This is a genomic window from Bacillus sp. FG16 (genome assembly GCF_057809515.1).
In genome coordinates, this window is the sequence record NZ_JBMDKC010000039.1 from 1 (window position 1) to 48066 (window position 48066).

58 protein-coding genes, 2 pseudogenes and 1 riboswitch are annotated in these 48066 nt (G+C 33.9%); of the genes and pseudogenes, 40 read left to right on the forward strand and 20 right to left on the reverse strand.

The window, feature by feature from the left end; genetic code table 11:
- The first annotated feature begins 129 nt into the window (after window positions 1-129).
- From ACODS7_RS15630 to ACODS7_RS15645, 4 genes are read left to right on the forward strand one after another with little or no spacing between them, the layout of a single operon-like run.
- Window positions 130-384: a hypothetical protein gene (locus ACODS7_RS15630; RefSeq protein ID WP_050844622.1), complete on the forward strand. Its 255-nt coding sequence runs from the start codon at window positions 130-132 to the stop codon at window positions 382-384.
- Window positions 385-435: 51 nt separating this feature from the next.
- Window positions 436-1191 carry a hypothetical protein gene (locus ACODS7_RS15635; protein WP_243168580.1) on the forward strand — a complete coding sequence of 252 codons (756 nt, stop codon included), beginning with the start codon at window positions 436-438 and terminating at the stop codon, window positions 1189-1191.
- Window positions 1192-1218: 27 nt separating this feature from the next.
- Complete coding sequence (locus ACODS7_RS15640) at window positions 1219-1986, forward strand: DUF4261 domain-containing protein (protein WP_140163743.1); 768 nt, start codon at window positions 1219-1221, stop codon at window positions 1984-1986.
- Window positions 1983-2741, forward strand: coding sequence for a DUF4262 domain-containing protein (locus tag ACODS7_RS15645; RefSeq protein ID WP_050844619.1), 759 nt, complete (start codon window positions 1983-1985; stop codon window positions 2739-2741). Before ACODS7_RS15640 ends, ACODS7_RS15645 begins: the two co-directional genes overlap by 4 nt.
- A 40-nt stretch (window positions 2742-2781) precedes the next feature.
- On the opposite strand, the gene ACODS7_RS15650 is transcribed toward ACODS7_RS15645, so the two are convergent.
- A complete protein-coding gene (locus ACODS7_RS15650; RefSeq protein WP_243168581.1) occupies window positions 2782-3789 on the reverse strand; it encodes an Rpn family recombination-promoting nuclease/putative transposase in 1008 nt (335 codons plus the stop codon).
- A gap of 190 nt (window positions 3790-3979) precedes the next feature.
- On the opposite strand from ACODS7_RS15650, the gene ACODS7_RS15655 reads away from it, so the two are divergent.
- Together ACODS7_RS15655 and ACODS7_RS15660 are read left to right on the forward strand one after the other, a co-directional pair.
- Window positions 3980-4651 (forward strand): DUF7003 family protein, encoded by a 672-nt coding sequence (locus tag ACODS7_RS15655; RefSeq protein ID WP_029443495.1) that lies wholly within the window; start codon window positions 3980-3982, stop codon window positions 4649-4651.
- A gap of 24 nt (window positions 4652-4675) precedes the next feature.
- The gene (locus ACODS7_RS15660; RefSeq protein WP_029443494.1) at window positions 4676-5185 is read left to right on the forward strand and encodes a DUF2199 domain-containing protein; all 510 of its coding nucleotides are present in this window, start codon (window positions 4676-4678) and stop codon (window positions 5183-5185) included.
- 41 nt (window positions 5186-5226) lie between these two features.
- Here the strand turns inward: ACODS7_RS15660 and ACODS7_RS15665 are convergent, their stop codons facing one another.
- The gene (locus tag ACODS7_RS15665) at window positions 5227-6129 is read right to left on the reverse strand and encodes a diacylglycerol/lipid kinase family protein (protein ID WP_029443493.1); all 903 of its coding nucleotides are present in this window, start codon (window positions 6127-6129) and stop codon (window positions 5227-5229) included.
- A gap of 83 nt (window positions 6130-6212) precedes the next feature.
- Window positions 6213-6740, reverse strand: coding sequence for a hypoxanthine phosphoribosyltransferase (gene hpt, locus ACODS7_RS15670; protein WP_001019294.1), 528 nt, complete (start codon window positions 6738-6740; stop codon window positions 6213-6215).
- 161 nt (window positions 6741-6901) lie between these two features.
- Between hpt and ACODS7_RS15675 the strand changes: the two genes are divergently transcribed.
- From ACODS7_RS15675 to ACODS7_RS15700, 6 genes are all read left to right on the forward strand, one after another.
- A complete protein-coding gene (locus tag ACODS7_RS15675) occupies window positions 6902-7117 on the forward strand; it encodes a hypothetical protein (protein WP_002041936.1) in 216 nt (71 codons plus the stop codon).
- A 183-nt stretch (window positions 7118-7300) separates the two neighbouring features.
- A complete protein-coding gene (locus ACODS7_RS15680; RefSeq protein WP_029443492.1) occupies window positions 7301-7633 on the forward strand; it encodes a hypothetical protein in 333 nt (110 codons plus the stop codon).
- A 177-nt stretch (window positions 7634-7810) separates the two neighbouring features.
- Window positions 7811-8302: an LPXTG cell wall anchor domain-containing protein gene (locus tag ACODS7_RS15685; protein WP_029443491.1), complete on the forward strand. Its 492-nt coding sequence runs from the start codon at window positions 7811-7813 to the stop codon at window positions 8300-8302.
- Between the two features lie 89 nt (window positions 8303-8391).
- Window positions 8392-9012 carry a class D sortase gene (locus ACODS7_RS15690; RefSeq protein WP_098629337.1) on the forward strand — a complete coding sequence of 207 codons (621 nt, stop codon included), beginning with the start codon at window positions 8392-8394 and terminating at the stop codon, window positions 9010-9012.
- A gap of 39 nt (window positions 9013-9051) precedes the next feature.
- On the forward strand, window positions 9052-9741 hold the full coding sequence (locus tag ACODS7_RS15695) for a response regulator transcription factor (protein WP_016079950.1): 690 nt from the start codon (window positions 9052-9054) through the stop codon (window positions 9739-9741).
- Window positions 9738-11591, forward strand: coding sequence for a sensor histidine kinase (locus ACODS7_RS15700; protein WP_243168582.1), 1854 nt, complete (start codon window positions 9738-9740; stop codon window positions 11589-11591). Before ACODS7_RS15695 ends, ACODS7_RS15700 begins: the two co-directional genes overlap by 4 nt.
- Window positions 11592-11798: 207 nt before the next feature.
- Here ACODS7_RS15700 and ACODS7_RS15705 read toward each other — a convergent pair whose 3' ends face one another.
- Window positions 11799-12470 carry an energy-coupled thiamine transporter ThiT gene (locus tag ACODS7_RS15705; RefSeq protein WP_048565091.1) on the reverse strand — a complete coding sequence of 224 codons (672 nt, stop codon included), beginning with the start codon at window positions 12468-12470 and terminating at the stop codon, window positions 11799-11801.
- An 86-nt stretch (window positions 12471-12556) separates the two neighbouring features.
- Window positions 12557-12658: riboswitch (TPP riboswitch) on the reverse strand.
- Between the two features lie 194 nt (window positions 12659-12852).
- Here ACODS7_RS15705 and ACODS7_RS15710 point away from each other — a divergent pair.
- Genes ACODS7_RS15710 through ACODS7_RS15720 form a run of 3 tightly spaced genes read left to right on the forward strand, consistent with a single transcriptional unit; the run spans window position 12853 to window position 15252 of the window.
- The gene (locus ACODS7_RS15710; RefSeq protein ID WP_000060512.1) at window positions 12853-13080 is read left to right on the forward strand and encodes a FeoA family protein; all 228 of its coding nucleotides are present in this window, start codon (window positions 12853-12855) and stop codon (window positions 13078-13080) included.
- Window positions 13077-15065 (forward strand): ferrous iron transport protein B, encoded by a 1989-nt coding sequence (gene feoB, locus ACODS7_RS15715; protein WP_043935219.1) that lies wholly within the window; start codon window positions 13077-13079, stop codon window positions 15063-15065. Before ACODS7_RS15710 ends, feoB begins: the two co-directional genes overlap by 4 nt.
- A 16-nt stretch (window positions 15066-15081) precedes the next feature.
- Window positions 15082-15252, forward strand: coding sequence for a FeoB-associated Cys-rich membrane protein (locus ACODS7_RS15720; protein WP_000989598.1), 171 nt, complete (start codon window positions 15082-15084; stop codon window positions 15250-15252).
- 43 nt (window positions 15253-15295) lie between these two features.
- Here ACODS7_RS15720 and ACODS7_RS15725 read toward each other — a convergent pair whose 3' ends face one another.
- The gene (locus ACODS7_RS15725; protein WP_029443487.1) at window positions 15296-15874 is read right to left on the reverse strand and encodes a lipoprotein BA_5634 family protein; all 579 of its coding nucleotides are present in this window, start codon (window positions 15872-15874) and stop codon (window positions 15296-15298) included.
- 403 nt (window positions 15875-16277) lie between these two features.
- On the opposite strand from ACODS7_RS15725, the gene ACODS7_RS15730 reads away from it, so the two are divergent.
- The 4 genes from ACODS7_RS15730 to ACODS7_RS15745 all read left to right on the forward strand — a co-directional run bounded on the left by ACODS7_RS15730 (window position 16278) and on the right by ACODS7_RS15745 (window position 18935).
- A complete protein-coding gene (locus tag ACODS7_RS15730) occupies window positions 16278-16943 on the forward strand; it encodes a PspA/IM30 family protein (protein ID WP_000110281.1) in 666 nt (221 codons plus the stop codon).
- A gap of 228 nt (window positions 16944-17171) precedes the next feature.
- Window positions 17172-17576 (forward strand): DUF350 domain-containing protein, encoded by a 405-nt coding sequence (locus tag ACODS7_RS15735; protein ID WP_000220087.1) that lies wholly within the window; start codon window positions 17172-17174, stop codon window positions 17574-17576.
- 21 nt (window positions 17577-17597) lie between these two features.
- Window positions 17598-18104 carry a DUF4178 domain-containing protein gene (locus ACODS7_RS15740; protein ID WP_029443486.1) on the forward strand — a complete coding sequence of 169 codons (507 nt, stop codon included), beginning with the start codon at window positions 17598-17600 and terminating at the stop codon, window positions 18102-18104.
- Window positions 18105-18116: 12 nt separating this feature from the next.
- Entirely contained in the window at window positions 18117-18935 is an 819-nt protein-coding gene (locus tag ACODS7_RS15745; protein ID WP_016079958.1) for a DUF4247 domain-containing protein, read from the forward strand.
- Between the two features lie 296 nt (window positions 18936-19231).
- Here ACODS7_RS15745 and ACODS7_RS15750 read toward each other — a convergent pair whose 3' ends face one another.
- Window positions 19232-20104, reverse strand: coding sequence for a YitT family protein (locus ACODS7_RS15750; RefSeq protein WP_000411240.1), 873 nt, complete (start codon window positions 20102-20104; stop codon window positions 19232-19234).
- Window positions 20105-20345: 241 nt separating this feature from the next.
- On the opposite strand from ACODS7_RS15750, the gene ACODS7_RS15755 reads away from it, so the two are divergent.
- Window positions 20346-20675: a zinc ribbon domain-containing protein gene (locus ACODS7_RS15755; protein WP_243168583.1), complete on the forward strand. Its 330-nt coding sequence runs from the start codon at window positions 20346-20348 to the stop codon at window positions 20673-20675.
- A 74-nt stretch (window positions 20676-20749) separates the two neighbouring features.
- On the opposite strand, the gene ACODS7_RS15760 is transcribed toward ACODS7_RS15755, so the two are convergent.
- On the reverse strand, window positions 20750-21784 hold the full coding sequence (locus ACODS7_RS15760; RefSeq protein ID WP_042969141.1) for a YdcF family protein: 1035 nt from the start codon (window positions 21782-21784) through the stop codon (window positions 20750-20752).
- A 674-nt stretch (window positions 21785-22458) separates the two neighbouring features.
- On the opposite strand from ACODS7_RS15760, the gene ACODS7_RS15765 reads away from it, so the two are divergent.
- Window positions 22459-22692 (forward strand): spore germination protein, encoded by a 234-nt coding sequence (locus ACODS7_RS15765; RefSeq protein WP_003308072.1) that lies wholly within the window; start codon window positions 22459-22461, stop codon window positions 22690-22692.
- 309 nt (window positions 22693-23001) lie between these two features.
- Here the strand turns inward: ACODS7_RS15765 and cydB are convergent, their stop codons facing one another.
- Together cydB and cydA are read right to left on the reverse strand one after the other, a co-directional pair.
- Window positions 23002-24030, reverse strand: coding sequence for a cytochrome d ubiquinol oxidase subunit II (gene cydB / locus ACODS7_RS15770; protein WP_043935220.1), 1029 nt, complete (start codon window positions 24028-24030; stop codon window positions 23002-23004).
- On the reverse strand, window positions 24020-25369 hold the full coding sequence (gene cydA, locus ACODS7_RS15775; RefSeq protein ID WP_243168584.1) for a cytochrome ubiquinol oxidase subunit I: 1350 nt from the start codon (window positions 25367-25369) through the stop codon (window positions 24020-24022). Before cydA ends, cydB begins: the two co-directional genes overlap by 11 nt.
- Before the next feature lie 224 nt (window positions 25370-25593).
- On the opposite strand from cydA, the gene ACODS7_RS15780 reads away from it, so the two are divergent.
- Window positions 25594-26157: a beta-class carbonic anhydrase gene (locus ACODS7_RS15780; protein WP_000838168.1), complete on the forward strand. Its 564-nt coding sequence runs from the start codon at window positions 25594-25596 to the stop codon at window positions 26155-26157.
- Here ACODS7_RS15780 and yidD read toward each other — a convergent pair.
- Window positions 26154-26390 (reverse strand): membrane protein insertion efficiency factor YidD, encoded by a 237-nt coding sequence (yidD, locus tag ACODS7_RS15785; RefSeq protein WP_000809334.1) that lies wholly within the window; start codon window positions 26388-26390, stop codon window positions 26154-26156. The two genes, ACODS7_RS15780 and yidD, sit on opposite strands and share 4 nt — an antisense overlap.
- Before the next feature lie 128 nt (window positions 26391-26518).
- On the opposite strand from yidD, the gene luxS reads away from it, so the two are divergent.
- Window positions 26519-26992 carry an S-ribosylhomocysteine lyase LuxS gene (luxS, locus tag ACODS7_RS15790; protein ID WP_001141371.1) on the forward strand — a complete coding sequence of 158 codons (474 nt, stop codon included), beginning with the start codon at window positions 26519-26521 and terminating at the stop codon, window positions 26990-26992.
- 62 nt (window positions 26993-27054) lie between these two features.
- On the opposite strand, the gene ACODS7_RS15795 is transcribed toward luxS, so the two are convergent.
- From ACODS7_RS15795 to ytzI, 4 genes are all read right to left on the reverse strand, one after another.
- Complete coding sequence (locus ACODS7_RS15795; protein WP_243168585.1) at window positions 27055-27285, reverse strand: YczI family protein; 231 nt, start codon at window positions 27283-27285, stop codon at window positions 27055-27057.
- Between the two features lie 350 nt (window positions 27286-27635).
- Entirely contained in the window at window positions 27636-27866 is a 231-nt protein-coding gene (locus tag ACODS7_RS15800; RefSeq protein WP_050844612.1) for a DUF3953 domain-containing protein, read from the reverse strand.
- Between the two features lie 12 nt (window positions 27867-27878).
- Complete coding sequence (locus ACODS7_RS15805) at window positions 27879-28109, reverse strand: DUF3953 domain-containing protein (protein WP_043935223.1); 231 nt, start codon at window positions 28107-28109, stop codon at window positions 27879-27881.
- 1 nt (window position 28110) lies between these two features.
- A complete protein-coding gene (gene ytzI / locus ACODS7_RS15810; protein WP_000472791.1) occupies window positions 28111-28260 on the reverse strand; it encodes a YtzI protein in 150 nt (49 codons plus the stop codon).
- Window positions 28261-28343: 83 nt separating this feature from the next.
- On the opposite strand from ytzI, the gene ACODS7_RS15815 reads away from it, so the two are divergent.
- The 11 genes from ACODS7_RS15815 (at window position 28344) to ACODS7_RS15865 (ending at window position 37474) form a co-directional block, all read left to right on the forward strand.
- A complete protein-coding gene (locus ACODS7_RS15815) occupies window positions 28344-28661 on the forward strand; it encodes a hypothetical protein (RefSeq protein WP_000448409.1) in 318 nt (105 codons plus the stop codon).
- Between the two features lie 84 nt (window positions 28662-28745).
- Window positions 28746-29225 (forward strand): antimutator 8-oxo-(dGTP/GTP)ase, encoded by a 480-nt coding sequence (gene mutTA, locus ACODS7_RS15820; protein WP_000276385.1) that lies wholly within the window; start codon window positions 28746-28748, stop codon window positions 29223-29225.
- A gap of 342 nt (window positions 29226-29567) precedes the next feature.
- Window positions 29568-29738: a hypothetical protein gene (locus tag ACODS7_RS15825; RefSeq protein ID WP_153577967.1), complete on the forward strand. Its 171-nt coding sequence runs from the start codon at window positions 29568-29570 to the stop codon at window positions 29736-29738.
- An 84-nt stretch (window positions 29739-29822) separates the two neighbouring features.
- Window positions 29823-30329, forward strand: a complete 507-nt coding sequence (locus ACODS7_RS15830; protein WP_289666397.1) for a hypothetical protein — start codon at window positions 29823-29825, stop codon at window positions 30327-30329.
- Window positions 30266-31036: a type III PLP-dependent enzyme domain-containing protein gene (locus ACODS7_RS15835; protein WP_289668895.1), complete on the forward strand. Its 771-nt coding sequence runs from the start codon at window positions 30266-30268 to the stop codon at window positions 31034-31036. Before ACODS7_RS15830 ends, ACODS7_RS15835 begins: the two co-directional genes overlap by 64 nt.
- Entirely contained in the window at window positions 31029-32249 is a 1221-nt protein-coding gene (locus ACODS7_RS15840; RefSeq protein ID WP_061667118.1) for an arginase family protein, read from the forward strand. Before ACODS7_RS15835 ends, ACODS7_RS15840 begins: the two co-directional genes overlap by 8 nt.
- Window positions 32212-33375: a diaminopimelate decarboxylase family protein gene (locus ACODS7_RS15845; RefSeq protein WP_029443478.1), complete on the forward strand. Its 1164-nt coding sequence runs from the start codon at window positions 32212-32214 to the stop codon at window positions 33373-33375. The genes ACODS7_RS15840 and ACODS7_RS15845 overlap by 38 nt, the downstream gene beginning before the upstream one ends.
- Window positions 33362-34843, forward strand: a complete 1482-nt coding sequence (locus ACODS7_RS15850; protein ID WP_224980929.1) for a hypothetical protein — start codon at window positions 33362-33364, stop codon at window positions 34841-34843. The genes ACODS7_RS15845 and ACODS7_RS15850 overlap by 14 nt, the downstream gene beginning before the upstream one ends.
- 15 nt (window positions 34844-34858) lie before the next feature.
- Window positions 34859-35818 carry an ABC transporter ATP-binding protein gene (locus ACODS7_RS15855; RefSeq protein WP_243168586.1) on the forward strand — a complete coding sequence of 320 codons (960 nt, stop codon included), beginning with the start codon at window positions 34859-34861 and terminating at the stop codon, window positions 35816-35818.
- A 157-nt stretch (window positions 35819-35975) separates the two neighbouring features.
- Window positions 35976-36578: an ABC transporter permease gene (locus ACODS7_RS15860; protein ID WP_254905504.1), complete on the forward strand. Its 603-nt coding sequence runs from the start codon at window positions 35976-35978 to the stop codon at window positions 36576-36578.
- 17 nt (window positions 36579-36595) lie between these two features.
- Window positions 36596-37474, forward strand: coding sequence for a GNAT family N-acetyltransferase (locus ACODS7_RS15865; RefSeq protein WP_061667122.1), 879 nt, complete (start codon window positions 36596-36598; stop codon window positions 37472-37474).
- A gap of 370 nt (window positions 37475-37844) precedes the next feature.
- On the opposite strand, the gene ACODS7_RS15870 is transcribed toward ACODS7_RS15865, so the two are convergent.
- Window positions 37845-38513 (reverse strand): HAD family hydrolase, encoded by a 669-nt coding sequence (locus tag ACODS7_RS15870; RefSeq protein WP_029443473.1) that lies wholly within the window; start codon window positions 38511-38513, stop codon window positions 37845-37847.
- Between the two features lie 247 nt (window positions 38514-38760).
- On the opposite strand from ACODS7_RS15870, the gene ACODS7_RS15875 reads away from it, so the two are divergent.
- Together ACODS7_RS15875 and ACODS7_RS15880 are read left to right on the forward strand one after the other, a co-directional pair.
- Window positions 38761-39873: a hypothetical protein gene (locus ACODS7_RS15875; protein ID WP_029443472.1), complete on the forward strand. Its 1113-nt coding sequence runs from the start codon at window positions 38761-38763 to the stop codon at window positions 39871-39873.
- A gap of 229 nt (window positions 39874-40102) precedes the next feature.
- Window positions 40103-40330: a hypothetical protein gene (locus tag ACODS7_RS15880; protein WP_000849112.1), complete on the forward strand. Its 228-nt coding sequence runs from the start codon at window positions 40103-40105 to the stop codon at window positions 40328-40330.
- Window positions 40331-40364: 34 nt separating this feature from the next.
- On the opposite strand, the gene ACODS7_RS15885 is transcribed toward ACODS7_RS15880, so the two are convergent.
- From ACODS7_RS15885 to ACODS7_RS15895, 3 genes are read right to left on the reverse strand one after another with little or no spacing between them, the layout of a single operon-like run.
- Window positions 40365-41171 carry an ABC transporter permease gene (locus ACODS7_RS15885; protein ID WP_000368798.1) on the reverse strand — a complete coding sequence of 269 codons (807 nt, stop codon included), beginning with the start codon at window positions 41169-41171 and terminating at the stop codon, window positions 40365-40367.
- Complete coding sequence (locus tag ACODS7_RS15890; RefSeq protein ID WP_000009022.1) at window positions 41164-41928, reverse strand: ABC transporter ATP-binding protein; 765 nt, start codon at window positions 41926-41928, stop codon at window positions 41164-41166. The genes ACODS7_RS15885 and ACODS7_RS15890 overlap by 8 nt, the downstream gene beginning before the upstream one ends.
- An 11-nt stretch (window positions 41929-41939) precedes the next feature.
- Window positions 41940-42947, reverse strand: a complete 1008-nt coding sequence (locus ACODS7_RS15895; protein ID WP_000733140.1) for an ABC transporter substrate-binding protein — start codon at window positions 42945-42947, stop codon at window positions 41940-41942.
- Between the two features lie 120 nt (window positions 42948-43067).
- Here ACODS7_RS15895 and ACODS7_RS15900 point away from each other — a divergent pair, with 120 nt between their 5' ends.
- From ACODS7_RS15900 to ACODS7_RS15910, 3 genes and pseudogenes are all read left to right on the forward strand, one after another.
- Window positions 43068-43364 (forward strand): DUF3986 family protein, encoded by a 297-nt coding sequence (locus ACODS7_RS15900; RefSeq protein ID WP_243168587.1) that lies wholly within the window; start codon window positions 43068-43070, stop codon window positions 43362-43364.
- A gap of 10 nt (window positions 43365-43374) precedes the next feature.
- On the forward strand, window positions 43375-43605 hold the full coding sequence (locus tag ACODS7_RS15905) for a hypothetical protein (protein ID WP_000578980.1): 231 nt from the start codon (window positions 43375-43377) through the stop codon (window positions 43603-43605).
- A gap of 103 nt (window positions 43606-43708) precedes the next feature.
- Window positions 43709-43780: pseudogene (locus ACODS7_RS15910) on the forward strand (DUF2196 domain-containing protein); the annotation flags it as partial.
- A gap of 82 nt (window positions 43781-43862) precedes the next feature.
- Here the strand turns inward: ACODS7_RS15910 and ACODS7_RS15915 are convergent.
- Window positions 43863-45116, reverse strand: a complete 1254-nt coding sequence (locus ACODS7_RS15915; protein WP_243168588.1) for a glycosyltransferase family 39 protein — start codon at window positions 45114-45116, stop codon at window positions 43863-43865.
- A gap of 291 nt (window positions 45117-45407) precedes the next feature.
- On the opposite strand from ACODS7_RS15915, the gene ACODS7_RS15920 reads away from it, so the two are divergent.
- Window positions 45408-47477, forward strand: a complete 2070-nt coding sequence (locus ACODS7_RS15920) for an LTA synthase family protein (RefSeq protein ID WP_029443471.1) — start codon at window positions 45408-45410, stop codon at window positions 47475-47477.
- Between the two features lie 210 nt (window positions 47478-47687).
- On the opposite strand, the pseudogene ACODS7_RS15925 reads toward ACODS7_RS15920, so the two are convergent.
- Window positions 47688-48017, reverse strand: a pseudogene (locus tag ACODS7_RS15925) (alpha/beta fold hydrolase); the annotation flags it as partial.
- Window positions 48018-48066 lie beyond the last annotated feature (49 nt).

Sequence of the window (48066 nt, forward strand, 5' to 3'; positions counted from 1 at the left end):
TTTTATCAAGCTGCCTAATGAAATAACCGTGTCTAACTTTTAGGGGTCACTTCAAAATTATGTTCTCTTTCGCTTTTTTTAGTTAAAATGAGGTGTAAATGAAGATGGTATTTAAATGGAGTGTTACATTTGGAAATTCTTATCATAGCAGGATGTCTATTAATTGGTATCACTTTAATCAGTTTCAGTATTTATCGATTTATAAAAGAATTAAAAGAAAAAAATTCAAAGAGAGAGAAATGGAAAGTAGTAGCTGGAAATTTGATAGAGTTATTTAGTGATCCATTGTACGGAGCGCCATTCTATTTTTTAACTGGGGGTCTCTTTTTGGTAATCGGACTGTTATTTCTTTCTATGGGAATGGGCTGGCTTGAAATTGATTAAGGCGTATTAACAAAGATATTTCATAGTTGTATTGCGAAGAGGAGAGAGCAAATGCCGGTTATAAGAGATATACAATTGAGTTTTCTAAAAGTAAAAGAGCATACCAGAAACATAGAGGCATTACAGTTAACATCTACAAGCAACTACGATGAAGACATCTCTTTTGGTAAAGAGACGAGCAGTATTACTTCTTTATATTGTCGACATATGCCAAAGTTAAGAATGGATTATGAGAAAGCGATTTTGATTCATTGTGTGGATGATATTTCATTACTCGATGAGTGGGAGAAGAAATATAGAATTTTCCCTGAATATATGAATGTTTTTGTGGAGTATGAGAGTGTGAAGGCTTTTCCATATTTATCAGATAGAGAGAAAAAAGAATTAGCCCTTCAAATCGTTCATGTTGAAATGAAACGTTTAGCTGTGAAATATGATTGGGATATAGAAGAGTTAGAAAAAGTGAAGAATAAGATACTAGAATTGAATTATAGAAACGAGTTCGTATATATAAAAAAGAGTAGTCCGAATAAAAAATACGTATGCAGTATAACATGTCAGCATGAAGTGGCTTATGCTGACGTGTACTTAGAAATAAGAGAGTATAGAACGAGGCGGTTAATCAAAAAGGAAAAGCTTATCAAAGAAGATATGTATAAGATGTTTCATCATGTTAGTGAAGTGGCTTGGAAGTTAAACCATAAAGTACTGCTGATGAACGATAAAGGAAAAACTGTATGGATGTTAACCTTTTTAGAGAAAGATATCCCAGCTAATTTAGTTTGGAAGATTGAAAGAATAGATTGAAAATAGATGAGAAGTGGAGTGCATATGATGGAGACACAAATCGTTATTGGAGTACCTGGTTTATGGAAAGATAGAACAGAATTAATACAAGAAGTTGTGAGTAAAAGTAACTATATATTAGCGGGAAATGTTATGCACCATAAGGAGAAAGAGATTGGCTTTGAAATTGATATATATGAACAAGACCCTTCTTTGAGAGAGGCTTTCTTCTATGCAGGTGGTGAGCGTTTTGATGAAGAATTGCTTCAGGAGTTGGAGAAGCATACTTATACAGTGTATGTTATTGCAAAAGTTGACGATACAGAGAGATTACAAGAAGTAATTGATGTAGGAATGGAACTTTTAAATGCAGGTGGACTTGCTTTAAAAGTTGAAACAGCAGGTGTGGCTTATTCGAAAGAAGAATGGCAAGAGCTTGCAGAGAATAAGGAAATATTCCCGATGTATTCGCACCTTGTAACTTTAGTCGGAGATGAAGAGGACGGTTACTATTCATGTGGAATGCAAGCATTTAATCTACCAGACGTTGTTTTAGACGGAGGGATAGATCCGGAAGTAGCTGTAGATTTATTAAATGATTTTAACCTACATAATATATTGGAAAAACCTAATTTGAAAGATGGAGATACAATTAGTTTCACAGAAGATGCTCCAGTGTATCTTTTATCTCATTATATAGATGAACGTTATGAACAAGAGGATCCATTTTATAATCCATGTGGGGCATGGAAGTTAGAGAGTGCTTCGTCAAAGAAATCTATATTTCAAAAATTGAGGAGTATGCTAAGAGGATGAAGAAATACATAAAAGAGCAACTACGCATATGTGAAAAATATGGGGCGGAGTATGTAGAATCACCAGATAACTTTAAGTTAGGGATAGCGCAAAATGTGAAAAGTAGTACCGTTCCAATTAATGGGTTACGAATGCCTATAGAAAACGGAACGACAGGTTGGTACATTTGGGCTGGTGAAGAAATGGGGACAGAAGAAGATTTCTTTCTTCCTTTACACGTTCAACATATTGATGAATGGGCACCTGAAATAAAGAAGTATTTAGGGTTACCACCTGGTTGGAGATTTTTAATTGCTGGAGATTACGAGGACGTGTGGTATGATCCGAATTTGTTTGATGAAGATTTAGAAGAGGATGCAGATGAATGGGAAGAAAATATGCTACAAGAGTATGGATGGTACATGCATAGCATATTAGCAGAAGATATTGATGGCATCCATGCTAATTATCATACGCATGGTCTAAGAGATAACTTTAATCATCAAGATTTACAAATAGCATTAAATATGGATCCTGAAGTCGCGCATAGTGTTTTTTGTACCATAATAGAAGAAATAAAGAGAGGAAAAAAGTTTGAACAAGGGATTGAGTATACGAATATTATTGAAGGATATTCCATTATTATGAAGTCTTTTGTAGAGATGGATCGAGAAGTTTTGAGGGTTTTATTACCTGATGAAAGAGGGATTCTTCCTACTAGGCCAGAGTGTGATGAATGTTATAAGACTCAATTGGATGATATTGAGGAGAGTTGATAAAAAAGAGCTTGAAACTATTCAAGCTCTTTTTTTATGACTATTTATGTCCTAAAATATGCTCAATCTCATGCAAACTTAATTTACTTGCCTTAGCAATCGTTTCAAGTGGTATACCAAGATCATACATATTTTTAATCATTTGAATTTTCCCCTGTTGAACTCCTTCTTTTCGACCTTGTTCAATGCCTTGTTCAATGCCTTGTTCAATGCCTTGTTCAATGCCCTGTTCAATGCCCTGTTCAATGCCTTTTTCAAGCCCTTTTTTAATTCCTTGTTCCATTCCTCTTTTTATTCCTTCTGTCTCTGCATGGGCGAATTTTGCTGCTTCATCCATTAAAACTTTCTCCCTTGCGTCATAGGCTTGCCGGAAAGAAGAATCTTGACTCATACGTTCCCATTTATTGATCGCTTTTTGTAAAATAGGATCTTGGTTCATAGCAATATCCTCCAATAGTTTAGTTAAGTGCTCATCCTCATTTGCTGAAAGCAATAAAAGCCAACGAACAAATGGATCTTTCCACGGATTTACTTTTTCTTCATGCCATTGTTCAGTTAACTTTGGAATTTCTATAATGTGGATTTCTATGTCTTCACTTAGGAGTTTTTGTTGTTGTGTATTCCATAATATGCTCGTTGTATGGAAGGCTGGGTGTTCCGAAAACATTACGAAGTTTAGTAAGTTTATGGTGATGGTTTTGTGAAGTGCACTGTAGGGCATCCCTTTTTGTAGTTGAGATGTGTATAGTCTTCCCCAATAATATAAACTGCGTTTAACCATATCGTGATTATTATTGAGTTGTATTTCTACATTGACTTTTGTTCCTGTGTCTAATGTCGCTGAAATGTCTAAAATAGATAACTTATCCTCTTCATATTCCCTGTGTAAATGTGGATCTTCTAGTTGTAGAGAAGCAATGGGCGACTCTAAAGACTCTTGTAACATAGCATTTAAAAATGCAATTAGAATATCTTCGCTACCATTCGTACCAAACAATTGTTTAAATGCAAAATCAATGCGTAAATTAACTAACTGCTGGTTGAACAAAGTTTGTCCTCTCCCTTATATGAAGGTGCTTCTTTCCTTCATTGTACATAAAAAGAACTAGAGTATGCAAACAAGCCATTCCTCTATTTTTTAGTAGTGTTATTAGAATGTCACAGGTAAGTATGGTTATGTTATACTCTAGTGAAATTAAAAAAATATCTTTGTTTATATCGAGGTGAAGATGATACATATGCAAAAAGATATTTTAAAACTATTAGATAAAAAGCAAAGTAACTATGAATTTCCTGCATTTGATAATGAATATATGGATATTTCGCAAGTGAAATTCTCTCTTTTCTTTAAAGATACTAAGGATTGGTTAATGGTGTTTCAACTTGTTGGTGTAGGTTCATTAGGTGTATGTAATGATATTCAAGTATATGGCGATAGAATTACTCATTCAATGGGTGATGATTGCATTTTACAATTAAATGATGGCGATTATGAGTTGTTTGATGATGAAGGTGAATTTATACCGAATATTTATAACGGCAGTTTAAAAGTACGTGAGCATCATTTTGAATATGAATTTACAGAAGAAGAGTATGTGGATAATGGAATAGAAGTACAAACGGCAGAGCATTATCCAACATACTTCATGCGTATGCTTGCTACTAATGAAGAAGTTAGAACATTATTATGGTGGAGTAAAGAAGAGATTTTAGAAGAGTTCGGTTTAGAAGGCGATTGGGAAGTAGCGTATGAAACGGAAGAATGGAAACATATTGAAGACGAAAAAGTAAGTGAAAATGAATTCTTCCAATCAGTAGCCGCTGCAATAGAGAAGAAAGATCCACGTATTATTGTGAAGAAGGATTCTAATACGCATTGGAGAAATTGGGTAGAGTTTGATTGTGACTGAAAAGGATAGGAGAAAGAATAATAAATGAAAAGAAGAAGGAAATCCGGAGAAAAAGTACAGATGAATCGTTTTACACTACCTCTATGCTACGGAAGTGAAGCACCATATTATTATTACGAGGTAGCGCCCCATGAAAGAGAGGGACGCTTCCATTTAACATCAGAACTTTGCGTAATGGACGATGAACATTACTTTATTAGAGGTTGTTTAGAGATTCCTATCATTGATTACCACGAAAATTTCATATGGACTGTGTGGGTATCGCTTAGTAAAGAAAGTTATGATGAAGTATTAGAAAAGTGGGATGAGAGAGGCCGAGAAAATAGTGATCCTTATTTTGGTTGGTTATCTGTAGAAATACCATTTTATCCAGAAACATTAAATTTAAAAACAAATGTACATATAAGAGAAGTTGGAACGGCACCGTATGTTGAATTAGAGCCAACCGAGCATCCTTTAGCGATCGAACAAAGAAATGGAATTACTTTAGAGAGAGTTAAAGAAATACAAGAAATGATTCAACGACATAATTAGATTAGAAGAGAAAAAAACGAGTGCTAGCACTCGTTTTTTTATTACACAATCGCAGGATTATAAATCATCGTAAAGTGTCCTGGTAATAATTCAATGTGACAAGGTGTATGAAGCGAACTTTCTCCATCTGTATCTACTTCTTTTTCTTCCTCTGTTTCGATATGAATGGATTTCGCTTTTACGTGGAAGATGTCATTTTCATTTGAGTCTTCAAATAATTTCTTTCCGATGTAATCTTTAAATGCTTGAATCCCTGTTGATTTGACTACGAAAATATCAAGTGTTCCGTCATCACATTTTACGTTTGGAATAAAGGATGGAATACCACCAAGATATTCACCGTTTCCAACCATAACTAGGACAGCTTCGTCTTCATATACTTGTCCATCGTAAGTGATTTTTACTGGGAATGTTTCAGCATTTTTGACAGTTCGAATTGTGCTTAAATAGTAACCGATTTTACCAAGCTTTGCTTTTTCTTCTGCATCAATATTGTTTGATACTTCAGATACGAGTCCAATGCCCCAGAAGTTTAAGAAATGTTGTCCGTTTGCTTTTGCAACGTCAACTGGTTTTATATGTTCTTTTGTAATAAGTTTTGCCGCTTCTGCAATGTTTTGCGGAACACCAAGTGTGCGAGAGAAGTCATTGCAAGTTCCACCTGGAATAATTGCAAGTGTAGGTCTAGTTTCGAGAGGTGCTAAGCCATTTGTGCATTCAAATACTGTTCCATCACCACCAAAGACGATAATTAAATCTACTTTACTAGCAAACTCTTGGCAATATTTTGTTGCATCACCTTGTTTTTTCGTATGAAGGATATGTAGATCAGGAAAAGCTGCGGCAAGAGGTGGTACGATTTTTGTTAAATTTGTATGTAAGTCACCTTGACCAGCTTTCGGATTTACGATGAGGAGTACTTTTTCAAATTTTGTCTTTGTCATTTTTATTCTCTCCCTTTGTCTTTTACGAATCGTGATAGAAAATAAACTTCCATCAGTAATTGATGGAAGCTTATTTTATTATATTACTCCGTTACAACTGAAGCGATAAATGGTAAGTTACGATATTTCTCAGCACAGTCGATACCGTAGCCAACGATAAATTCGTCTGGAATTTGGAAGCCAACATATTCAGCTTTTAAGTCCACTTTACGGCGTTCTGGTTTATCAAGTAATGTACAGAACTTGAGTGCCTTTGGTTTATGCATAAAGAAGTGGTCTTTTAAGAAATGAAGTGTTAAACCAGAATCGATAATATCTTCTACAACAATTACGTTTTTTCCAGTAATGTTTACGTCGATATCTTTTAGGAGTTTCACTTTTCCTGTCGTTTCTGTTTGATTTCCGTAACTAGATGCAGAAATGAAGTCAATTGTTACATCGTTTTTAATGTGACGAATTAAATCAGCAGCAAATACGAATGAACCTTTTAATACTGCGATAACTACGATTTCTTCTCCCTCAAAGTCACGTTCGATTTGAAGTGCTAATTCTTTCACTTTTGCTTGTAATTGTTCTTCAGAAATTAAAGTGTCTTTTATTTCAATATTCATTGTAATCCTCCTACAGTGTAAAACTTGCGAACATTTCGACTGTAAAGGATAGAATAGAAAAAGTCAAAGAAGATAGTAATTTTTTACAAAGACAACGACAAAATCATCTGATGATATGATATACTAAGTATATTAAGAAAACGCTTCCATAAAGGGTGAATATGATGAAGAAGAAACAGTACACAAGTGTAACATTTATAAAAGCATTACTTTTAACAATTGTTCTTGGCCTGTTGGCTTACGTAATTGATGTACCTGCGATTCGTATTTCATTAATTGGAATGACTTTAGTGTTAGGAGCAATTTCGCACGGTATGATGTCGCAGCTAAAAGAAGCTGGACTTGATGATATGAGAGATCATATAGATAACAAGTAAGAAACCTTCATTATATAGAGTGAAGGTTTTTTTGTTTCTTACAAAAATGTAAGGTAGTTGTAAGGCAAATCGATAGTTGCATAATAGCATTTTGGATAAACTATGGGTGTAAGGTAAAAGGCAAGCATATTTTAGGTAAATTAAGTTTTAGGCACTCTATATGTGAAAAAGGAGTAGGAGGGCATGGAGAAACGTTGGACGACCTTTTCTTTTTTAGCGACTAGTAACACCGTAATGCTAGATGGAAAAATGGATTTTTTGCACTTGTTTGATCGTGAAGATGATCATTCTTCTTCTAAATTTACAATGAAATGGAATAAATGGAGCGAAAGTTGTAGGTTTGAAGAAGAGGCCCCTAACGAAGAGCAAAAGATTATTTTAACAAACCCTATTAAAGCGTGGGTTGTTCAACGTCGTAAGTGTAACGTCAAAAATCACTTCAAGAAAACTGAGCCGAGACAATTAGTTATCGCTCCGGCCCATTCTACTTCCAAATCACGCGAAAGTAACATGTGAATATTGAGACACACACCCGAAAAAACATCGTACATATTGCGATGTTTTTTTCTTTTTCTACAATGAAATCTTTAAATGAAATATATTTCATCTGCATCTTATATTTATATCTCTTGCTTATTCTAGTAATACATCCGATGCGAGTTGATGTGAATAAAATATAAGGAGAGAATGAAGATGAAAAAGAGACTATTACCAATTTGTGCAATGGCACTTTTAACAGTAGGATATTCTTCAGTAGCGAGTGCGGATACTGGAACAGTAACAAAGGAAGAAGAAGCGCAAGTACAACAAGATAAAGCTAAAAAAGAAGAAGCAATTAAGGAACAGCAAAAAAATGAAATAGAGAAAAAACAAGCGGCACAAGTACAAGAAAAAAATGATATGGCTAAAAAAGAGGAAGCAATAAAAGCTGAGAAAAAGAGTGAAGAAGACAAAAAGAGAATAGCGCAAGAACAGTTAAAAAATGATATAGCAAAAAAAGAAGCAGCGATAAAAGTTGAGCAAAAGAATGAAGTAGCTAAAAAAGAAGAAGCAAAGCCAGTTGTACAAGGTGAAAAATTACCAAACACAGCATCAAATAATGTAGCAATGATGGGATTAAGTGCATGTCTTGTAGCGATAGGTACATTATTTGGTTTGAATCGTCGCAATAAGGTTAAAGTGTAAATAAAATATTTTCCTATAAAGAATGGGATAATTTCATATATTAAAAATGGTAGGTTACTCCTACCATTTTTGGCATGGAGGGATGAAGAATGAAGTTACTCAATTATATCGGTATCATATTGATGGCTATTGGGCTATTCATGGGATCCTATTACGCTGTGGAATGGTATAAAGGAAAAAGCTCTGCTCAAGAATTAACGAAAGAAGAAATAAAGAGCCTTAAAAATATACAAGATACTCAACTTTCTCATGAAACACCTGTAACTTCTCAAATACCTTCTTCTCAAACAGAACATAAAGAAGGTGAAAAGGTAGCGATGTTAAACATACCGAAAATAAAGAAGAAGTTTTCTATATATTGGGGAGCGGATGATACGACTTTGAAAAAAGGAGTTGGTATGTTTGTTAGTGATTTAACGACAACCCCATCTGGAGGAGGACATACTGTACTGAGTGGACATCGAGATACTGTATTTACAGATTTAGGAGAGTTGAAAGAAAAGGATACTCTTGTTTTAGAGTATGATAATAAAACGTACACATATGAAATTCAAAAGACATGGATTACTCATGCGGATGATCGTACTGTTATTATAAAAAAAAAAGAACCGATATTAACACTGACAACTTGTTACCCATTTGATTATATAGGGGATGCACCAGATAGATATATTATCGAGGCGACGTTAACTGGCAGTTATTCAAAGTGAAATTATAGTTTCTGAAAACGGGAGGGGGATATATCAGTTATGTCAAAAAACATTTTAATTGTTGAAGATGAAGACATATTACGTGAAATATTAAAAGATTATTTTTTAAGTGAGCAATATGTAGTGTTTGAAGCGAGGGACGGGAAAGAGGCTTTAGTTGTATTTGAAGAAGAAGAGGTTGATTTAGTTATTTTAGATATTATGTTGCCAGAACTCGATGGATGGTCTGTTTGCCGAAGGATTCGAAAGACGTCCGAGGTACCTATTATTATGCTAACGGCGCGCGTAGATGAAGACGATACGTTACTTGGTTTTGAACTTGGGGCAAATGACTATGTGACGAAGCCGTATAGTCCGCCAATCTTATTAGCAAGAGCGAAAAGGTTGTTAGAAAGCAGAAAAGTGACAAAGCAACTTTTAGAGAATGAAGATGATACATTATCGATCCACGATATTCACGTTCATTTTCCGTCGCGCACTGTTACGGTAAATCGAACTGATATTAATTTAACGCATACAGAATTTGAAATATTAGCGTATTTCATGAAAAATCAAGGAATCGTTTTAACGAGAGAACAACTCATTTCAAGAATTTGGGGATATGAATTTGCTGGTGATGATCGAACGGTTAATAGTCATATTCGTAATTTAAGAAATAAATTAGGAGAGAAAGCAAAGTACATTACAACTGTAGTACGCACAGGTTATAAATTTGAGGGCAATGTATGAGGAAAGGAATTGTACTAAAATTATTTACTCTTACAACAGCATTGTGCATGTTGATTTTAGCGACGATATTTATTGGACAAACGATATTTTTTAAACAATATTATGCGAATCGAAAAGTGGAAGATATTAAAGTGAATTTAAATTCCTTTGGGAAGAACTATTTAAATCATGCAGGAAATGCAGAAGAAATTCAGAAACTAGAGCAAGACTTTTTAAGAGAAAATAATACGTGGATTACGACATTAGATAAGAACGGGAATTTAAAACATGCAGATGATTTTTATTTTGAAGTAACGATAGATCGTAGGCAACAAAAGAGCTTTGGACAACAAATATTCAAAATTCCCTTAGGTAATCTCGTCAATATAGAGGAGATTGATAATAAATTATCAGAGCATTTTTTAGGGCAAGAAATTTATTTTTCTGGAGTGAGAAAAGAAGATAGTTTTATTCCATTCTCTTTTTCTTTATCTAAACAGAATTTAAGCGGATCTAATAAACCGCTAGAAAAAGCATTTAATGAGAAAATGAGAAAATTATATGAGGAGAAAAAGAAAGCAACCGGGGAACAAGTTGTTAAGGAGAAGAGGCCAGCCGTTCAGGAGCAAGCTGCCCAAGAACCAGATGTTTACATAGGAGGGCGTGTTACGAAAGTACAGTTTCCAGATGTAAAAGGCCCCGTAAATCCAATTTATAAAAACTCTTTATTTTTGGATAGTATAAAAGAATTTCAAACGGATGTATTACTAAAAGAGAGTAATCAAATAGAGTATTCAACAAAGACAATGGACCATGAAAAGAATGATATAAAATATAAATTATTAATGAAACCAATAAAAGAAAAAGATGGATCAGTAACATATATTTATGCGATGGCTTCTTTACAGCCCGTAGATGAAGCTGTACAAATGGTGCAAGATTATTACATCTATATCATTGCATTTGTAGTCGTTCTTATTTTTTTAGCTTCGTTTTATTATTCAAAACAAATTGCAAAACCGTTATTAAAAATAAATGATACGACGAAGAAAATAGCACAATTAGATTTTACAGAAAAAATACCGATTACTTCAAAAGATGAAATTGGAGATTTATCGAAAAATATTAATGTGCTATCAAATAAACTCCATTCGCATATTGGGCAGTTAGAAGAAGATATTGAAAAGGAAAGAAAGTTAGAAAAGACGCGAAAAGAATTCATTTCTGGTGTTTCACATGAATTAAAAACACCGCTAAGTATTATGAAAAGCTGTATTTCTATTTTAAAAGACGGGGTAGCTGAGCATAAAAAGGATTATTATTTTCAGGCGATGGAGAGAGAAGTAGACAAAATGGATACGTTAATTTTGGATATGCTTGAGTTAGCTAAATTTGAATCTGGTACATATAAAATGAAAAAGGCTTCGTTTTATATTGATACAGTAATTGAAGACATATGTGAACATCTATCTGTGGAAATAGAGAAAAAAGAGCTTCGTATTCATAAAAATATATGTTCATTTGAAGTGATTGCAAATCAAGGCCGGATTGAACAAGTCATCGTGAATTTCATTACGAATGCCATACGTTATACACCAAATAAAGAAGATATTATTATTTCTACAATAGATGAGAAGGATCGTATAAAAGTGTGCATTGAAAATAAAGGTACTCACATTGAAGAAGAACAATTAGATAAAATTTGGGATCGTTTTTATCGAGTGGATACAGCTCGTCAGCGTTCACAAGGTGGGACGGGGCTTGGGCTTGCCATTTCAAAGAATATTTTAGAACTACATGATGCTGAATATGGGGCAGGAAATACAGAAGATGGTGTGTTATTTTATTTCTATTTACCGAAAAAAGCGTAGAAAATATGATCTACGTTTTTTTAAATTATTTTCATATTATCTTTACCTAATCTTTATTTTTAATCAGTATAATTTGTTTAGAATATGAGGTTATGTAAGGAGTCGATGAACCGTGCATAGCAATTGGCTAAGTATAATGGTATTTATTTTCTTTTGCGCATTTATTGTATTTTTAATTAATATTACGATATGAAAAAAGAGCGCTCATTAAGCGCCCTTTTTTTGTGTATTCATTTGATAAGCACTGATGCTTTTGAATAAGCGTGGTGAAGTGATAAATAAAAATATAAGTAAAACGGTACATAGAATATAGGAACCAATCATTGTACTACCGTTAAATATTAAAGAATATAGGAAAGCCGACTGGCCTTTTGGTGCATATTGTCCCCAGAAAATGATACCAGCGATAAAGTGACAGAAGTAACGAGCTAGACTACCGATAAAAGTAGCGACGATAATGTATCCAATTACTTTCTTTCCTTGGTTTTGTTTTGATGAAGGTTTGTCTTTACGGCTACCTAAATTTGATTGCTCTTCGCTATTATTATTGGAAGTTAAAAGTGCTTTTTGAATTGGACGATAGAATAACCCAGCAAATCCAATGAATGCGAAAGCAACGAAGTATTCAATTAGTACTTGAATTGGTGTGACGATAATGGCATCGCCTACGACAATTTGTAATAATCCCCAAATTAAGCCTCCTAAGAAAGCCATTTTGAAGCCCCAGCGGTATGCGATAATAAAAATAGGAATCATAGCAAATGAAATGGAACCGCCTGTTGCTGATATTTTGATTGAAAGTGGTAAAATATCGATGACCAAGGCGAAGGCTGCAAGAATAGCAGATTCGATCATCGCTTGTAAATTGGTGTTACGCATGTTGTCTCCCCCTAAATCCAAGTTGTACAAAAAAGAATAGATATCATAGGAGGATACGAAATACGTAAATAAAAATGAGGTATGTATTTCGGACGTTTGCACAATCCCTGCGTTAGCATTAACTAACAGGTTCGAAGGGTCGGAACGAAGTGTTCCCTCTCAGCGGCATGGCTCCCCCAGTGATAACGAGATTCTTTATTTGCTATTGTTTATTGTAAGCGAAATGGATGAGAATGGCAAACAAATGCTGTATGACAATAATTGAAATAGAATTGTAGCGAAATGTTAATAAATATGAAGCAAAAGGGTATAGTACAAGAGAAATTGGGTGTGGTATAATTTTTTTGAAAATAATTATCATTCTCTTCTGAGGGGGAAGGTTATGAGCTTAGTAGATATTAAAATTGGAGAGAAAGTGTTAGTAAAAAGTATTCAGTCTTTAGATCAGCTATTAAAGCGTAGACTAGCTGCTTTCGGTCTTGCGGAAGGAAGCGAACTTCGCTTGAAACAGAAAGCGATGTTCAAAGGTCCTTGTACATTGGAGTGTCGTGGACAGTTAATTAGTATTCGTCATTGTGACGCGAAAATGATAAAGGTGGAATTAGCGTGAATAAGGTAGCTTTGCTAGGGAATCCGAATACAGGGAAGACATCATTATTTAATGCACTTACTGGTTCTTATGAATACGTAGGAAACTGGAGCGGTGTAACAGTAGAAAAAAAGGTTGGTAAATTAAAAGATAGACAAGGAACATTAATTGATTTACCAGGTGTGTATGATTTAAATCCAGTTTCACGTGATGAAGGTGTTGTAACAAACTTTCTATTAACAGAAGAATTTAATCATATGTTAAATATCGTAGATTCTTCGCAATTTGAGAGAAATATGCATTTAACGTTGCAATTACTTGAATTTGGTAAGCCGGTCTCAATTGGTTTAAATATGGTTGATGTGGCGAAGCAAAGAGGAATTGTCATTGATGTAAAACGATTATCAGAACTATTAGGTGTAACAGTCGTTCCTGTCGTTGCAAGAAGTGGAAAAGGTTGTGAAGAACTACTTACGACTCTTAAAGAAAATGACAAAAAAGAGAAAAAGCCATTCCTTATTTCATATGGTGTACAAATGGATGAAGGAATTGGAGAAGTAATTGCTCTTTTAGAGACAGTGAATTACGAGCATCCGAGATGGTTAGCTCTTCAATTTTTAAGTAATAACGAAGTAGTAGAAAAAGAAATGAAAGCATTACCAATTTATAAGGAACTCATAGCCATTCGATCTCGCTTAGAAGGAAAACTTGATTGTACGTTAGAAGAGCACATTTACAAAACTCGTGAAGCGTATATTGAAAAGTTAAAAACAAATGTTATGAAGCATGAGAAAGAAGGAAAAATTCCTTTTTCAGAAAAAATTGATAGATTAATTACACATAAAATTTTAGGACTTCCAATCTTTTTAGCAGTTATGTTTTTTATTTTTCAGGTTACGTTTACGTGGATTGGTACACCTTTATCGGATATGTTAGATGAGTTTTTTGGTGGTCAGCTTACGGATTGGGTGACGGCTGGACTTACAAGTATTGGAGCTTCTGATTTTATTCAAGCACTCGTTACAGAAGGTATTATTGCCGGTGTTGGTGCTGTATTAGTATTCGTACCACAAATCTTTGCACTATTCTTTTTCATTTCATTATTAGAAGACTCAGGATATATGGCGCGAATTGCAGTTGTTATGGATAGAATTATGGAGTTTTTCGGCTTAAACGGAAAAGCTTTTATTCCGATGATTATCGGTTTTGGATGTAACGTTCCAGGTATTATGGCAGCGAGAACGATTGAACAGGAGAAAGAGCGCTTACTTACAATTTTAGTAACACCGTTTATGTCTTGTTCAGCACGATTACCTGTATATGCATTATTTGCGGGCGTATTCTTCCCGCATAGTCAGGCGACTGTTGTATTTTCTTTATATGTTGCAGGGATTGTTCTTGCGTTATTAGTTACAAAAATTATGTCTCTTACGATTTTAAAAGCGGAAAAATCTATTTTTGTTATTGAACTACCGCCTTATCGTGTGCCACAAGCGAAAACGTTATGGCTGAGCACGTGGGAGAAAGGAAAGGGATTTGTTCGTAAAGCTGGTACATTCATCTTTGGTGGTTCGGTTGTTATTTGGTTATTAAATTATGCAGGTCCATCAGGATTTGGCGTTGATATGGGAGATAGCTACTTAGCGATGATTGGTGGATTTATCGCACCATTATTTGCACCGCTCGGCTTTGGAACGTGGCAAGCTGCGGCATCCCTTTTAACAGGATTTTTAGCGAAAGAAGTTGTCGTTTCTACAATGGCAATTATTTATGCGGTTAAAGAAGATGTGCTTGGAAATGTAATGGGAGCACATTATACAGCATTATCAGCTTATGCATTTATGTTCTTTATTTTATTATATGTTCCGTGTTTAGCGACCGTAGCTGTTATTAAACGTGAAACAGGATCAGCGAAATGGACGATTTTCTCAGTCGTGTATCCACTCGTAGTTGCTTATGTATTAACGCTCATTATATACCAAGTTGGATCCCTACTCGGATTCTAGAAGGAGATGTATTGTGATGATGGTCAATATTATAATTGGAGCTATCATTTTTGGTTATGCAGCATATACGTTAGTTAATTTTGTAAAGAGAAGTAAAAAAGGAAAATGCGCGGCATGTTCTTTAAATAAGTCATGTCAGTCGCAAACTTGTAGCCCGGATATGGAGCAAATTGCTCATAATAAATAGAAAAAAGCTTTGCGAATTTCGCAAAGCTTTTTTGTTTTACTTTTTACTTTTTAATTTTTACAAGTTGAGAAGCTTCTACGCCTTTGTAACCAGGGAATTCTTTACTCGGGTCTTTATCAAATTTTAATACACCTACAGATTTTTCATCACCTTTTACATTGCTGTAAGTTGCGTCATCGACAATCGCATACATATCTGTATATGCACGTCCACTTCCGATAATTGTGTTGCCTTCATATTTTAATTTCGCTCCATCAAGTGTAGCATTTTCTACTTTCTCTTTTGCAAATAATACACCTTGTTCTGTTGTTACAGCTGGTAATTTATCAAGTGGCTTCGTGTTGTCTTTTTCATCAACTTTGCTAAGTAACTCTTTTTTCATTAGTTCTTCACCAGTTTTCTTATCCATTACAAGAACTTTTTTACCATCTAATGTTGTCATTTTCATTTTATAGAAGTCTTTTTCTTTCACTTCTTTTTTGTTTTTATCTGTAATTTGTTGAACTTGTTCTTCTGAGCCGTACAGTACAAAACCGTTCGCTTTCTCTCCTAATAAAGAACAACCTGATAATGCTCCGAATGAAATTGCTGCTGCTAATCCGATTCCTACTAATTTTTTCATGATGATTTCTCCTTTTATATGTTTTATAGTAAATACAATTTTTGTATTATTGCTTACAAGTGAAGAAGCTTATTTGTTGCTTCTGGTATTAGTGTATAAGAAATATCGGAATGCAACTATCGAGTTAGCTTACAGTAACATTACACTTATGTAATTTAGTGAAATTGCACAAAAGTAAGTTAATTCCAAAGAGGGGTAATGAGAATATATTAGAAATACAATATTGTATATAGAATGTCATATTATAATGGATGTATTTTGGAAATAACATGTAAGGACATATTAGTTTTGTTATAATAAACACATAGGCTGTAAAAATGAATATTCTTTACTGTAAAGGGAGATTTTTCAGTTTTCCAAGTAGTGAATTTGAAATATGAGGTATATCATAGGAGGAATTTAGATGTCTGTATTTAAACGATTAAGAGATTTAACAATGTCGAATGTATATTCATTAATTGAAAAAGCGGAAGATCCAGTTAAGATGACGGATCAATATTTACGCGATATGCAAGCGGATGTACAAGAAGCTGAGAAAAGTGTAGCAGCTCAAATCGCGCTTGAGAAGAAATTCAAAATATTATTTGAAGAGCAAGAAGCACTTGTGAAAAAACGTGAAGAGCAAGCTCATATGGCTGTTCAAGCTAATAACTTAGATCTTGCGCGTCGTGCATTAGAAGAAAAACAAAATGCAGAGCAAAAGATGAATGAGTATAAAGCAAGCTACGAGCAAAATAAAGCTGCTGCTGATAATCTGCGTCTTAAGCTAGAAGAAATGCGCAAGCAATTAACAGAGCTGAAAAATAAACGTGAAACACTTGTAGCACGTGTAAATGCAGCGAAAGCACAGAAGAATATTAATCAGGCGATGTCTGGATTTGATTCGAATTCAGCAAAAGCTGGTTTAAGCCGTATGGAAGAAAAAGCTCTTCAATTAGAGGCTGAAGCGGAAGCAAGCGGTGAAGTTTATAAGAAAGAAAAATCATTAGATGATGAATTCGCAAGCTTAAACAAAAATTCTGCTGTTGATGATGAATTAGCCCGTATTATGAAGCAGTATGAGAAATAATATAGAATAGAGACAAATGAACCGACATGTCTAAACAAATTCATGTCGGTTTTCTATTACCCCGCATTAACGGGTAGTAAGACTCCCACCTCTACTTTTTGTGAAAGCAGAGAGGTGGGGGGAGATCTACTGCCCGTAAATGCCCGATTGGTTCAACTAATAATCAGCGGGGAATGAACACCTCCCCACTGATTAAAGTTTCACTTTATATTTAGAGGAGGTTTTGCAATGACATGGATGAATGTAGTTGCCATGCTTGTATGGACTGGAGCGAGTGCAGTACTTTTATTTGCAATTATGTGGGTTGATTCGATTTTTACAAAATACAATGATTTAAAAGAAATCAAAAATGGAAATACAGCTGTAACAACTCGTTTTATTATGAAATTATTTGCACAAGGGTACATTTTATCTCAATCGATAACGAAAGCAAATGATTTATGGCAAGCACTTCTTGCATCAGCAGTTTCTTTCGTTATTTTATTAGTGGTAGAAATGTTTATCGAATTCGTATTAAAGAAAATGTCTGGTCTTGATTTAGAAGAAGGTACGAAAGAAGGTAGCGTTGCACATGCGATGTTAGCCGGATCATTACATATTGTTGGTGCACTTATTTTAGGTGCTTGTTTATAAAGAGAAAAGGAGGGGTAGATCATGAGTTTATTTAAACGAATTAAAAATATAATGAAAAGCCCAGAGCCACCGAAGCCGGAAAAGAGTCTTTTAACGTTAGCTCCTGGTGATATGATTGAAGTTTCATTAGTCATGTACGAATTAACTGGGAAAACGAGTATGCATTCTCGCAAGGAAATTGTTTTAACACTGCAAGACGGGAAAGACATTCGTTATTTAAAAATTGAAGATCGTGAAAATACGTATTACAAATTATATACACCAATTGATGGTCGCTTAGATTCAATTGAGGAAATTCCGACGACAATTGAAATGGATGATACAGAGTACCATATGGAAGAACAATATACCGGACGTGTTGTTGTGATGGGGAAAACACCATTCTCAGCTTCAGAGGAACAGTACGTCTGGGAATTCCAATCAGATAATCGAAAATTATTGCGTATTGAATGGCAAAATGGTCGTACAATGATGTATGAGGGAGAAGCAATCATTCCTGCTGATGTACAAATTATAAGAGCAACGTAAGGGGGCGTAATCATGTCAAACCGATTGTTTACCATGATTAAATCGTTTGTGATCCCTATACTTGCTATCGTTACATTACTTGTTGTTGCTGGTTATGCCTTATCAGGTTGTCAAGGCGGGCAGACAAAGTCGATTCAAGACCGTTATCCACTTGAATCTGTTGCTAAGGAAGGTAAACAAGAATCTTACGTGTATAGGGCCGCCAATCGGTCAGTTCCTGAAGTCGCGAAGGAACTTATAGCCGAAAGGAAACCGAAACAAGCATCTAAAGAAGACGAAAATCAAATGTTTCTCGTTTATTCGGATAAAATGTATAACCTTCAAAAGGATAAAGAGAAACCATCTGATACGTTAATTGAAGTGAGTAATGAAGAATTTGTCCGTCAAAATTACCAACCGTCCTTCTTGCAAGGATATATTATGGGTAGCATATTAAACGATATATTCGGTTCAAGAAAATCATCGCCCGGTGATTATCGAGGATATAATGACAGACAAAATCATAAACCAGTTATTCCAGAGAGACCACCTACGAAAGAAGAAAAGAAAACCCCACCTCCAATTACGAAGGAAGGGAAAGGGTCTATCATTAAGCGAGGCGATAATGTAGATTCGAAACCATCAGTAGGTGATAAGGGAAGTATTACTGAAAAAGGAAATAATACGACGCCTCCACCTTCTACTGGAAGCAAAGGTAAAATTACAAAAACACCAGGCGGTTCAAGCGGATCAGATGTGAAGCCGAAATCTTCTATTAAAACTCCGCCAAGAAATACATCACCCCCGAAAACAAGGGTTGGTGGTTCAGGGAAAATTACGAAGAGAAGATAGTAGAGAGACCGAAAAGTGTGAGTTGCTTTTTGGTCTTTTTTTTCTGGGGATTAATTCCTTTTAGATGGTGCGATCTAGGCATAAGGGGGGAAAGTAAAAATATATCAGCGAGTATTAGAATATATCGACCGTAATTCAAAATATATCAGCGAGTATTAGAATATATCGACCACAACTCAAAATATATCAGCGATTATTGAAATATATCGACTTACCGACAAAAACTGACAACTATAGCAACTTAATAATAAAAAGAGGGTGTGCCAAAATTTGGCATACCCTCTTTTACATAACGATTAATGAATATCACGTTTCTTGAAATTACCGCCTTTTACTTCTGCTACGTCATAAACTGTAATAAAGGCGTGTGGATCGATTTCATTAATAAGTTCTTTCATTTTACTTTCTTCTAAACGGTTAATTACGCAAGAAATTTCTTTGAATTTCTCTCTTGAATAACCACCGTATACTTCGTTATATGTTGCACTTCTGCCTAAACGATCGCGAATTGTTTCTACCATTAATTCAGGCTCTTTTGTAATAATTTTAAATGCTTTCGAACCACTTAAACCAACTTCAACAATATGAATCACTTTCGAAGCGATAAAGTAAGCAATTGCCGAGAGGATAGCTCCTTGAAGACCGAATACTGTTGATACGAAAATAAATACGAACATGTTTAAGAATAAAATAAGGTCACTCGTTCCAAATGGTAACTTACGAGAGAGCAATACAGCTAGCATATCGATTCCATCTAATGCGCCACCGTTACGTAATGCTAGTCCCATACCAAAACCGATGATAATACCACCAACAACTGTAACTAATAATGTATCGCCTTCAATAATAGCTGGTATTCCGTGCATGACAACGGTACCTATTGCTAATGAAGCAATTCCGATAATAGAATAAATCGCGAAGCTTTTACCAATTTGCTTATATCCTAACCAAACGAAAGGAATGTTAATAACTGCGATTAGAGCTCCTAATGGCAATCCAAATAATCTTGAACTAACGATACTTAAACCAGTCACACCACCGTCTGATACGTTATTTGGAATTAATACTGCTTCTAATCCGTACGCTGTGATAAATGCCCCAATAATAATCATCAAAGCTTTCGAAGCAATTTTTAGCTTATTGGGCTTGTTTTTGATAATTTTCTCCATATAATTTCCTCGTTTCAAACTAGTTTCTTGTTTGTTACATAATTCACACCTAAATTTTATTTTAACATTTAATTTGAAAAATTTCTCCTTTAATGGATGTATGCAGGGAATATTATGACCATATTATTATTTTAAATACAACTGTAGAAGAGTAGAGAGTGGTCATAATTTTAATATGAAAAAGTAGAATGAATAGTATGGATATATACATTTGGGGCACTAACCTTAGGGAGGGGATTCTGTGGGATACTGTACGAAATGTGGAAATGAAACGAACGAGGGCAATAAATTTTGCGGACAGTGCGGGGAGAGTCTTAGCTATAAAACGGTAGAGGGAAGTTTTCCAAATAGCAGTTCTAATAGTAGTATAGAAGTTTTTTCTTTAGTTGGTTTCATCACTGGATTAATATCTTGGTTTATAAACTTATGGGGGCTTATTGGTAGTGTAGCTATCGTATTTTCTATATTGGGTTTAAACAAAAAAGTGACAGGTACGAGTAAAATATTTGCTATTGTTGGATTAGTTTCTGGAATAATTAATGTGTTATATGCTGTTGCGTTACTTATTTAAATCTGATGAACTGAAAGATATAAAAAAGGCCCCCTTTGTATAAAGCGTTCAGGGGACCTTTTATTTAATAGCTATTAAGAAACAATAAAACTAAGGGCTGTTAGGAATAAAGCGAAACCTAAAATAGTTCCACATATTTTCATATGGCGCTTACGTCCCATTACGACAATCGCAACATATTCACGGATCATTGCGTTAGGCCAGTAATAAAAGGCTGTTTTTGATCCGATCCCTTGGCTGTTAAGACCAGCTTGTCTTGCATATATACCAGCGCGGAAAAGGTGAAAATTATTTGTGGTAAAAATACTTTTATATTTACCTTCAGGCTTTAAAGAATCCATAATTTCTTTAGAGAACAACATATTTTGATATGTGTTTACAGAGCGATTTTCTTGCACTGTATGTTCAATCGGAATGCCTTTTTCAACAGCGTAATTTTGCATTGCTTCTGCTTCAGGAAGTCCTTCATCTGGACCTTGACCGCCAGAGAAAATAATTGTTGGTGGTGTATTCACAGCAGCTTGTTTCCAATAAAAGTCGATAGCTTTATTAATTCGGCTTGCAAGTAAAGGTGGTACTTTATCATTAATTAAGCCGCTACCGAGAACGATAATGAAATCTTGATTACGTCTTGGTCTGTTGAATTGGTATAAAAAATATGCGCTTAAGAAGTTAGATAAATGCACAAAGAAATACATAGTTATAAGAGAGATAGCAGCAAAGATAAATTGAAAATGCTCTGAGAATAAATTTGCTGGATTTATGATAGGGAGCATTATAAAGAATAAAATCCCTAAAGCAGCAATTAAAGTTAAAGAGTTTGTGAAGCGTCTTCCTTCACGTTGCATTAAAATTTTTGCATTAAGAAAGAGTCCAAACATTAAAGCGACTATAGCAAAAGGAATCATTACAAGTAGTGCTAACATGGGGATGATAACGATGAAATGTAAATCGTTATTACCAGACTCAAATGAGGCTATAGCGCAAAATAATAGAAATGAACAGATAAAGGCATTAAATAAAAAGCCGTTTATTATTTTTCGCGGATCTTTTAAATAGGAGATAAGAAAAATAATAAATAATATAAGGGGAATAATTCCGAAATACATCATAAATATAGTACACCTCAATTTGTATAAGAATTTGACATACCTTTTATATTACATGATTTTATAAGTGAAAATGAAAGAAAAAGGATTTTGAATTTTCTCAATAAAATATATAGATACGTATGTTACAATATATTCAAAGCGATATATTAAAAGTAAAATGGTTGAAAAGGCACTCAGTAGAGTGCTTTTCTTTTTGTATGCAATTGTGCATATTATATTTTTTTTCAAATGAAGAGGATTACAATATAAGTTGTAGACAGACTTTATAAAGCAGAATTTAATACAAACATTTCCCTCGACTTTTTGTATCTAACAATCGTATAACAATAAAGAATTCTGTTTTATAGTGTCTGTTTTGAAAGGTGTCTTTTTGAAGGCGCCTTTTTGTTATTAGTATAGATAGTTTTCACTGTTGGTATAGTGGAAACTATCTATACTAAACATTAGCAATCTTCCGTATAAATATTATCAATTTACTATATATTCCAGTGGTGTTAACCTACATATGAAAGGCTTTCTTTTTCAAAATATTACCCCTAATAAAATTTTGAAGAAGTCAACTGTCTCCAAACTTGTCTTTATGCTTAAAGAAAAAGCACTCAATTTGAGTGCTTTTTCTTATTGAAACATGCTATTTTTCTAGGCGATTTTCATAAAATAAAAGTAAAGAAATGAAAGTGGGTGACAAAATGCCGGCAGTTGTGGAAGGTGTTATTATTGAAAACTGTAATGGAACAATTAATGTAGGTGATAAATATAACGTACAGCCGATTGAAAAGACGAAAGCTTACAATGGATCGGGATCATCAAATACAGGAATGAAAGTACAAACGTTTAGCGGGATTAGTACGGCGGATGTAAGGGATAATGATGTGTATGATCAAGTTATTCAATCAACGTTATAATTTTAAAATGCAAAATTGCATAAAGTAACATGTTTGTTGTATGTTACACTTTAGCTGTGAGCTGTTAATGATTCTTCTGTATTATAGTTGTTAGATTGGAAATATAACATCTTATCCCGCATTAACGGACAGTAAGACTCCCACTTCAAGAGTCAGCTGTAGTAAAGAGGTTAAGAGGAAGATTAACTGCCCGTAAATGCCCGATTGGTTCAACTAATAATCCGTAGGGGTGCCCCCACGGATTAAAGTTTCACTTTATCGAAAATCATACATGAAAAAGACACTTCAACCGAAGCGTCTTTTTTTATTTTAATGATACCCTTTAGCAGAGTCTTTATGAATTTTATTTTTAAAGATACTGTAGCTCCAAAGCTGATATCCAATAACGATTGGTACCATGACCATTGCAACGAAGAACATAATTTTTAAGTTTAATTGACTACCGGCTGCGTTGTATAACGTTGTACTGTATGCGTCGTTAATACGAGATGGTAACATTCTTGGGAACATACCTGCAAAGCCAGTTGTCATAAACATTGCGATTGTTAGGCAAACGAATGTGAATGCAAGGCCAATTTTATGTTTGTACACCATAATAAGTGCGAGTACACTCATTAGCATTGCAAGTACTGGAAGAATGAATAGTACCGGATATTCCGTAAAGTTTTGGAATAAGTTTGTCCGATTAGCAGTTGCTACATAGAAGATAGCTAAAATAATAGCTGCTGCCATTGAAAACGGTCTTGCGATTTTATAAGCACGGTCGGATACTTCACCAGTCGTTTTAATCATGACCCAAAGGGCACCAGAGACAACGAATATAGCAGTGAAGAACAACCCTCCTAAAATACCGTAATGGTTTAGTAAGCTAAGTAAATTTCCTTCATAGCCATTTTTTCCGATTTGTAGTCCGTAATACAAGTTAGCAAATGTAACACCGAATAAAAAGGCGATTAAGAAACTCCCAATTGTAAATGCCCATTTACAAGTTTTTTGCCAAATTGGTGAATCATCTTTATGCATGAATTCCAGTCCAGCGGCACGAGCAAACAGTGCAAGTAATACTAAGAATAACGGTGTATAGAGATAACTAAACATATTGGCATATGTGACTGGGAAGGCAGCAAATGTTGCACCACCAGCTGTAATTAACCATACTTCATTACCGCCCCAGAATGGGCCAATTGCTTCTTGTAATTGATTTCGTTCTTGTCGATCTTTCGTAACGAAAGGAAAAATCATTCCGTTACCAAGTGCATACCCGTCAAGAATGAAGTAAACTGTCCAAATCACGCCCCATAAACCAAACCAAATGATTGCAAGCATATCATGAGACATGAGCCACGCCTCCCTCAGTAGCAGGATCTTCTAATGCTGCAGGTCCTTTTTTCGCGAACTTCAGCATTAAGTATACGTCTGCGATTAAAAGTAAAGTGTAGAACAAAATTAAACTAATTAATGAGAACCAAATTTGCGGGACAGATATAGGTGATACAGATTCTGCGGTACGCATTAGTTTATATACTGTCCAAGGTTGACGACCTACTTCAGCGACAATCCAGCCAGCATTAATCGCAATGTATGGAAGTAAGACAGACCATATTGTAATTTTTAAATAACGTTTTGAGTTTTCTAGTTTTCCTTTTCGGTTTAAATAGAAGCCATACCAAGTTAATGCCATAAAGAACATACCAAGTGCAACCATTAAGCGGAAGCTATAATACACGAGGTTAACATTTGGACGTTCATCTTTCGGAATATCTTTTAAACCAACAATTTCGCCATCAAATGAGTTTGTATAGAAGAAGCTTCCGAGTTTTGGAATCGTAAGGAATTCAAAGTTTTTCTCATTTTTCACATCAGGAATTTGAACAATTGAGAAGCCTTGTCCTTTTCCAGTTTCCCAAACTGCTTCCATCGCAGCTCCTTTTGCGGGTTGATATTTAGCTGCTGATACACCAGATTGATGTCCCATAAACGGTGTAATTGTTGCGGCGAATAAGCCTAACATTAAACCAAACTTAAATGATTTTTTGAAGAATTCCACTTCATTTTTACGCAATAAGTGATAGGCACTAATTGCCATAACGAAGAAAGCACCTACGATATAACAACCAATGACAGTATGGAAGAACATGTTCCAAGCATATGGATTTGTAACGAGTGCCCAGAAATCATTTAATTCAGCGCGGCCATTACGTACTACATAGCCAACAGGGTTTTGCATAAAACCATTTGCTGTAATAATCCAAAGTGCGGAAATATTTGTTCCAAGTGCAACCATCCACATACAGAAGGCACGGAACTTTGGTGAAATTTTGTCTTTACCGAATAACCATATTCCCATGAAAGTAGATTCTAAGAAGAAGGCAACAAGTGCTTCAATTGCAAGAGGTGATCCAAAAATGTCTCCCATATATTTGGAGTACTCAGACCAGTTTGTTCCAAATGGGAATTCCATCGTAATCCCGGTTATAATCCCCATTACGAAGTTAATTGTAAATAATTTACCCCAGAAATTTGCCATTTTACGGTATGTTGGATTCAATGTGCGGGCGTATTGAGTTTCCATACATGCTACTAAAATGACAAGTCCGATTGTCAAAGGTACAAATAAAAAGTGATAAAAAATAGTAATTGCAAATTGAAAACGACTCAGTAACAGAACGTCGGACATAATGAATATTCACTCCTTTTTTACATTATCTACAATCAGTTTATAGTGAAAATACGTTTAAAATAGAGGGGACTTGTTACAAAGGTGTGTGTATATTTTGAAAGAATTATGTCGATTATCTGAAAACATCCTATTTTTACTATAAAGCAATATCCTTTTTGAGTTTTTTAAATTTTGGTACACTATATAAGTAATGTAAATGAGAGAAAAGAGGGTTTTTTATTATGAAGTCATTAGAAGAGATTTTACAATACAATGAAAAATTCGTTGAAGAGAAAAAATACGAAGAGTATGAAACAGGAAAATTCCCGAATAAAAAAATGGTAATTATCTCTTGTATGGATACTCGTCTTGTTGAATTATTACCAAAAGCAATGAATATGCGTAACGGTGATGTGAAAATTATTAAAGTAGCAGGAGCTGTTATCTCACATCCATTCGGAAGTATTATGCGTAGTATTTTAGTTGCTGTATATGAACTTGGTGCTGATGAAGTTTGTGTAGTTGGTCACCACGATTGCGGTATGGCAAAAATTCAGGCAAGCAGTACAATTGAGAAGATGAAAGAGCGCGGTATAACAAATGAGAAATTAGATACACTCCGTTATTCTGGAATCGATTTAGAAAGATTCCTACAAGGATTCTCTAGTGTAGAAGAAAGTGTAGAACATAGCGTATCGATACTTCGCAACCATCCATTACTTCCAGAAGAAGTACCTGTTCATGGTCTTGTTATAGATCCTGATACAGGAAAATTAGATTTAGTTGTGAATGGTTACGACAATTAAGAATTTACTTTGTCATCCTTTTTATCTGGGACAGGATCAAATCCTCCCGGGTGGAAAGGGTGACATTTTAATATACGCTTACAAGTAAGCCAAAAGCCTTTGAGTGCACCATGTTTTTGAAACGCTTCTAATCCGTAATGAGAACAAGTCGGATAAAAGCGGCAAGTTGGTGGTGTCATCGGAGAAATGAACTTTTGATAAAAGCGTATAATCCCAATAAAAATCTGTTTCATAATGGTCTCCTTTTCAGCATAGTCTTAAAGTATTATAGCACGACTGTACATAATACTTTACTAATGTGCATTTCCGTTATATCATATTGGATATAACGGAATTAAATTAAAAGCGGGAGAGATGTTGTATGCCATCAGTAGAAAGCTTTGAATTAGATCATACGATTGTAAAGGCACCTTATGTAAGACATTGCGGAGTTCACAATGTAGGTAGTGACGGTATTGTAAATAAATTTGATATTCGTTTCTGCCAACCGAATAAACAAGCAATGAAACCAGATGTTATTCATACGTTAGAGCATTTATTAGCATTTAATTTACGTAAATATATTGATCGTTATCCGCATTTTGATATTATCGATATTTCACCGATGGGCTGCCAAACAGGATATTATCTTGTAGTGAGCGGAACACCGACAGTACGAGAAATCATTGATTTATTAGAATTAACATTAAAAGATGCGGTTCAAATTACAGAAATTCCAGCTGCAAATGAAACGCAATGTGGTCAAGCGAAGCTTCACGACTTAGAAGGAGCACAACGCTTAATGAACTTCTGGTTAAGCCAAGATAAAGATGAACTTGAGAAAGTGTTTGGATAAAATAAAAAACTGCCTGTGAAAGGGCAGTTTTTTATTGTATTAAGAGCGAACATGTTCTTTTTTTATGAAAGTATAATAGACACTCCAACATATAAAACAAAGGCAGAACAGAGAAAATAAACAAATGCTTTCGTTTTTTGCTGCTCTTTTATTTCATCGATTCCAAAAAGGATACACATAATACTTAAAAGGATAAACACGTAAGGTAAAAGAATAGTGAAGTTTGCAAAGAAGCTAAATAGGGCGAGAGAAAGAGCGATAGTGGCGATTATAATTTGAATGTTTTTTAACATGGAATCCCCCTTAAGTAGAAAGAAATAGTTACTGAGAGAAAATAGTTCTACATGCTAAATTGGTCGGAAATTCATTTTACATATAGCGAAAGTAATACGATATTAAAACGAATAATATAAGACCAGAAACGAAAAAATACGGGATACTCATTGATTTTCGGCCAGATTTCAATTCATTAATTCCTAGAAGAATAAAGGAGCAACTGAGAATAAATTGTACGTATGGGAGAAGTGAAAAATTATCGGTAACATGGATATAAGTATTTAGAGTGAGTAAGAGAAGCATGAGAAATGCTAAAAAACTCCGTAATATAGTTAGAGTTAGCATTGTATAGCCTCCTTTAGACCATTTATCGGAATATTTCTGTGAAACCAATAAATAAAGCAGCGGCACCTGCTAGTAGAGCGAGCACACTACCTCCTGTTTGCCGTTTTAATATTTCCTCTAAACTTATGGTGAGGCCCATAACTCCTAAAGAGATAAACATATACGGCATTATTTCTCTATTACTAGTAAAAAATCCATAGATTGCTATACATAAAGCAATAAGTGATAAAGTAATCCGTACTCCTTTTATCATAAAAGACCTCCTCTATTTTATGTAGGTAATGATGAGAACAATCCAACTGAATGCTCCAGCAGCGATACAAATAACCCCAGTTCCGGACTCCTTTTTCTTTATTTGTTCAAATGCGATGAGAAACATTAAAGCCCCTAATAGAAATTGTGAAAGAGGTAAAAAATTATTTTGACCTGTATATAATCCAATTGCCGACATAACGATCACAGTGAGTGCTACTATGATGCGAAGTATACGAAGCATATTAGGAATTCTCCTTATTCTTTTTTGTATAAGGATTATCTTCTAGTTTATCGACCGAATGTTTATAAGCGTAGCCTTTATTAATTGTCATGATGGAGAGTACAAGGATGATTAGGACGATGATAATACCGATAATTAATATTTTGAACATAAAACCCCTCCTTTTCTTTATTTTACATAATTTTGTAATTGATGAAAACAATAGAAAATAAAAGGATGAAAGAAGGGTGTTACATGGAGACGAAAAAAACATATTATATATCAATAGGAAATGGTCAAATTTCACAAGTGAAGACGGCGGATACGTATAATTTTGAGATTTCCGCAAATGATGAGGAAATTACGGAATTAAGAGAGCACTTTGATCAAGCATATGTAGAAGATTTAGGGTCATTTGTACGCTCCCACGTTCCATTCGTTGAGTATCATCACGATTCAAATAATGACCGATATGATGAACAACTACAAAAAGCATATAAAATGATTTACGATTTAGGAAATCATGAGACGAAAGAATTAGTCGCGCAAATGGGAATAATCAATGGATTGTAATTGGATAATATTATGCAGAAAAGCGAGAATATGCTACAATTTGTGGTAGGAAAAACTTGTAACCATCAATAGGGGAGTAATGGCATGTACAAATTTAAAGATTATTACCACAACACTGTACAATTATCGTTTGAACGTTATCCATTTTCTCCTGAGCCAAAGCATGTTTGGGTTGTATGCCGGTACGGGGATCAATGGTTATTAACGCATCATTTACGTCGCGGTCTTGAATTTCCAGGTGGTAAAGTAGAACTAGGGGAAACACCGGAAGAAGCGGCAGTTCGAGAGGTTCATGAAGAAACCGGCGGCATAGTTTCTGATTTAACTTACTTAGGACAATATAAAGTATCTGGAAAAGACAAAATAATCATTAAAAACATTTATTTTGCAACAATTAGTGCGGTAGAAGAACATACGCATTACGAAGAAACGAAAGGGTCTGTTTTATTAAAAGACATTCCTGACAACATTAAAACGAATAGAAAATTTAGCTTTATAATGCGCGACGATGTATTGGCGCGTACGATGAAACATATAGAAGAAATCGGCTGTTTTACGAAGTAAAGTAGCCGGTTTCTTTTTTTGTGGGCATTATAAAAGATTACGCCATAAAAAATAGTGAGCGATTTGATTTAAGAAATTATTTATAACATATTTTGTTTTTTCAATAAAAAACAGAATTTTCTGTCATAAATAAGTCTTAATTGAAGGTAATATAAAATATAAAACTGGAATATTTTTTGAATTATTTGATTTTTTTCCTTATAAACCAAATAAAAGTTAAAATGTTTATCAACATATTGGATATTGAACCAAAAAAAGGAAAACGCTAATATGAGTATATATTATCCAAATAGGTAACAATGTTTGATAGATCTCGTTGAAAAGAAAAGGGAGCGGATAAATATGAGTTTAAGAGATTTAGAGAATAAATTGAATGCTTTAAAAGTTACAGAGGAAATGGAAATTGAGTTAGAAACTAATGGTGTTCCTGTTTTTGAAAAACAAGGAGGATCAGGGATTAATTTAGATTTAACGATGCTGGGAGGTTCTAGGCCTCGTACAGATCAGATTTAATAGAAAAAATTAAGTGTAAAAAATAAAAAATAATATTCAACGAGATCTATGAGATATTGAAGAAATATAAAGGGAGGTAACAAAGTGAAAGTAAAATCTAACGAAAGTATTTTAGAGCCGCTATATTCTCAACCATCCTCTAAGCTTTATGAAGTTGCATGCGATGTGAATACACCTGCAATTATATATGATTATGCTGGTATGAAAGATGTAGTTGATAGAATACAAGAGGATCTGAAAGAACTCCCCCATGCAAAATTAAATCTTGCTGTAAAAGCTACACATACTCCTGAATTATTATCTTTATATGCGAAATGGGGACTAGGGTGCGATGTAGCAAGTCTAGGAGAATATGAGCTTGCAAAGAAGGCTGGTTTTACTGAGATAACTACGACAAATCCAGCTTATAGTTTGAAGGATATGAGAGTTTTCATGAATGAAGGGATTACTTTAGACATTGATTCTATTTCACAGTTGATTTTATATGGGAACATTTTCCTAATACGAATGTTGGAATTAGAGTTAGAATTCCGCTACCAACTGAAATTGAGTCTGCAGCAACATTTGGAAAAGATAGTAGATTTGGCATAAATATTCTTGACGATAGATTGGAAAAAAATATAAAAAAATTCAATTTAAATATAACAAGGTTACATGTTCATACTGGACAAATGACACCTCAATCGTTGCTCTATAAAGCTGATTATTTATTTGCCGTTGCAAGTTATCTTAGTAATGTCGAAGTTCTTGACTTTGGAGGAGGAATGTTTCATTTTTATGTTGATCGTGAAAAGGCTAGGAAAGCTATTTCTAGTTTAAAAGAGAAAGTAGTTAAGTGGCAGAAGGAAAATAATAGGAAGATACATATACGTTTTGAACCAGGAGGAGCGTTATTATCAGGTTGTGGATATCTAGTTACATCTGTGATGGCAAGCGAGTTTCATACCTTTTTTAATAAGAAAGTGATTACTGTGGACTCTTCTGCTTGGAATTTAGCCCCCTGGCATAAACCTAATCTTATTAGCCTAAATAAGAAGAATAAGAAAAAAGAAAAAATTTTAATTGCAGGAAATACCTTATATGAAGGGGACTTTTTTGGGAAAGATATAAACGGGAATATGATGGATTTTGAATTAGAGAATTTAGATGTTGGAGATAAAATTTTGTTTACTGCTTCTGGGGCATATACCATGACAAACTCTAGAAGGTTTAACTGTCTACCTTTGCCAGGTGAATATTTATTGTTGGAAAATCAATTAATTCGCATTAATCACTCTGGAGGAAGTCGATATGAATAAATATTATAGAGTAAAAAAAAGTTTAATTATTAAAGAAGAATTAAATTATCTCACCTTATGGGATTCTAAAGAAGGCTGGGAAATAAATGTAGAACAAAGCTCCTTAGAGTGTATTAGGGCGTTTTATTTGCCAATAACAAGAGATGCTGCACATAAATTATTACTTAATCGGTTTGATTTAACAAGTGAGCTATTGGATTCAATGATAAACTCTTTACTTGAACAGGGGATAATTGAAGAGTTTACCCCGGAAGCAGAAACTTTTAGAGGAGGGAAAGGAGGTATGTTTAATTCAGAAGTGGTAACGCTGTCTGAATGTATGAATGGAACATGGTGCAATATAGCTTTTATAGGGATGCCATATGACCTTAATGTAACGTATAGACCAGGTTGTCGATTTGCACCAAGATATTTAAGGAAAGTAAGTGGAGCTGTATATCAGCATAACTCGCGGTCCTTATGTGGAGTTTATGATCCAATAAAAGGAAAAAGGATTTTTGAAAATGTAACAATGGCGGATATTGGCGATATTCAATCAATTGTATTTGCTAGAAATGGTAAAGAGTTCGATGCGTTGGAAGAGACTGTGTTTCGTTTGGTCAATCATAATGTTTTTCCGGTAACAATAGGGGGAGATCATTCAATTACTCTACCATGCCTAAAAGGAATAGTGAGAGCGAAGAAAATAGGTGTTATTCAATTAGACGCACATTCTGATTTTGGATTAAATAAGTTGGATAACTGGAGAGATTCGGTACACCACGGTAATTTTATAGATGCAGTTCTTGAGGAAGAGGGTATCGAAGAGGTTATTCAAGTTGGTATTAGACAGTTAGTTGAGAATCAGCTAACACATGAAAAGGTAAAACAATGGCCTGGAAAATCAATTTTGAATAATTTGAATGAATTTGGAGATGTGTTAAATAAAGAATTGCAATATTATATAACACTTGATGTAGATGTATTTGATTCAGCGGTAATTAAGTCTACAGGGACGCCGTTACCAGGTGGATTTAGTTATGATGAAATGATAGAAATATTAGAATTTATAGTTGGACAGGTAGAGGTTATTGGTCTAGATATAGTTGAATTATTACCAGAGGAATCTGAGACTGAGGGGATTACTATCTCAAGAATTATCATAAATATATTATCTAATATAATGGAGAGAAAATATGAGTATTTATCCAGAAATACCACAGTTGTTAATTAATAAAAACTTTGATATACAAACCCCTGCAATCATTTATGATGTTGAGGCAATTAAATATGTAGTGAAAAAAATAAAGGATAACATTAGTAAAATACCTAATACTCATATTTGTTTTTCTGTCAAAGCAAATAGGAATATTTCTCTATTGAAAACTTTAGTGGAACTAGGAATTGGTGCGGATGTTGCGTCTATAGCAGAGTTAGATGTTGCTAAAAGTGCCGGATTTCAACATATCTACGCTACCTCTCCATCTTTTTCAAGTAATGAAATAGAGGTTTTATACAAAAATGGAATTATCCCAGATTTTAGCACTGTATCACAACTTAAAGAAGCGCTGAAAAATGGGAGTGTTGAAAACAAGATAGGGTTGAGAGTTAAGTTTAAATTAGATTTACTAGATTCAGAATTAGAAACCACCTTTGGAGAACAAAGTCGTTTTGGTATTGATGTATTTTCTTCAGATATAAAAATGTTATTAAAAAAATATGGACTTAAAGTGAAGCAAATACATGTGCATTTGGGAGAGATAAGGAATTCAAATATAATGTCGCAAGTAGCGTTGGGAATGGAAAAAATGGTGGAAATGTTTCCGGAAGTCGAGGTTCTTAACTTTGGTGGAGGATTAACATATTTATATTCTGATGAAAATGAGGTTACAAAAACCTGGGATATCTTAGAAGGTGTAATTAAAAGGATAAATAAATTATTAAATAGACAAGTGAAAGTAATAATAGAACCTGGGATGTTGTTAATGGCCATGTGCGGATATCTTGTTTCGACAGTGCTTACTTCAGACGTAGAGGGGAATCATAGGATAGTTACTTTGGATAGTTCAGCATGGAATTTAATGTATTGGACTCCGCCTATCTTGGTATATACGTACACAAATAATCTTATAAAAGACATGCATAAGATTTGTGGTTCTACTTGCTATGAGAAAGACATATTCATTCAATCAAATTATAATGAACGTTTAGATATTGGGGATCGGGTGTTATTAGCTCCAGCTGGGGCATATGTAACTAGTATGGCTAGAAATATGCACGGTTTTCCCTTACCAGATGAGTGGATTCTTAATAATAATAGATTGTATAGAGTAGGAGGAAGAGAAGTTGGCGTTAACTGAATTTTCTAATGATATAGTTTTATTACAAGAAATAGAGGATTTAATTTCAATATATTTTTCTCTAGGTATGGAAGGGCATCCTTACTCAGCAAAAACAAATGGTTGGCTAGAATCCGCAGTTCACTTAGGTAGGCAAATTAGTGAAAAGAAAATTGGGACATTTGAAGATGAAATGCATCTGGAAAATTTAAGCATGCAATTAAGAGTTTTATGGATGGAATTTGTCCAATTTACTACTAATAAACATATGAAGTCACCTCCACTGGGAGAAGTAAAATATTTACCCTCACAAAATAAGATAGATTTTAGTTATGAAAGAAACATAGAGCCGGTTCATTTAGAAAGAAAAGCTAATTTATATCGTGAAAAACATGATGAATGGGAATGTGATCATGTTTTCGCTTCAAGTGGGATGGCTTGTATATCTACTTTTTTACAAAGTTTTTTTGGAATGTCAAAGCCAACACAAAAACAACCATTAAAATTATGCACATGGGGAGATTATTTTGAAACTCGTGTATTGCTAGATTTATACAAAAGGGATTCTATTGAAATTCAAAATTTTAAAACCCAAAAAGAATTTGAAGCAAGTATTAGTCGATTTGATCTTTTCTTTATAGAGCCGGTTCGTTATAACTGGTCATTAGAGGTGTTTAATTTTGTTAGCTTTATAGATAAGTTAACTAAGGATACATCGAGAAATTTAAAGGTTTTGATTATAGATACTACTTTAAACGGGAATACATTAAGAGTGATTGAGTTGTTAGAAAAACTCAAGGCTATTCCTAATTTAATATTTGTACATATTCACTCTTGTTTGAAGTTAGATCAGCAAGGTATGGAATTTTCAAATTGTGGATTATTAAGTGTTTATACAGTTAAGGAAAATAATCAAATACCATCAGCAAAGAATATTTGTTCTTATATTAGAAAAGTACGAACGTTATTAGGAACAGGACTAACTTATGAAGAAATTTCTTTATTAGATAATAAATTTTTCTTAAATAGAAAGGGATTTTCTATTTATTGTAATAGAGTATTTAAGAATAATGAAGATTTAGCAAAATCTATTTGTAATAAAGGTATTTTTAATAATATTGCATACCCATCTCTTATTTCTACAGAAAGTTGGGCAAAAGCTCCTTTTGTTGTTTTTCATTTAAAAGAAGATACATTGGAAAATTACGGTTGGTTACTTAGTATTGTAAATTATGAAGCGAAAAGGAAAAAAATCCCCTTTGTAATGGGCTCAAGTTTTGGGTTTAGAACTCATCGTTTTGAGGTGATAATTCCAAATTTAAAACAGGGAAAAGGATTATTTAAAGTGGCTATGGGGGTTAGAGAAGGTCCTACTAAAGAATATGTTATTAATCTTTTAATGAGAATATCAAAATATAAAAACTTAGAAGAATTAAAATTAGCATATCCCAAAGTTACTCCTATTAATTTAAAGGATATAAAAGCATAAAAGTGAGGAGAAAAAATGATAGAAGTTATAAAAGTAAAAAAAACGTATAAAACTAGAAATAAACAAGTAGAAGTATTAAACAATATCTCTTTTAATATTGGAAAAGGGGAGGTCGTTGGGCTCTTAGGTATCAATGGGGCTGGAAAAACAACATTAATAAAATGTCTATGCGGTCTTATAGAAACCAATGAAGGGGATATAAGGATTAATGGTATATCTGTAACACACAAAAATAAGAAAGCGCTGAAACATATTAGTTCTGTTTTAGAAGGTAATCGTAATTTATATTGGCGTCTAACAGTGAAAGAAAATATAGAATATTTTTTGGGGAATCGTGGAATATCCCGTGGTCATATTCAATCTCGAATAGATTACTTTTTAGAAAGATTCCAATTATACGAGAAGAAAAATGAACTTGTAAAAAATCTTTCTCGTGGTATGCAACAAAAAGTAGCTATTATTATTGCACTTATGGCTGATACAGAAATTCTATTATTAGATGAACCAACTCTCGGACTTGATGTGGAATCTAATAATGAAATAAGAACATTTTTAAAAGAAATCGTGAATACAGAAAATAAAACTATATTAATTAGCTCCCATGATATGAATTTAATTCAAAAGTTATGTGATCGAGTTGTAATTATTAGTAATGGAAGAATTATAACAAATGACACCGTTTTGAATCTAATGAATTTATTCCAAGTTAAGTCCTATCAATTTATTACCAGTATACATCTAAAAGAAACATACAGGCAAACTCTATACAAACTAAATGATCCAATTCACATAATTGAAAAAGATGGAAAAGATATTATTAAAGTAACAATATCTAGCAATGATGATTTTTATTCTATTATGAATTATCTAAAGCAATTTGATATTGAAATAGAGTCTATTGAGAAAGATCAAGTTAATTTTGAGGAAGTATTTTTGAAGCTAATAAAGGGTGAGGTGGCATATGGGTCTATATAATATCTTTATTTCCAATTTACGAAGGGAAGGTATAAATATGTTACGCTATCTTCCTAACACAATAAGTGAATTGGTTATATTTTACTTGGTTTTTCTTGGATTTTTTTTAGGTATAACTTTAGTTGGTGATCCTAATACAATAGAGCATAACATACAGTTGGTAATTTTAAATTATGTTTTTTGGTTTCTTATTTTAACGGTAACACAAGGAATCGGTTGGGAGATATCGAATGAGGCAGGACAAGGAACATTAGAACAGCTATATTTAACACCGTATAAACTTTCTTTTATATTACTTACAAGGATGATAAGCACAATATTAATTAATTTGGTGACTATATCTTTTTTGTTATTTGGTGCTATGTTAACAGCAAATCAATGGCTAAATATTGATTTAATTTCTATATTACCTATTTTATGTATTACATTAATAGGCGTATTTGGAATTGGTTATGCGATAGCTGGAATTACAATGATTTTAAAACAGGTGGATTACATCTTACAATTATTTCAATTTATTATTATGGGTCTGACATTTATTCCGTTAACGGTAGCTCCCTTCCTAAAATACGGTCCGTTTATGTTAGGGTTACAATTGATTAGGGATATAGCCATAAATAAAAAATCATTGTTCTCTATTGGGGGAGCAGAGTTATTATTTCTTATAGTAAATGCATGTATCTATTTAGTTATAGGATTAATTGTATTTTGGAGATGCGAAAAAATCGCTAAAAACAAAGGTCTATTTGGACATTACTAGATAAAGGAGAAGAATAGATGACTAAGTATAAGAGAGAAAACAGAGAGTTAACTAAATTAGCTTCTTATATTGCGACTTTAAATCAAATACCAGAATATCATGTTGGTTATTGTGGGATACAAAAGGATGAAATAAAAAGCACTTTAGAAAATGAATTTTCTGACTGTAGTTTTGAAAAATCGTTTACTATTCTGTATGAGGATTTAGAAATTGTTGGAGCACTTGGTTTTGATGTAGATAGTGACACTAAAACAGCTGAAATTTGGGGACCTTTTATTCATAAAGAAGAGCAGTGGGAAAGGCTAGCAGCAAAGCTGTGGAAAATAGGAGTATCCAAATTGGAAGGAAGTGTACATACATTTAATGGTTTTTTTAATAGGAAAAATAAAAATGTAAAAAAATTTATGAACGATTTAGTTGTGGATAAACAAGGAAAACATGTGATTTTAAAAATACACCCCTCAAATTTCGTGTATTATCCTAGTTTAGTAATAGAACCAATTACATCTGGGTTTTATGAAAGTTTTATTAAGTTACATGATAAAGTATTTCCAGATACTTATTATAGTGGAGAAGCAATTATTAATAGAATAAATGAGGAAAATAAATTATTCGTTTTTAAGAAAGAAGGCCTTTTGTTAGGGTATATTTATATTGAAGGGAGCCTGGAATTTAAAGAGGGAAATATAGAATACATTGCCGTCCATCCTTCAGTGCGAAATAAAGGGATTGGCTTAAAACTTTTAAACTATGGATTGTATGAATTATTTAGCTTTGTAAAAGTAGAAGAAATTTCTATTTGTGTGAATGCAGATAATGAACAAGCAATCCGTCTATACAGAAGCGCAGGTTTTTCTATTACAGATGAAATGGATTTCTACAGTGTAAAATTATGACACCTAGTAATGGAATACAATTTTCTTTATGATAAAAACGAAAAGTAAAATTAAAGTTAAAGTTGGTATTACGGATATGTTTATAGACTTTGTTTCGTACAATGCAAAAAAGAATATATAAATATAGATTCTTCTATTAATCCTAATTTTATATAAAAGAGGAGAAAATCTTTGTGGATTACGCAACATTTTAAAGAACATAAAGTAGGAAGCCGTAGCATAAATGCTAGGCTTTTTTTATAAGTAGAAAGAATGGGAAGAGAATAGAAAAAAATTCATGAGATAGAAGCTAAAATAAGGGAAGCACATCTTATCAACGTACAGTTTTATAAAAAATTTCTAGTTATAGATTAACCAAGTAAGCAACAGTTTACCGTTTAAGCTCCACCTCTAAAAACGAAAGCACCTCCAACAAATCATCTACGATACGTGAATGCTTAAAATCACCCCAAAACGAATCTTTTTTCCAAACACCAAGAATTCCTACTTGTTCAGAACCAAGCACATCGTTTTCTGGATGATCTCCAACATAAAGACATTCTTCTGCCTTAACATCTAGTTTTTGCAAAGCACGTTCGAAAATTTCAGGGTGAGGTTTTTTAATTCCTTCAGCTTCTGAAACGAGAATGGTGTTTGTATACGTATGTATATGTAGTGCTCGAAGGTTGCTCATCTGAAATTCAGTAAAACCATTTGTGATAATACCAATTTTAATGTTTCGCTGTTTTAATTGTTGAAGTAGTTCATGCGTGTTTTTGAAAGGAATACAATGATGTTGGAAGTTTGTAATATAGTCGTGTAGCAGTTGCTCTTGCGTTAAAGTAGTAATGTTGTATTCGGAAAGGAGAGTAGCATATACTTTATCCTTCCACGTATAGCCATTATTATCGAGTTCAAGAAATCGAGAACAATACTCTGATTTCTCTATACTCATCAAATGTGAGGAGAAGCGATTATATTGCTCACAAATAAATTGTTCTAAAGATTGGCGCCGATCTAATAGTGTTCCATCTAAGTCGAATAAGATTGCACGAATCATGGGAAACCTCCTTACAGTTTTTATCCCGCTATTTGCCGGGCAGTAAGACCCCCACCTCAAAATTCAGCGGAAGCAAAGAAGTTAGGTGGGGGCCCTGCTGCCCGTAAACGCCCGATTGGTGAGGGCTGATAATCAGTGGGGGATGAACAAAATCCCCACTGATTAAAGTTTCACTTTATAATTAATTATCGCATATTCACAAAAAAATGATTATGATATTTTGTAGAATGGAATAATGGGGGATTGTATGAAGAAACTGTATGGCAAGTTAGTGTGTTGTATTATAGCAAGCAGTTTAGTTGCAGGATGCGATAGTGCTATCGAGGTTACGAAAGAAAAAGAAATTTGTAAAACAGAAGAAGATTGCACGCAAATAGGAGATAAAACATTACAAAAAGTATATAAAAAGATAGAGGGACTTTCAGAACTTGAAAAAGTAGAGGATTATGACATAGAAGAGTATGAAAGTATGAATATGAAAGAGGCGGAACAGAAAAAAGAAGAGGATGACAATTACTTTTTTTTAGCTTCTTATTATATCGATGATGATGAAATTGTAGATCCTTATTTTGAAAAATTGGATCGTAAGAGATTGAATAAAGTTTTTGCAGATGACGAAGTAGCAAAAGATGATTTGTTAAGTCAGCGACAAGATAGAGAGTATCATGAAACCTTATGGGACATGTATCGCACTCTCGTCCCAGTGAAATATCGTGAGAATATAACAGGATTTGGTCTAATAACAGATGGTTATGATGGCGTTGTTGCCCATGTCATGCCAAGTATGGATGACCCGAGAGATTGGGTGCTTAGTTTAGATGTGCTTGATTCTGGGGTGAATATAGATGAAGTGATGAAAACATTAATTCATGAAACGGCTCACGTATTAACGATTGGACATAAACAAGTACCAGTGGATAGAAAGTATTTAGAGGCGTTTGATGAAGAGAAAGACATTTCATCATATCGAAATAAATGTAAAACGGTGTTCGTGAAAAATGGATGTGTGAGAAAAAGTTCGTATATTAACCAATTTTATAATGAATTTTGGAAACCAATTGAGCAAGAGTGGACAGAAAAGAAAGTAGAAGAAAGTGAAGAGGCACAAATTGAATTTTATAAAGAAAAGCATGATGATTTTGTATCACTATATGGAACAACAAATGTAACGGAAGATATCGCAGATACATTTACAGCGTTCATTTTACAAGATTCAAAAAAGGTGAAAGAAGGTACAGAGTTAAAATATAAGAAAATTGCTTTCTTCTATCAGTTTCCTGAGCTTGTAAAAATGAGAGCGGAAGTGCTGTCGGGATTATATGATGTTTCAAAAACGATAGAACAACAAAGTGGAGACTAATGTGAGTTATGCTTTCGATATAGTTTCGTTAAAGAAAAGCGTGAAGAATTTTTAATTCTTTGCGTTTTTTCTTATGTTGATAAAATTGAAAATTCTGCATTTTAATTAAAAAGAAGAAGGAACTGGAGGCATAAAAGAGAATTAGTATAAAAATGTCACAATTTAGACACAATTATAATGCGCGTGTTGTAGGGACTATAATTTTACTCTCGAGGAGGTAATGAAACGTATGAAAACGATTCTTGCTGTTGCTGGTCTCATTTGGGTAATGTCTCACGGTTTTCCGATTTTTGAAGGGGAGCAAATTCGTAGTGCTTTGAATGAAAAGTTTAATGATTATCATGTGATAGATCGAAAAGATAATGTCGTTACAGTACGTGTGAAAGACTGTTTCCATACAGTTACGGTTGCGGATGGAAACATTACAAATGAAACGAAAATGTGTGATAAAAGGTAAAAGAAAGAAGCTGACTATAGCGCACTGTTTTGAGTCAGCTTCTTTTTCTTTTTCCAATTAGAATTTTTTCAAATGCCTCAACAAATACATACATAAGAGTTGCAAGAACACATGTGAGTAGTACGCTAAGTAAGACGAGTGTGAAGTTAAAGACTTGGAATCCGTAGCTAATTAAGTAGCCAAGTCCTTGTTTGGAAACGAGAAGTTCTCCGAAAATAACACCGACCCAGGATAAACCAACGTTTACTTTTAACGTTGAGATAATTGCTGGAAAAGATGCAGGGAGAACGACTTGCTTATAACATTGCCATTTATTTGCACCAAATGTGTCCATCACTTTTATATAGTTAGAATCGACTTCTTGAAATGCACTGTAAATAACGAGAATGGTAATGATGATGGAAATGATTACTCCCATTGCGATAGAAGATGAAATGTTTGGACCGAAAATAACGATGATGATTGGACCGAGTGCAACTTTTGGCATTGCATTTAGGACGACGAGATAAGGATCAAGTACGCGGGCTAGAAGTGGCATCCACCAAAGGAACGTGGCAATAATAGCACCAAGTACTGTTCCGAGAATGAAGCCTACTCCTGTTTCCAGTAATGTCGTCCATATGTGGACCCAAAGTGAACCGTCGATCCATTTCGTTAAGAAGAGATCCCAAATACTCGAAGGAGAGCTAAAGAGTAAAGGATCAATCCATTCTTTTTTACTAGCTATTTCCCATAGTGCAAAGAAAAGAATAAGTAGTAAAAGTTGTAGCGAGCGAGCAATCCAAGCGCGTCTGCGTTCGTTCTTTCGAAATTGTTCATGTAGTTGTTTGATATTATCCAAGTCGTTCCAGCTCCTTCCATATATCTTGAAAGAGGGCTGGGAAATCGTAGTGATGGCGTGCTTCTAACGGTGATAAAGAACGGATACTTTCCGGGACGATAAAGGTTTTTGCGATTTTTCCGGGATTCGCTTGCAGTAAATAAATACGATCACTCATCGCAATCGCTTCTTCAATATCGTGAGTAACAAGTAGTGATGTTTTCTTATATTTATTTAGTAAGTTGAAAACGAGTTCTTCTAGTTTTAACTTCGTTTGATAATCGAGTGCGGAGAATGGTTCATCTAGTAATAAAATTTTCGGATCAGTCGCTAATGTTCGAACGAGAGCGGCACGTTGACGCATACCGCCGGATAGTTCACGAGGATATTGTTCTTCTACACCATGCAGACCGACTTGTTTTAAAAGGTTTAAAGTATGTTCTTTCATCTGCTCATCATAAATCTTTCGAATATGAAGTCCGAGCATAATATTTTCTTCAATCGTTTTCCAAGGGAATAAGTAATCTTGTTGCAACATATATCCCATAGATGATGTTTTCGTTGTAATCGGTTCACCATCTAAAAAGACGATACCGTCAATTGGATCAAGTAGCCCAGCAATGATTGAGAGGAGCGTTGTTTTACCGCAACCACTTGGACCGAGTATAGAAATAAATTCGCCTTCTTCCACTTGTAAGCTCATATCTTCGAGAATAAGTTTGGCATTCTCTTTTGCAAAAAAACAGTGAGAAACGTTACGTATTTGTAAAAAACTCATACCCTTCGCCTCTATTTCTTAATAACGCTTTCGGCAATTTTTGTATTGACGAGCGCTTCATGTGGGACTTCTTTTTGTAATTCACCAGCGTCTTTCATAATAGTTTGGAGCTGTTTCCATTCTTCCGCATCTAATAGTGGATTTGTTGCATAAGAATGTTGCTTTTTGTACCGTTCAATTACTTTTACTGTTATGTCTTTTGAAGTGTCTTTAAATAGCGGGGAAACGGCATCAGCAATTTCTTCTGGACTATGTGTATCAACCCATTGTTGTGCTTTATAGAGCGCACGTGTGAACTTTTCAGCAGCAGCTTTATCTTTCTTTAAGAAACTTTCTTTTGCCATGAACGTTGTATAAGGAACAGTACCAGATTCATTTCCGAATGAAGCGACGATATAACCTTTACCTTCTTTCTCAAGTATACTTGCAGTCGGTTCAAAGAGCTGTACAAACTCTCCAGTACCAGATGCGAAGGCATTTGCAATATTAGCAAACTCGATATTTTGAATTAAGTTTGTATCTTTATGAGGATCAATGCCGTTTTTCTTTAAAACATATTCCCCCACCATTTGCGGCATGCCGCCTTTACGCTGTCCTAAAAACGTAACACCTTTTACATCATTCCAATTAAAAGAGTCTAGTTTTTTACGTGAAACTAAAAATGTCCCATCTGTTTGTGTAAGCTGTGCGAAGTTAATGACAGGGTCTTTCGCTCCTTGTTGATGAACGTAAATAGACGTTTCAGAACCGACGAGAGCAATATCAATTCCGCCAGATAATAGGGCGGTCATCGTTTTATCGCCACCAGCTGTTGTTTGTAGGTCAATATTTAGTCCTTCATCTTTAAAAAATCCTTTTTCAATCCCAACATATAATGGGGCATAGAAGAGAGAATGGGTAACTTCGCCGACGCGAATGTTTTGAGTTTGTTCTTTCGTACCTTCTTTTTTACTACTACAAGCAGCAAAAGTAAAAACAGCTAGTAACATGATGCAAAAAATCGCGATTAATTTTTTCACTATATAACACCTCCTAGAAGTCACTCTACAAGCATGATATGTAGGTAAGTGCCCATATGTGAGTGTAGATAGCAGGAATTTTTTGGGTGGTAAAGAAGTACAAATATAAGGGGTGATAAAATGGAGTGCGAATACGATGATAGCGTACATTTACATCTTGATTATTTCGGGACAGAATGTGATATGGAATCGATTGCTTATAAGAGGAAGAATGAAGACGTATGGGATGTGTATTTTAATTTTGGAGTATACGGTATTCAGAAAGACGATGTAGAGTTAGGGAGATTTATGGACGAATATGCTGGTCATTACGTTTTTTCTGTACATGCTCGCGATCTTAGCTGGGAATTTGGAAGTGCCCAGTTTGAAGAGTGGGTTTTGAAAAATCGGATAGTAGAAAAAACGCTACAAAAATAGGAGGAATTTTGTGATTGGATTTCTCATCTTATTATTTATTTTTGTGGCCGGATTTTTTATCATGCAAATGCTTATTTACCGATTTGCAAAGAAAAACATCCATAAATATACAAAAATAAAATGGTTTCATATGTGGCTACATATGAATATGAAAAAAGGTCCGAGATTAGATTTTTTTGATTTTGTAATTATAGTACTCGTATGTATCGTATGGAAAATATGGCTGCTTCCTTTTATATAATACACATGCTAATCATTTTCTCTTTTATCATAAAATAACGAAAAGAATCTGTCTTGTGGCAGGTTCTTTTCGTTATAGTAATTAAAAATGAGCATTTATAAGAAAAACAGTGAGTGGTGTTGTGAAAGATATTTTCACAAATACAGAAAAACATACATACGGAATTAAAGTGTGATTACAGAATGGACAAATTGGCCGTGTGCAAAGTGTGGGGTAATAAGAAAGAGGTCGTCCAACGGTGGGCGACCTCTTTCTTATTATGCTTGCTTAGTGCGGAAGAATGGAAGCTTCTGCACAATGTGAATTAATCCGTATGCAAGAATTAAGCACATAAGAGGATTAATGAAAAATCCATAGCGATTAATTGCTAAGAATAAGTTTGAGAAGATAATGTAAATAATAGAACTTGCTACTAGCATCATAACGCGTTTATGTTTAAATGAATTTAGCATGAAGCAGAAGCTGCTCAAGAATGTACCGAGGATAAACACTCTATGACATAGTTGCATAAAGTTGTGAATACGGTATTGGTCTACAGCAGGAGCTGTTTTGAATAATTCAATTGTTTTACCGACAGTGAACCAAGAGAACCAATAAGTGAAGTCCGTCTTAAATCCGTTCTTGATTAATTCTTTTGCGTATGCACCTTTGTCATCTAAGCCTTTAGCTCTCATTTCATTTACTATATTTTCATATCCAATTTTATTAAATGGATCTGCACCGGCAATTAGTGGATCTGCACCTTGGGTTGAGAATAAAATAAATTGGTTGAGTGCTAAGTAGTTACGAACAACCCATGCGCCAATAATAAAGAAAGGTCCGATAAGCCATAACAATCCGATTCGAATGGAGTCTTTAAATCCATATGTAAATAACACAACAAGAACAGGAATGAGCATCATTGGAGCTGGATTTGGACGGAACATAAGTAAGATTGAAACGACAATTCCAAACCATATATGGAATTTCACTTTATTGTATTTCCATGCGAGAACAAATACATATACACATAACGCCAATAAGAATATGGATGGAATTTCTGTTAGCAATGTACGGAAGTATGTATAGTTACTTGGATAAATAGCATATAAAATACTTGCAACAATTCCATAAATGTTTTTTTCGAACAATTCTTTTCCTATTAAGAATACTAATAGCACTGTGCAAAGGTTCATGATCATGTTAATAACAGTTGCTACGTAATAGTAAGGAATTGATGTAATATCAGAAATAATCATAGCGCCAGCTAATAGTAATGGCTGACCTGGTGTGATATATGCATTTTTCCCTGGAACTTCACTAGGTTCTAAATACACATAACCAAATACACCATGTTTTAATAGTTGTTCAGCTGTTAACGAATAGTTAAAGGCATCATTTGCACCATATGTTACTTTGACTAACTCTCCATCTAATCCTGGCTGTTTTACTAAACAAAAAACGTGCAACAGGAAAGACAGCGCCAAAATTGCATATACCGCTTTAGGCAAACTCTTAAACTTAGTAAGCAAAAATGAGCAACTCCTTTTTTATTAATTCTTTCGTATTTTTATGTGAAATCTTTAATAGTATTAAGGATTTCCAAAACATAGTTATTATATCATAAAGTGGAATGCTGAAATTAAGTTTTTCAAGAATGAGTAATTTGTATACCACAATTTAACTATTGATTAAGGAAGTATTAAGGAAATATATTTATAGAAGAAGCAAGTTTGCAGACGAAATATAGGATATATGTTATTTTAATAGAAATAGTTTTTACGATGCGGGGTGAAATTAATACATAGAAACGAGGGAATGAATTGAAATATGGTTCTACACTTTTTCATCTTCCAAAAAGAAATATATTAATTTCTAGCATTATAAGTAGTATGGTAACTTTATTAGTAATAACTATGCTGTTTATGATTTTAAAGGTTTTTAATTTAGACACGATGAAAGATCATTTAAATCAAAAGCTTGTTTTAAGTGTTATGATGATTTTCATATGGGGCATAACATTTTATATTACACATTTCAATAAAAAAGAGATGTCTATATGTAAGGCATCCCTGAGAGTGCATTTTATATTATTTTTGCTAGCTCATACAGTAGCATTATTTTATATTGTCATGCAAGTTAATATGAGTTTCATAGAGACAATGAATTGGATTTACATTTATAATATGCAGTTTATATTAAGTGTTGTAGTAATTTATGCAATATATATTCTTGTATATAATTTAATAGGTAAGGTTTTTCTAAGTATGGTTTTAACGAGCTGTACGTTAGTCATTTTAGGTATTGTGAATTATTTGAAGCTTATTTTCAGGGGTGATCCGTTATATCCTTCTGATTTCACACAAATTACGCATATGCAATCTGTTATACCGATGGTGATGGACTATTTTAGCTGGAGTTATATTTTTGTCATTATCTTAAGTATCGTAGCTTGTATTGTTGCAGGGATATATATGAGAAGATATATTCAAAATGTAAAGATTCATCTAGGAATAAGAGCTTTATTAGTAGTAGGATCTATTTTTGTTCTATATGCGTACGGTAATTTTGCGAATACATTTATGAATAAAGTATTTCAAAAGTCAGGTGTAGATTTTGTTTTGTGGAATCAAAATGAGAACTATGCTTCAAATGGTTTTGTACTAGGGTTTATTAGCAATTTAGATACAACAGTTATGGAAAAACCAAAAAATTATTCTAAAGAAAATATGCTTCAAATAGCAAACGATATAAAAAAACAATATAGTGGAAATATAGGGAACGAAAAGAAAAAAGAGAAACCGAATATTATTTTTGTAATGAGTGAATCGTTTTGGGATCCGACGAAAGTAACCAACCTTTCATTTAGTGAAGATCCTGTACCAAATTTACATCATTATATAGAAAACTTTCCTGGTGGACAAACTATTTCTCCTACATTTGGGGGAAATACAGCGAACGTTGAATTTGAGGCATTAACGAGCTATTCAATGAGTTTGTTAAAGCCAGGTTCTATACCATATCAGCAGGTTATTACAAATAAGAAAGAAATTCCATCAATCCCTACGGCGTTGAAAAAAGAAGGTTATTACACAAGTGCAATTCATTCATTTGGTCGCACATTTTTTAAACGTGATGATGTATATAAGGTGTTAGGATTTGATAAGTTTAATGCAGATGACACGATGGAAAATGTGGATATTGATGGAGATTATATTAGTGATTTAGCGATGAGTAAAGAGATAATTGCTGAGTTAGAGAAACAAAAACAACCTACATTTATTCATGCAGTTACGATGCAAAATCATTTTCCATTTACAGAGGGCCGATTTGGTGAAAACCTAATAGAAATTAGCGGTCTAGAAAATGAAGAATCAAAGGGAGAATTAGAGACATATACAGAAGGATTAAGACGTTCAGATGAGGCTCTTCAATATTTAATAGAGCAACTAGATAATTTAGACAGACCTACATTATTAGTATTCTTTGGAGATCATCTTCCATCATTAGGAACAAATAAATCTTTTTATAAAGAAAATGGGTATATAACGAATGAAAAAACACCGAGTGAACGTTTATCAATGGCGCAAACGCCGCTATTAATGTATGCAAACTTTGATATGCCAAATGATAATTTAGGTTTAGTAAGCCCAATCCATTTTTCTAATCTTATTTTTGATTATACAGGATTAAATAAATCCTTATTTTATCAATTTTTATCGGAACTTTACAAGGAAATACCAGTGCTTAGAGATGAATTAAAAGTTGATAAAAATGGAGAAGTAATCAATGATTTAACAAAGAAACAAAAAGAAATGTTAGAGCAATATAAAATGCTTCAATATGATTTACTCGTTGGAAATCAATATAGTAAAGATATCCTCTTTAAATAAAAGAAACAAAAAGAACTTGTATAACGATACAAGTTCTTTTTTCATAGTATTTAACGGGGTAACCAGACAAGCTGGGTTTAGGGAGTATTACTTGTACATTTAGTATATATGAAAATGTAATCGTTTTATTTGTGTGTTTGTGAGAAATGTGTGAATTTTATGTTTTGTAAAAAAACGATTATGTTAACTTTCATTCTTGTATTGCAGTTGTTATGCCTGTAAAAATTTTATCAGTTCTTTATTTAAGTCATCCGCTTGATCGATTGGTGAACCATGGCCACTATTTGTAAGAGCATGTAACTGAGAATTTTTAATTCGTTGTTGCGTAAGCTCAGCACTTTTGTAAGGAATTAGTTGGTCGTGAACGCCGTGGAAGATTTTTGTTGGGACGTTAATTTTATTTAAATCTTTCGTTACATCTTCATTTGCAGCTGCTTGTAAAATTTTGATAAGGGCATAAGAAGCGGACTGCATACCGAGATAAGAAAACCATTCAAGGGTTGCGGCTCCTAAGTTTCTATTAAAAAAGGATAAAGTGTAAATGTCAAGATGATCATGTACATTTTCACTTGTTTAAGCATGTACAAAT

Coding starts and splice junctions, on each gene's coding strand:
- cydB (WP_043935220.1), bottom strand. CDS start 24,030: ATGTCTCATGATATGCTTGCAATCATTTGGTTTGGTTTATGGGGCGTG.
- ACODS7_RS15865 (WP_061667122.1), top strand. CDS start 36,596: ATGACTAAGTATAAGAGAGAAAACAGAGAGTTAACTAAATTAGCTTCT.
- ACODS7_RS15750 (WP_000411240.1), bottom strand. CDS start 20,104: ATGGAGAAAATTATCAAAAACAAGCCCAATAAGCTAAAAATTGCTTCG.
- ACODS7_RS15710 (WP_000060512.1), top strand. CDS start 12,853: ATGAGCTTAGTAGATATTAAAATTGGAGAGAAAGTGTTAGTAAAAAGT.
- ACODS7_RS15685 (WP_029443491.1), top strand. CDS start 7,811: ATGAAAAAGAGACTATTACCAATTTGTGCAATGGCACTTTTAACAGTA.
- ACODS7_RS15845 (WP_029443478.1), top strand. CDS start 32,212: ATGAGTATTTATCCAGAAATACCACAGTTGTTAATTAATAAAAACTTT.
- ACODS7_RS15695 (WP_016079950.1), top strand. CDS start 9,052: ATGTCAAAAAACATTTTAATTGTTGAAGATGAAGACATATTACGTGAA.
- ACODS7_RS15680 (WP_029443492.1), top strand. CDS start 7,301: ATGGAGAAACGTTGGACGACCTTTTCTTTTTTAGCGACTAGTAACACC.
- ACODS7_RS15730 (WP_000110281.1), top strand. CDS start 16,278: ATGTCTGTATTTAAACGATTAAGAGATTTAACAATGTCGAATGTATAT.
- ACODS7_RS15720 (WP_000989598.1), top strand. CDS start 15,082: ATGATGGTCAATATTATAATTGGAGCTATCATTTTTGGTTATGCAGCA.
- ACODS7_RS15880 (WP_000849112.1), top strand. CDS start 40,103: ATGAAAACGATTCTTGCTGTTGCTGGTCTCATTTGGGTAATGTCTCAC.
- ACODS7_RS15675 (WP_002041936.1), top strand. CDS start 6,902: ATGATGAAGAAGAAACAGTACACAAGTGTAACATTTATAAAAGCATTA.
- ACODS7_RS15705 (WP_048565091.1), bottom strand. CDS start 12,470: ATGCGTAACACCAATTTACAAGCGATGATCGAATCTGCTATTCTTGCA.
- ACODS7_RS15640 (WP_140163743.1), top strand. CDS start 1,219: ATGGAGACACAAATCGTTATTGGAGTACCTGGTTTATGGAAAGATAGA.
- luxS (WP_001141371.1), top strand. CDS start 26,519: ATGCCATCAGTAGAAAGCTTTGAATTAGATCATACGATTGTAAAGGCA.
- ACODS7_RS15765 (WP_003308072.1), top strand. CDS start 22,459: ATGAAAGTGGGTGACAAAATGCCGGCAGTTGTGGAAGGTGTTATTATT.
- ACODS7_RS15760 (WP_042969141.1), bottom strand. CDS start 21,784: ATGTATTTCGGAATTATTCCCCTTATATTATTTATTATTTTTCTTATC.
- ACODS7_RS15825 (WP_153577967.1), top strand. CDS start 29,568: ATGAGTTTAAGAGATTTAGAGAATAAATTGAATGCTTTAAAAGTTACA.
- ACODS7_RS15665 (WP_029443493.1), bottom strand. CDS start 6,129: ATGACAAAGACAAAATTTGAAAAAGTACTCCTCATCGTAAATCCGAAA.
- ACODS7_RS15725 (WP_029443487.1), bottom strand. CDS start 15,874: ATGAAAAAATTAGTAGGAATCGGATTAGCAGCAGCAATTTCATTCGGA.
- ACODS7_RS15800 (WP_050844612.1), bottom strand. CDS start 27,866: ATGATAAAAGGAGTACGGATTACTTTATCACTTATTGCTTTATGTATA.
- ACODS7_RS15690 (WP_098629337.1), top strand. CDS start 8,392: ATGAAGTTACTCAATTATATCGGTATCATATTGATGGCTATTGGGCTA.
- ACODS7_RS15635 (WP_243168580.1), top strand. CDS start 436: ATGCCGGTTATAAGAGATATACAATTGAGTTTTCTAAAAGTAAAAGAG.
- ACODS7_RS15870 (WP_029443473.1), bottom strand. CDS start 38,513: ATGATTCGTGCAATCTTATTCGACTTAGATGGAACACTATTAGATCGG.
- ACODS7_RS15795 (WP_243168585.1), bottom strand. CDS start 27,285: ATGTTAAAAAACATTCAAATTATAATCGCCACTATCGCTCTTTCTCTC.
- ACODS7_RS15740 (WP_029443486.1), top strand. CDS start 17,598: ATGAGTTTATTTAAACGAATTAAAAATATAATGAAAAGCCCAGAGCCA.
- ACODS7_RS15855 (WP_243168586.1), top strand. CDS start 34,859: ATGATAGAAGTTATAAAAGTAAAAAAAACGTATAAAACTAGAAATAAA.
- ACODS7_RS15890 (WP_000009022.1), bottom strand. CDS start 41,928: ATGAGTTTTTTACAAATACGTAACGTTTCTCACTGTTTTTTTGCAAAA.
- ACODS7_RS15900 (WP_243168587.1), top strand. CDS start 43,068: ATGGAGTGCGAATACGATGATAGCGTACATTTACATCTTGATTATTTC.
- ACODS7_RS15645 (WP_050844619.1), top strand. CDS start 1,983: ATGAAGAAATACATAAAAGAGCAACTACGCATATGTGAAAAATATGGG.
- ACODS7_RS15700 (WP_243168582.1), top strand. CDS start 9,738: ATGAGGAAAGGAATTGTACTAAAATTATTTACTCTTACAACAGCATTG.
- ACODS7_RS15655 (WP_029443495.1), top strand. CDS start 3,980: ATGCAAAAAGATATTTTAAAACTATTAGATAAAAAGCAAAGTAACTAT.
- ACODS7_RS15875 (WP_029443472.1), top strand. CDS start 38,761: ATGAAGAAACTGTATGGCAAGTTAGTGTGTTGTATTATAGCAAGCAGT.
- cydA (WP_243168584.1), bottom strand. CDS start 25,369: ATGTCCGACGTTCTGTTACTGAGTCGTTTTCAATTTGCAATTACTATT.
- ACODS7_RS15815 (WP_000448409.1), top strand. CDS start 28,344: ATGGAGACGAAAAAAACATATTATATATCAATAGGAAATGGTCAAATT.
- ACODS7_RS15805 (WP_043935223.1), bottom strand. CDS start 28,109: ATGCTTCGTATACTTCGCATCATAGTAGCACTCACTGTGATCGTTATG.
- hpt (WP_001019294.1), bottom strand. CDS start 6,740: ATGAATATTGAAATAAAAGACACTTTAATTTCTGAAGAACAATTACAA.
- ACODS7_RS15780 (WP_000838168.1), top strand. CDS start 25,594: ATGAAGTCATTAGAAGAGATTTTACAATACAATGAAAAATTCGTTGAA.
- ytzI (WP_000472791.1), bottom strand. CDS start 28,260: ATGTTCAAAATATTAATTATCGGTATTATCATCGTCCTAATCATCCTT.
- yidD (WP_000809334.1), bottom strand. CDS start 26,390: ATGAAACAGATTTTTATTGGGATTATACGCTTTTATCAAAAGTTCATT.
- ACODS7_RS15840 (WP_061667118.1), top strand. CDS start 31,029: ATGAATAAATATTATAGAGTAAAAAAAAGTTTAATTATTAAAGAAGAA.
- ACODS7_RS15735 (WP_000220087.1), top strand. CDS start 17,172: ATGACATGGATGAATGTAGTTGCCATGCTTGTATGGACTGGAGCGAGT.
- mutTA (WP_000276385.1), top strand. CDS start 28,746: ATGTACAAATTTAAAGATTATTACCACAACACTGTACAATTATCGTTT.
- ACODS7_RS15745 (WP_016079958.1), top strand. CDS start 18,117: ATGTCAAACCGATTGTTTACCATGATTAAATCGTTTGTGATCCCTATA.
- ACODS7_RS15660 (WP_029443494.1), top strand. CDS start 4,676: ATGAAAAGAAGAAGGAAATCCGGAGAAAAAGTACAGATGAATCGTTTT.